The organism is Rhizobium freirei PRF 81, assembly GCF_000359745.1.
Taxonomy (GTDB): Bacteria; Pseudomonadota; Alphaproteobacteria; order Rhizobiales; family Rhizobiaceae; genus Rhizobium; species Rhizobium freirei.
In genome coordinates this window covers 1-56,852 of record NZ_AQHN01000086.1, presented here as the reverse complement: position 1 = coordinate 56,852, position 56,852 = coordinate 1, and the positions used below count along the sequence as shown (strand labels likewise).

The window sequence follows — 56,852 nt, the reverse complement described above, 5'->3', positions numbered from 1 at the left end:
TTGCCGAAACGACTACCAGCGCCAGGGAAGGAATAGCCCCGTGAAAGTGATGATCCGCAGAACCGGAACCGGCTTATCGGCATATGTTTCCAAGAAGGATCTCGAAGAGCCGATCATTGCTATGGAAAATGAAAATCTATGGGGCGGCTGCGTGCTGCTTAGGAATGGATGGAGGCTAGCCCTGCCCGATCTGCCAAAGGACACGCGCCTGCCCATTACGGTCGAGGCAAAGAAGATATCTGAGGAGGACTAAACGCTGCTAACGAACGACAAAAAGCGACAGCGGCATGCCCGTGCTTCCTAAATCCGATCATCTTTTGGTCTGCCGGGGCGATTACGCCGAAAAGCAACTTTATTTGCTGAAGGAAGCGCTCGCCGCAGACGCAATAATCCCATATCTCGGTCCCGGGCTTCTCCGGCAAAGTTCGGCGGCACCGCCTGTACCTGATGGTCCAGAAGGCGTTGCAGCAGCTCTTAACACACGGGCGACAGCACCTTCCAAGATACGCAGCAACATGTGGTCGGTCGCACAGTTTATCGAGCAGCGCAGGCATCGTCGGACGCTTCAAGCCTGGATGGCGGAGATATTCGCCTCATCCGCGCCGCTGACCGGCCTCCATGCCTGGCTTGCAACGCTGCCACTCTCGCTCATCATCGACAGCTGGTACGACGGGACGATGCGCGCGGCTCTCGTGGCGAATGGCCGAACAGACGTGGTCGAGATACAAGGCGTTACGCGGGCAAATGAGAACCGCGATATATGGACGAGAACCTACGATTTGTCCGGAAAGGAACTCAGGCCCGGTCCGGCAGCAAAAACGGTGTTGTATACGCCTCATGGAAGCGTTCGGCCCGCTGCTAATTTTCTCGTGTCAGATGCGGACTATGTCGAAGTTCTGACAGAGATCGATATCCAGACGCCGATCCCCGAAGCCGTCAAAGCACGGCGCACCAACCGCGGCTTTTTCTTTCTGGGCTGCCGCTTCGACGATCAGATGTTGCGCATCTTTGCCCGCCAGATCATGAAGCGCTCCAACGGCCCACACTTCGCTGTGATTGATGCCAAAACCATGACCAAGAACGAACGCCGCTTCTGCACGGAATGCGGCATCACCCTGATTGACCTGCCGATTGGTGAAGTTGCGGCTGCTCTTGTCAATCCGGCATAGCCGCAAGCGTGAGCCAGGGAGCGCTTCGCAGCGGCACCGATCGCTTGCTCAAACTGAGAGCGAGTGACGAAGAGCGTGATTTATGGGCACGAGAGACTGCACCATCATTGTTGGGACGACGGCTAGAATCCCCAAAATCAACATCCCGACAACCGTCTTGGCCAGGCCCGAGCGTTAGGTCAGGCGGGGGCTTAATCGCTACACGAAGAACTTACAGCAAAGCGCAATGGCAAAAACCCCAAACGGCCATGCAATGACTAGCATGGCGCTGGCCCACTCCTGCTCGACGGGCGGCAGATTTTCTTTGTCGTTTGCCGCTGATTTCATGGTCCCCTCCACGATTAAGCTCAAATCCTATCAGGCATTTTAGCCTTGTCGCATCAAAGATGATGTCAGCGCGTCACACGGCCGGCATCTCCTAAATCACCTCCATCATTCCACCTTTCCGGGCCCGCCTTGCGTGGGCTTTTATGGGTGCGGCGACGATATCGTTAGCCGTCTGGAGGCCCGCGGTTTCGTCCCCAGAGATTGTATCGACAATATCGAATATTTTTGGATTACCGAACACGGTCTCGAAGCATATAAGGCTACAGCCACATCCCTCGGAGACGCCCAAATGATCGACGAGACGAGAGAATACCTACTGGATCACCGCGGCAAGCTGTTGTTCCAGATCGAGCGGGCGAAGCACCACCTTGCCGGTCTTGAAGCTGACGAGATCAAGATTATCAACAGCAGGGCGTCCCTGCCGGCGGCCGATATCGCCAGTATCACCGGGGACTTGGCCGAGCACCTGAGAAGCGAGATCGAGGCGCTCTGTTGGGCGATCGACCACATTGACCATGAGCTGGAATATCTGCACGGCGACGATGAATTTGAGCCGTTCACAGGGCGCCACGCTCGCACGCATAGTTGACTCGACTCTTAGATCATTCCCGATAATCATTGCGGTAATTGGGGGATTGCTATGCATCACGCCGTCGTCGTTGCCGCACTGTCGCTCATCATGGTCCCTTCTGCCTTTGCGGCCAGCGACAACGATCTGACGCTCGCGATAACCATGAGCAAAGGAAATCCACCGTCTTTTAACGGGATAACCAACCTGGTGGACGGCACATTGATCTCATTCACAGTCAGGGGTGATTTGCCAGGTTGCATCCAGCGATGTGGCTACGAGGGCGATGCCAGGACGGAAGGTGGCCGGTTCCATGTGGAGATCATCTCAGATCGATACCTTGAAGACGATAGCTATACCATTGATGTGGTCACAACTGATCAAAGCCGTCGCCTCAAGTTTCCGACGTTGGACCCGACCGACAACAACCACATGATTAGATGGACAGCTCGCCTCGAGGTCGACGCCGACGAGTCCAAGATTGTGCCCGGAACGGCTCGGCTTCTTCCATTCTTATACGATGCCAAATACTTGCGAGATGAATCCGATCACGGACATCAACCAACCCAATGAACTGCGCGCAATATTAGCGCAACTTCACCGCAACGCCTCGTGGTCAGGAACCTTTGCTGCAGCTAAAGGTTACGTCCCAGAGGAGTACTCAGATGAGCAACGACATCAACAAGCGTGCCCCAGATCTCAGAACGACACCGGTACGTCGCCAACCTTGGATGCCATGGGTTGTCATTCTCGGGATTATTGTAGTCGCAGCTCTCGCCTGGGCTTTCTGGCCCCACACCAGCACGACAAATCCCAACGCCCCAGCCCAGACGACAACGACACAGCCGACCACCACAACGCCGCCCGCGAAAACGCCCGCTCAGCAGTAAAGTGGCGGCGCCGAGAAGATGCTCAAAGAAATGATGCCTCAGGTTGCGAGAATGTTGCCTGGAGTGTAAACGTGCGTTGTATACTCATGCACGATCGGAGAGCAGCGGATGGTTTCGGATTCTCCCGAGATGGGGTCACCGGTATCCAGCCCGGCGGAGCGGCATGATGAGGATGGTTCGACGTTTTCCCAATATATTCGAAACCATGAGGCAATCTTTGGTCTGCGTGACCTAGAGATTTGTCAGCTTGCTTTCGAGCAGATTTTCTCAAGATTGAACCTAATGAAAGATGTAAATGAAGCCCAGCGACTGGCACCAATCGTTGTCACTCTTTATAAGCAAGGCATTCATGACGAACGCCACCTCGCCAGACTTGCTGGTGCATGGCCACTTTTAGCGAACCCCTTCTTGGTAAAATACTTTGCCATTGATCCGTAGTCGGACGATTGGGGCAAGAAGCCCTTGATTATGAAATTTCCAGATAGCGAAGCGATAGGAAGCATTGGCAGAATCTATCGTTCAGGGCTTGATTCCACTTCTGCATGCTTGAAAAAAAGCGGAGGCCTAACCCCAGCTTCCGCGCGCTCGCTTTGCCCAGCTTCGCGCGGCGGCCCCTCCAACTATTTGGCGAACAAAGATAGCCGATCTACATTACCGCTGCAGGGACAACCCTTACGATGAGAACATCATGGATGGGAATAGAGTTGAAGGAAATTGGAAGCAGATCAAGGGCAAGGTGAAAGAGCAGTGGGGACAGCTCACGGATGACGACCTTGGATCTAATCGACGGACGCCGAGATCAGCTCGAAGGCAAGATCCAAGAACAACGCTACGGCTTGGAAAAAGATCGGGCGCGGCGCGACATCGACGATTGGTACAATCGACAGACCTGGGAGTAACAGGCCGCGTTGTACCATCGGACTGCATGACAACGGTATTTCGTACAGCAATGCCCAAGCACACCCACAAAAAGCCCCTATCCGAATAGGGATAGGGGCAGAGTTTCCATCAAGTGCTCGTTTCAATTACGGTCGTGGGCACGGCCGACTGTTGAATTAGAACATGGTAATGTCATCAATGATATACGCCCTTTGAGGAGGCACTCCTCGACAAATTTCCTTGTATAATCGACCGTATTGTAGATCGGCGGTGACCTGCCACTCTGCGGTCTATGACAACAAACCTTAAAGACTTGTCGGTTTGCCTGCGTTGGGCGGCTTCATCCTCGCGGGTTCTGGCGCCACCGGTCTTGATGATGTCCTCGCGCCGACGGGCGAAGTTTTCCGCGGCGGAATGGAGGTATTGCGGCATGCTGCTTCCGAATGCCTTCGGCCCGACCCTTACGGGCTACGCGATATCCGTCTCCATCGCCTCGATCAGGCGCTCCAAAATCATCTCTCCCAGGAGTTACGCCATTCATTGCATCCGTTCACGACGTACATGGCGTCACGCCAGATCGTTGCCGGCTCGTCCTTCTTGAAATAATCGATGATCCATTGGGTAGCGTGCAGCATGCCGGTAAGCTCGATGACATTGTTCGCGGTCTCACCGAAGCCTGCGGACAATGCAGCGATTTCCCGGCCGTCCTTGTAGACGACGACCTAACCGCCGCTTCCAGGATTCGGTTCGCAGGCCCCATCACGCCGAATGGTATTCGAATGGGCTATTAAGTTCTGCCTGGCGACTCTAGCTAGTTTCCGTCCACGAACATCAAGTTATTGATATTATTAAGTGAATCTGAATTTTGCGCAAGCAAGGCCCGGCGGTTTCAGGTATACTTTGGGCTCATGCCACTGATTCCGAAGCACAATCTGCAACCGCCGGAGCCGACAATGCGCCAGGAACGCACCGTCCAAGCCAGTATATTCGATCTTTTCGCCACGCACGAGATCGGCCACGAACTGAAGTCGATGTCGCAGTGGCTGGACGAGCACCACGATCTGTTTGGCTTGGTGGGGCGGGATCTGGGTCGGCACGGCGTCAAGGCCACCGGACGGCAAGGGCTGCCGGCCGAGGCAGTGCTGCGTTGCGCATTGCTCAAGCAATACCGGCAGCTGAGCTACCAGGAACTGGCGTTCCATCTCGAGGACTCCGCGTCGTTTCGGGCCTTTGCGCGCCTGCCGTGGTCATGGAGCCCGCAAAAGTCAGTGCTGCAAAAGACGATCAGCGCGATCCGACCCGAGACCTGGGAAGTGATCAATCGGGCGCTGCTGTCGAGCGCTCGGCAGGCGAAGCTGGAAGACGGCACGGTCGTGCGGCTGGACAGTACAGTGACCTCGGCACTCATGCACGAACCGAGCGACAGCAGCCTGCTGTGGGATGCCGTGCGGGTCATGGTGCGCCTGCTGAAGAAGGCAGATACCTTGGTCGGCGCCGGCCTGGCATGGCGCGATCATTGCCGCGCGGCCAAGAAGCGTGCCCGCGAGATCCAGTTCACACGCGGTCAGCCCAATCGGGTCCGGCTCTACCGTGAGCTGATCGCGATCGCCTGCGCGACCTTGGCATACCTGAAGCAGGCAACCGAGCGACTGGCAGCGGCGAGCAATCCGCTCGTCCAACTCTGGCAGGCCCAGGTTTGCCGCTATCGACCGCTGATCGAACGCATCATCAAACAGAGCGAGCGGCGAGTACTGGCGGGCGAGAAGCTGCCGGCGGGCGAGAAGCTGGTAAGCCTGTTCGAACCCCATGCCGATATCATCGTCAAAGGTAGCCGCGAGACCGAATACGGCCACAAGCTCAACCTGACCACCGGCAGAAGCGGCATGATCCTCGATCTGGTGATCGAGGCAGGTAATCCGCCCGACAGCGAGCGGCTGCTGCCGATGCTGGAGCGCCACATCGCCGTCTATGGAAACGCGCCGCGGCAGGCGGCGGCCGACGGCGGCTTTGCCAGTCGCGGCAACCTGGCCACAGCCAAGACCTGGGGCGTTCGCGACATGGCATTCCACAAGAAAGCTGGCCTCAAGGTCGAGGACATGGTCAGAAGCAATTGGGTCTATCGCAAGTTGCGCAACTTCCGCGCCGGTATCGAAGCCGGAATATCATGCCTCAAGCGTGCCTACGGCCTGGCACGCTGCACCTGGCGGGGCCTTGACCACTTCAAGACCTACGTCTGGTCCTCCGTCGTGGCTTACAACCTCGTCCTCTTCATCCGCCTCAAACCGACCTGAACTCCGACCAGCTTTTAGAATTGCGCCGTCGCTACAATGCCGGCCTCGTGGCGTACGCCTCAGCGCCGCCAACTGTATACTGCCCAATCACAAGCGTTCATGATCCTGTCCGTCGCCCCAAAACCACTCTCACCGCAAAGGACAAACCCTTGTAAACGCGCTTAAATACGCCTGTTTGTGGACGGAAACTAGCTACGGGGAGCCCTGGGCGCTTTGCGGCGGACCGAGCATGGCGGGCGGATGATGAATTTCCGCGCTCGTCGTTCTTGCGGAACCGACTGCCGCCTTCTAGATCATGAACAATGTCGACGCCATGTCGGATCCCTGCGAACGGAACTTGACGCGGCTGCCAATCAACTGTTGCGCATGAAAGCCGCCTCTCGATCAGTCTTGAAAGCCTGACGTCGGCGCCAAGGCCTCGCAGATAGTCGCGTAGCGGACAAAAAGAGATTCTGGAAACACGTAGGCGATAAGCGAACCCTGCATGTGCGAGGGGTACCCGAATGCGAATACAGGATCTTTCGAAGATGAGCATCACGCCGCCCTCCTTGGAACCAAGCATCTGATCGCCAGTTTTGATTGCGGAGGAATAATGCCATGACCACACAATGGTGGGATAAAACTCTGATGCTGGAAACGAGACAGGCCGGCAGAGCGGTCGCGATCAACAGCGCCGAGCGCGCTGCCGATTTCCTGCTCAACGAATGGCCGGCAGAGAATACCGGCGAAGCCTATGAAGACGCCAAGAGAGCGGTTCTTGCAGCCCATGAGGGCAGAATAACTGCCGAAGAAGTGCGAGAGGCGATCATTAAGGCGGCCCGAGAGGATGGGGTCTTTGTGTACGGCCGGTGAGGTCATGCCTGCCTCCCGAATATATGTGGGAGGCAGCGATAGGTTTTTCTTCAGCGTCTTCGCGTCTTCCCCTCTGCGCGCGCTGCGAACTTATCAACGCGCCGATACATCTCCTTTTCGATAGTCTTGCCCGTATCGACTCGTATGGCGAAGAACCGATCGCGTAAGGCGAGCGCATCAGCTTCCGACTTGCAATCAGCGATGATGTGAGATCGGGGAAGCCTCTCCCCTTCCTCCACGTACCGGCAGGAGCCAAATGCAACGAAGGTTTTTGGCATAACCTTCTGGACCTGCAGGACGAAGAAGATTTCCTCGCTGCGATGAGTGTCCATCCAGTATTTGAAGGTGTATTCTCGGTAGGCTGCCGTCATATGGTCCGTAAAGCTGGTGAAACGCCAGCACCCGCTGGCCTGGCCGGCTACTCTTCTCAGCGAAGCAGCTGCAGGAGATTTTCGGCCCTCCCCTGTTGACAGGCTCTCAGTTGCTAAAATTCCTGTCTGCACTGGGCCAGTGAGCTATTTCTCCTCCATTCGGCTTCGAAGGAACTCTTCTATCTGAAGCGCTAACCTCGCTGGCTCCTGGCCCATGGTTTTGAGGTGAAGTTCCGGATTCTCCGGAGCCTCATAGGGAGACGAGACGCCGGTGAAATTGGCAATGTTTCCGGCAAAGGCCTTCTTATAAAGCCCTTTCGGATCTCGGCGCGCACATTCGTCTAAAGGCGTGTCAACAAAGATTTCGATGAACTCGCCTTCGCCCATGAGCTCGCGCGCCATACGCCGCTCGTCTCGGAAGGGCGAGATGAAGGAGCAAATTACGATCAGCCCTGCGTCCGCCATCAACTTGGCGACCTCAGCGACGCGGCGTATGTTCTCGACCCGATCAACTGCGGTAAAGCCAAGGTCACGATTAAGCCCGTGGCGTACGTTATCTCCGTCCAATAGATAGGTATGCTTGCCGCAAGTATGCAGAAGCGCTTCGAGTGCATTGGCGATCGTCGACTTGCCCGAACCGGACAGACCGGTGAGCCAAAGGACAGCAGGCTTTTGGTTCTTGAGAGCCGACCGCGCGGCCTTGTCGACGTCGAGCGCCTGCCAATGAACGTTGTCGGCACGACGAAGCGGGAAATCAATCATGCCGGCGCCGACGGTCGCGCTGCTTACCCTATCGACGATGATGAAATTGCCGGTTGACCTATTTTCCTTGTAGGCGTCAAAGACGATCGGTCGTTGCGTCATGATGTTGCAGACGCCCACCTCGTTCATCTGAAGCAGTTTGGCCGGTTCGCGAACGAAGCTGTCGACATTTAGTTGGTGCTTGAGCACAGTCACCGTGGCGCTGACACTGTCCGTCTCCGTCCGCAAGAGATAGCTTCGTCCGGGGAGCATCGGATTGGCATCGAACCAAATAAGATGCGCCTGAAATTGGTCCGAGACAAAAGGTCTTGAGGCGGGGTCAACCAGCATGTCGCCCCTCGAGACATCTACCTCGTCGGCAAGAACCAAGGTTACCGGTTCCCCTTCTGCGGCAGATATCTGGTTGCCATCAGGGGCAATGATCGCCCTGACCGACGATCGCAGACCTGATTTTGCAACGATCACCGGATCGCCGACCGCAATTTTTCCGGATGCGATCCGGCCCGCGTAGCTCGAAAATCCGCATTCGGCCGCATGACGAGCTGAACAGGAAAACGAAAGGGTTCTTGCCTGTCAGGTGCGTCGAGTTCCACCGTTTCCAGATATTCAAGAAGCGGGGAGCCTTGATACCAGGGTAATTTCCCCGATTTCGAAACAACATTGTCTCCGAAGCGGGCGGACATCGGAATGGCCATTACGCTGGCAAAACCCAGCTTCGCCGAGAAGCGCACGTATTCGGCCACAATGGCATCAAATATCGGCTCGCTGAAATCGATGAGATCGATCTTGTTCACAGCCAGGACGACATGGCGAATGCCGAGAAGCGAGGCGAGATAGGAATGCCTGCGTGTTTGCTGGAGTATGCCTTGGCGGCTGTCGACGAGGATGACGGCAAGGTCGGCAGTTGATGCGCCCGTCGCCATGTTGCGCGTATATTCGAAGTGGCCTGGCGTGTCGGCAACGATGAACTTGCGCTTCGACGTGGAGAAATAGCGATAGGCAACATCTATGGTGATGCCCTGTTCGCGCTCCGCCTCAAGGCCGTCGAGCACCAGAGAGAAATCGATTTCCTCGCCATTGCCGCCGCGGATGCCCCCGTGGCGAAGGTCTGCCAATTGGTCTTCGAAGACCAGTTGCGCATCGCAGAGCAGTCGCCCGATCAAGGTCGATTTGCCGTCATCGACCGAACCGCAGGTAATGAATCGAAGAACCGGTCCTTTGTCCTCTTGGACCAGATGCTCTTCCATGTCATGCGGCGATATCGAAAAAGGATATGGCATCAGAAGTACCCTTCCCGCTTCTTCTTCTCCATTGCGCCGGCCTCGTCGAAATCGATCAGCCGGCTCTGTCTTTCGGAGGTGCGTGCCTCCACGATCTCGCGCAGGATTTCCGGCACCGTCTCCGCACTGGATTCGATCGCGCCCGTCAAAGGGTAGCAGCCGAGCGTACGGAAACGGATCATGCGCTGCGTGACCGTTTCGTCGGGCTCAAGCGGCATGCGCTCGTCATCGACCATGATCATCCCCGCACCGCGCTGAACGACGGGCCGCGGCGCCGCGAAATAGAGTGGCACGACCGGGATGTTTTCCTTTTGGTTGTATTCCCAGACGTCGAGTTCCGTCCAGTTGGAAAGCGGAAAGACGCGCATCGTTTCGCCTGCGCTGACACGCGTATTGTAGGTTCTCCACATCTCCGGACGCTGGCGTTTCGGATCCCAAGCATGCTGTGCGTTGCGAATGGAAAAGATCCGCTCTTTGGCTCGCGATTTTTCCTCCTCGCGGCGTGCGCCTGCGAGCGCAGCATCGAAACTGAATTTGTCCAACGCCTGGCGCAGCGCCATGGTCTTCATCATGTGCGTGTGCACGTTGGAGCCGTCTCGAAACGGGCTGATACCCTGATCGATGCCATCCTGATTGACGTGGACAATCAATTTCAGGTCCATTTCCCGCATCATGCGGTCGCGGAAATCGATCATCTCCCGAAACTTCCACCGGGTGTCCACATGAAGAAAGGGAAAGGGCGGTTTTCCCGGGAAGAACGCCTTCATTGCGAGATGCAATAAAACGGAGGAGTCCTTTCCGATGGAATAGAGCACTACCGGATTGGAAAAGGTCGCAGCGACCTCCCGAATGATATGGATGGCTTCGGATTCGAGGTATCGCAGATTGTCGAAAGACATCTCATTTATCCTTGCGGAGCCGATGCGTCGTCAAGCTCGAAGAACTTCGCGTAGGGGCCGCCTGCAAAGTGCCGCCGTAGCTCTACAAAATTCCGCAGCGAGCGAGCGAGCGAGCGTGTTTCCTGCCGTTGAATGGTGGCGCGATTGGAAAACCGATGCGCGGGAGCTCCCAGGAAGGCCAAAACGGCTGCCAGGCATGCGCTCGGTTTAAGAAGAAGATCCTGGTATTCGATCATCAGCAGTTTGCTCGGATCAAACGCATCCTTGACCCGCGCATGGAAATCGTCGGCAGCTTTGAAATAGGCTTCGCATTCGTTCACTGACAGCGAGACACTTGGGGGCTCATTACGGTCCGGGCTGAATTTCAGCCACTGACCCGTTTGCCTTGCCTGCACCAGCGATCGTAGGGATTCCAATGTATTGCGAGTAAGCAAAATGACTTTGAGGCCTTGCCAGCGAGCCAATTCGTCGAAAAAGCCTGGACGCTCATAAAATTGAGGCTCGTTAATTTTACAGCCGACATGCGTCACCTTCTTCTTGGCTGGTGGATAGCGCATGTAGGCGAGCTCGAGAAGCTCGCGATCGCTGTGCCTCAGGCGATCCTTATCGGGCCAATTTTCATCATAGCTGTTGAGCAACTCACCGTTGCTCAAGATATTTGGATGATCGTTCAGCAACGCTTCGAGATAGTGCGTCCCAGTTCGCGGCATCGCAAGGATTACAAATGGCTCCGGCGACGGTAGGGAATGGATCATTGCGCATGTTTCCAACTGTTATTGATCACAAAGGTGGGGATGGCGCCCGCACAAGAACTTCGCCGTTGCGCCGACGAGCGTAAGGGCTCTCCGGCTGGTTCTTTACGCCAGGCTATTGAAAGACGTTCGTACTGCGGTCTGGCCAGTGCAGCTGAAACAGATCGGTATGATCCGTCTGCAGCCTTTGAAGGCTGGCATCGACTGCTTCGAAAAGGTTTGCGCGCGTGTAGCTGACGCGGCCGTCCAGGATATAGGGCAGGTTTGCTTTGGCTGGCCGGACGGGACCGACCGCTTTGGTCGAAAGCACCACATCCTGCCTGCGGCCGGTTTTGCGCAGCCAACTGTCGATATAGCGCGCCGAGAGACCGTCGTCCCGACGCGCGGTGGTACAGGATACATCTCCGCCGTGTCGACAAAGTTTACGCCTACATCGAGAGCCGCCCCGAGTTGCGCGCGTGCCTCGGCTTCCGTGTTCTGCTCTCCCCAGCCCATCGTACCCAAGCCGAACGCGCTTACTTTCAGGCCGCTGCGGCCGAGTCCGCGATACTGCATTTCATCACTCCGTTTCGTAAGCGGTCACGGCTTCAGGGCATCAGACGGCGCCGCAGAAGCGTTGCCGAAAGGAAGAACGGCAATGCCGCGTAAAGGCAGAGCGCACCGACATGCAGGCCGACGCTTTCCGCCGGCCGGCCGAGCATTGCTGGACGAATGAGGTCGATCGCATGTGCGAGCGGCAGCAACTGCGCCATTTCCTGAAATCCGCCCGGCAGTTGCGCGACCGGAAAGACCGCGCCGCAGAGGAACAACATCGGCGTGAGGACGAGCGTCTGGTAGAAAATGAAATAGTCGTAACTGGGTGCGAGTGCCACGACGACCATGGCCACGCTCGCGAATGCAAACCCTGTTAGCGCAATAACCGGCAGCACGCAGGGGATCGACGTCCACGCCGCATAGCCGAGCATAGTGGCGACGATCAAAATTCCCGTCCCGGCCAGAAACGCCTTGGTGGCCGCCCATGCCAATTCGCCGAGAATGACATCGCCGAGCGTCAGTTGTGTGTATAGGATTGCTTCCCAGCGGTGAGATTGCATGCGAGCGAAAGCCGCATAAATCGTTTCGAAGGTAGCAGATGTCATGGAACTTGCCGCAACCATGCCGCCCGTCAGAAACGCGATATATGGAGCCCCGTCCACGCGACCGACCATTATGCCGAGGCCGTAACCGAGACCGAACAGGTAGATCATGGGATCGGCGAGATTCCCGAGTATCGACGCAAGCGCAACCTTCTTCCATGCCAGATAGTTGCGGCGCCAAACCGCAATCCAGTTCCAAGCGTTAGCCGGCAGCGTTGTCGCATAACCTTCACCCATCATTCATTTCTCCATCTCGCGCCCGGTCAGCCGCAAAAAAACATCCTCCAGATTCGGTGGCCGCTGCAAAAGACGCAGGCCCGTTCGCCCGCGCAGTTGCGCCAAGACCGGCTCCGGATCGGACGCGTAACAAAAGAGCGTCTCGCCGCTCACCTCGAACCGTTGCGCATATGGCCGGATCGCTGAATGCAGTTCATGCGGATTGCCGCCGTATATTTCGATCACCTGGCAGCCGATCTGCTCGTCGACAAGCGCATGCGGGCGGCCCTCGGCGATGATGCGTCCCTTCTCGATGACGCACAGGCGATCGCACAAACGCTCAGCTTCTTCCATGAAGTGGGTGGTCAAGATAATTGTCTTGCCGCGCGCCAGAAGTGCCCGCAGGCGCTCCCAGATCAAGTGGCGCGCATGCGGATCAAGGCCCGTCGTCGGCTCATCCATGACAAGCAGCTGCGGGTCGTTGATCAGCGCACGCGCCAGTGTCAGGCGCCGCTTCATGCCGCCGGACAGCTCGGAAACGCGTGCATGCGCCTTGCTCTCAAGGCGCGCGAACTCGAGCAGTGACGGGATAACCTTTTCGACCTCGCGTGTGCTCATGCCGAAATAGCGTCCGAACACCACAAGATTTTCGCGCACAGTGAATTCGGCGTCGAGGTTGTCGAACTGAGGGACGACGCCGATGCGCCTGCGTGCCAAGCGGGCGCGCGCCGGCACGGGTACACCGAGCACGCTGATCTTGCCGGAATCAGGAAGAGTCATGCCGAGAACCATTCGCGCGATTGTGCTTTTTCCCGCGCCGTTCGGCCCGAGCAGGCCAAAGCATTCTCCCGCTCCAACGGAAAACGACAGCCCGTCGACGACGGTCCTTTCGCCGTAAGACTTCGTGACACCGGCAAGTTCGATTGCTACCGTGGACATGTGCTCATCTTCATGTTGTCTGCGACGCCAACTGGCGCCAATTCGGCGACCCGCTCCTTGGTGAAGAGCACGCCGTTGCACCATACATGGTCGATGCGTCCCCATTCGCAGGCTGCGGCAGCATCCGGGAAGAAGCCCCGTCCATGGAGGTTGGCACTCGTGTTGCAAAGCAGCGGAATGCCTGTGAGTTTTTCATACTCGATGAGGAGTTCGGTAACTGCGTGTTCAGAGCTCCTGGAAATGGTTTGCAAACGTGCAGATCCGTCGAGATGGACGACAGCGGGAATCTTGTCCTTCCACTCCGGGCGCGTCTGGTGGTCGAACAGCATGTAGGGATCGGGCGTTCCGGGACTGAATATATCCGGCGCGAGGTCCTCCAGGCATATTGGCGCCACCGGCCGGAAGTGTTCGCGAAATTTGACTTCGTTGAGATAGTCTTTCATTTGCGGCGACGTCGCGGCTGCGAGAATGCTTCTGCCTCCGAGCGCCCGGGGTCCGAGCTCGGCGCGCCCGGCAAGAAAGACAACGGGCTTATTGCTGGCGAGGATCGTGGCGAGTTCTAATATGCTGCACGGGGCAGCCTCCCATCCGGGCGGCGCATCGCCGTTTTTCAAAGCCGGGCCGCTGTAGACCGACCACTCCAGCGGCACAAAGCCTTCATGCGCCGCCATGGCGCTGCAGGCGGCACCGATTGCAGAACCACTGTCGTTCGGAAATGGCGGAACCCAGACGGCATCGAACAGGCCCGTCTCGCGCAGTGCACTGTTCCATTTGATGTTGAGACCACAGCCGCCGGCTATGCATAAATTACGCGGCCCTGGCAGTGAGTGGCGCTGCATGGCAAGCGCCATTTCACGGACTAAGAGAAGCTCCAGGAAAGAATGGAATGATGCAAGCACGTTTTCGGGCGCCTTATCCTCCAATCGGACCACGCTGGCATCGAAGAAGTCATGTACGGCTATAAGGGAAGATTCAGCGTCGTTGATGTTTGCGCGATAGCGACAGGCTCGCTCGGCATCGCCTGAAAAGTGCTCCTCGTAGAGCTCTTCGAACACCGCGACGATGTCTTCATCAATCGAGCTAAGCGCGATATAGGCCATCAGCTTGCCGGCGACACCGAGGTCCCAGCCCGCGCGGCTTGGCTGCTTATATGGCCCGAAGTAATGGCCCGCGGCAGCGTAAGCTTGCCCTATCATCGGGAATAAGGACTCAAGGAACCGCGCTCCGTGGCCATCGACGTGATAGAGGCGCGGGAAGATGCAGCCACCCCATACCAGGCAGAACGCGGCTTCACCAGCCTTGGCGAATGGACTGGTGCAGTATGCGGAGGCCACATGGCCGGTAACATGCGGATAGCTCTTATAAGAAAGAACCCGGTCGTCGAGAATAAGGCCGGAGCCGTCGAGCGAATCGAGAAGACCGTCGGGGTGGCGTTCAACGTAGGGCGCCCCCGTGAGAGTGACGGGAGCCGCGCCGCTGAGGACCTGGAAACGCGACTCGATCTCACCATCCCATCCGTCGATGACGAACTGATCGACGTCGCTTGGATTAAGACCGTGTTCCGCCAACGCGGTGACAATTGCGTCGAGATTGTCGATGGTTTGGTATCGGCGATTGTTGTCTTGCTTCTCCTGCTCAATGCAGAAGACTAGCCGTCCGTCCTCGATAAGGGCGATCGCCCCGTCATGGGTCAGCTTTATACCACAGATGCGCATAGTGTCTCCATGTCTAAGCTCGAAACTTCAATTGATTAGGAAGAGGAAACCGGATTGCGGAAACGGACGAGCAAGCAGTCTTCGTTGTCCGAGTCCCCCTGTAACTCAAGACGCTCTACCTCGACCAACATTTCGGTGAGAATGGCAATGACCGTCTCAGCGCCGGTAACATGACCCCAGCGCTGGCAGTTCGCATCGCGAGCCGAGCCGAAGACCAGATGCCCGCCCGGCGCAAGCATGCGAAGCAGGTTCCCAACTGCCATTCGCATCTCGGCAATGTCTCCGAGGTAATAAAGAACTTCTGCAACCACGATCAGATCGAAAAGCTCTTCAGAGGAAAACTGTTGTACGTCTGAGACAACCCAGCTGATATGTGCCGGCTTGTTCATGCGCCGGCGTGTTCGATCAATCGCTTCTGGCACGACATCGATAACGGTGAGGCGCTGGCAATGGGGCGCCAGTTTTTCCGTGAAGGCGCCGGCCGCACACCCGACTTCGAGTGCATTTGCGATGGGCCCCTGGGCAAGCGACAGCAGGAGCATTTGCGCGTGACGCTTGCGTTCGAACGGATTTCCGTCGAGGCGCCACGGATCATCTGCAGCCAGTTCGCGATTTAAAAGTTGATAATTGTCGTGCGTTTTCAAGCCGTCTACCTTGATAGAGCGATCATTACTGGTCGGTGCAAATGCCGTCATATGCCATCGATCTGGTAGCATCTCTCGCAAGATTGTGCCGGCGAAGCGGAGCTTCATTTTCTTGCGATTCTCTCGGGCTTGATGCAGCAACCGGGTCTTGGATGGCGTCCAGCTTTCCACCCTTGCCTGTTGCCTTGGCAGCAGAGCCGCGCGACAGCCAATCGCTATTGCTCAACGTACAGAGCGCGTAGGCCTTCAAGGGCAGCAGGAAAAAGATGTTGATGAAGGTATGCAGGGAGAAGCCGATAAATCGAAATTGGCGAGCACGAACCGCTGCGACGCTGCAGCGGATCATGGTCATCGATGCGATCATCAGGCATGTCCACCAGGGCACGGTCCCGGTGAGCGCGAACTGCGCTAGTCCGGTTAGCACCGATAGGGCGAGCAAGAGCGGTCCGAGGTTCTGACCAATGACGTCCAACGTGAGAAAACGGTCAAGACCAGGCAGAAGGTTCATTGCAAGCAACGTGTCACGGAAAGTGCTGCGTGCCCAGCGAAGTTGTTGACGCAGATAAGGGCGCAGCTTGTTTGGAACAACAGTTGCCGCGATGGCGGTTGGAACATATTCGGTTCGAAATCCGGCCTTCAACATGAGAATCGTAAGATGACGATCTTCGCCGAAATCGCTTCGCTTTCCCCGGAACATTTGCGTTTCGTACTGGTCGAGTAGCATGGTAAGCGCAGTCCGGCGGTACATGGCGCATGGGCCACAGCAGCACATGACAGCACCGAAACGAGCCTGTGCCGCGCGCTCCTCATTACAGGCCAGCCAGTATTCCATGTCGATCAAACGGGTCAACCAGGTCTCGTGGCGGTTGCTGGCGGCAAGCTGGCCCATAGCCGCGCCAATTGCCGGATCTTGCATCTTGAGTGCAAGTTTCACGACGACGTCTGGGGCGAGAATGGTGTCGGAGTCGACGTTGAGGACCAAATCCCCAGAGGAACGGCGTATCGCTGCTATCTGCGCCTTGCGCTTTCCAACATTCTCCCTGAGCAGAATGAATGTGAATCTTGGATCGCGTGCAAACGCCGTGTGGACGGGCGTGATGGCGTCGCGATTGCTGGAACCGTCATCAACCACATAGACATTCAAATCCCCAGCGTATTCTTGCTGCGCGATGGACTCCAGGCAGTCCCAGAGTGTGCCCGGATCCTCATTGAAGGAGGGTATGATGACATCGACGCTCGGCCATTGCGCCGAAGCAATGGGCTCTGCAGAGGTCGATGGCTCCTCGATTGGCCGAGCATAAACGACCTGCATGCTTTTATAAGCCGTCGAGAGCATCGCATAAAGCGAGATAGCGGCAGTGCTGGTTGCGTCGAGCAGATTCATGAATATCGCTTTCAGTGATGTTGAGGAAGCGAGCGGATTAAAAATCCGCGGTCGCGCACGACTGGGATGATGCGAGAGAGTGCCATGATGGTATGACGGCGCAGACTGCTATCTACGCTCGGCTTCGCCTCGCTTGGAGGGCATCCGTCGTGCAACAGAACGATTGCCCCGGGACGGATAGAGGCGAGCACTGCATCGACAATGGCATCGACGCCAGGACGAGACCAGTCTCGCGGGTCCACAGACCAATGGACGGCCGCCAGCCCTGCGCTCGCCGACACGGAAAGAACGTCTTGGGTCCAGCTCCCGTAGGGAGCGCGCATATATTGCACCGACGCCTGCGGGCATGCAGTCTTGATAGCCCTGCTCGCCTCAGATATCTCATGTTCTATTTCGCCGGGACCGCAATTGGACAGGTCCGGATGGGTCATCGTGTGATTGGCGACCTTGTGCCCTTCGGCGATCATTCGTTGGATGAGTTTCGGCCGCTCGGCTGCGTAAGTTCCGATAACGAAGAAGGTTGCGGGCGCCTGATGTTGCGCCAGCACGTCTAGAATCTCAGGCGTACAGAAGGGATGAGGTCCGTCGTCAAATGTCAGATAGATGCTCGGCCGGTCGGTGGCGTCATCGCACGCATTGGGCATTTCGTATAAGCAATCGAGTTGCGTCATAGCTCTGGCCCGTTCCGATCGATTACCGTGCCGGCAGGCCAATCGGAGATGGATCTTCCAATCGGCAGGACGATGACAAGCGCGTCGTCAATGCGTGTGGGCGGCTTGTCGAGGCGCGCCTCCGGTAGAGTGGACGACACACGAATCCCCGATAAGATCGTTACCGGACCGTAACGGCCGAACCTTTCGATATGCTTTTGCAATGCGGGCCGAACGGTGCCGAAAGCAAATGGAACGGCGAGTTCGCGCAATACAGGAAGCATGGCGTGAACTGAATGCCCGATCCCCAATCCCTCGAGATCCGGACGTACGCCATATAGTCCGAGCTCACCCACCAACTGATCAATTGCGCCAATTTTAATAAATCGGCGCAGCAAGCCCAGATGAGCCGCGACACCATTAGCATCATAGGCGATGAGACGAAGTTCGGGCCTTGCTCCCGCCCAGCTTCGACTGCCCTCGAATGGTTTTGCATTAAAGGGCCCGGTTGGCCCATAGGTCATCCGAAAGAAGTCGGCGAGCTCGATATGCTCGGCGAGTTCCAACTCGTTTTCCCAGCACAGTCTCCACCGCACCTTTGAGCGCATGCAAAGACCTCCTTTTTCCTGCTGTAGTTCTGAGGGAAACATCGTGTGATTGCAGCAACTGCTCGTCTACCCACGTCATACGCCCCAGGCGGTCGCAACGGCATACAATCGTTATAGTAGAACCTTTCTATTTCGCTCGCGTCTGAGATGATCAACTCTCTGAATACTTCCGACCGTCGTCGGTCGTTCGTAAGCTTACGCCGATGTACTCGTCTGCTAATCGACATACTTGTCAGGTTATCGACATTTTCCTCATGCACCATCATGCCGAATCGGTAAAATTGATTGTTTGGATGGCAACCATCCACATCTTGAATGAAGGAAAAGATGCGCTTCAAAGGACTGGACTTAAATCTTCTCGTCGCGCTCGACGCATTGATGACCGAGCGTAACCTGACGGCCGCGGCACGCAGCATCAATCTCAGCCAGCCTGCGATGAGCGCTGCTGTGGGCCGATTGCGTGTCTATTTCGAGGATGAACTGTTTACGATGAATGGTCGCGAACTTGTCCTGACGCCGCGTGCGAAGGGCCTTGTTTCGGCCGTACGTGAAGCCTTACTCCATATCCAGCTTTCGATCATTTCCTGGGAGCCGTTTGATCCCTTTCAGTCGGATCGCCGTTTCAGGATCATTCTTTCCGATTTCCTCACACTCGTGTTTATGGAAAAGGTCGTGAAGCGTGCTGCGCGGGAAGCCCCAGGCGTGAGCTTCGAATTCCTGCCCCTCGCCGATGATTACGACGAGCTTTTGCGCCGTGGCGAAGTCGATTTTATCATTCTCCCGGACGTGTTCATGCCAACTGGACATCCTCGAGCGAAACTGTTTGAGGAAAGGCTCGTATGCGTGGGCTGTGGCAGGAACCAAGAGCTATCACAGCCGCTTACATTCGACAGATACATGTCCATGGGGCACGTCGCGGCCAAATTCGGGAATTCACGAAGACCATCAATCGAAGAATGGTATTTGCTCGAACACGGTTTTAAGAGACGTATCGAGGTCGTCGTGCAGGGCTTCAGCATGATCCTGCCCGTTCTGTCCAATACCAATCGCATAGCGACCGTGCCGTTGCGACTGGCGCAACATTTCGCAGAAGTTTTGCCCCTTCGGATCATGGACCTTCCACTGCCGCTTCCCCCATTCACAGAGGCCGTTCAATGGCCTGCGCTTCAAAACAGTGATCCGGCGAGCCTATGGATGCGCGGGATTTTATTACAGGAAGCATCGCGCCTTGCCCTCCCGTCGGCAGAGCATTGAGTGGATGCCAGCAATGTTGCTGGAGCCCATCTCATGCGGATACTCGCAAGATCGGCTTAGAGTTTATAGGGAAGAGAGGCCATCGAAGCACCTGGCTTTCAACGGATCTGGCAAGTCGGCGAACGGTGCAAGGCAGATTGGCAGGAATGTCTTTGATGCCGTCGATAGAACGCCAGTTTAAAATAACAATGTGTGTGAACTTGTACCGCCAGCAGGTAAACATTCTGGTCAGCGGTAATGTGCTTGGTGGTGCAAAAGGGGTGGAATACACGCATATCGAAAAGTACCGGTACGGCTTAGCCACACTTCTGGTGCGGCATTCCACACTCCGTTACCAGCCATGCGAAAACCGCCAATTGATAGACCGACGTCGTCGAAAACTATGCCGATGCCCGTTGGATGCTTCACCACACTGGAGAGGCATTGCGATCATTTCTGTCTCAGCTGAGCAGCAATCATGTCGCGACTGGCGTTATGGATCAGCAGCGTTTCGTAAAAAACCGTCAGAATGTTTTCCGCCAATTCCGTATCCAAGTGTTGCATACGAAGGACAGTCACCTTTCGCTCCTGCCGTGAAACCTGTTCTTCACTTTCGGCAATATGGCGATTTGCGATATCAAGGTCGGCTTGAGTGAATATCATTTTGGTTTCTCCCTGAGATCGGCATCCCTGGGAAGTGGCACTCGCACTGAAGCGCTTCCCTGTGTTCCGTCGGAACCCAGTTCATCGCGGTTCGGAAGAAACGAAGATGACGCTACACTGGTGGACGCTACCAGTGACGCTCGAAACGCGTCGGGTCGGTCAATATCTTACCATAGGTAGTGCGGACAAAGCAGCAGAATACATGTTCGAGGAGTGGCCGGGAAATGTCACGATGGATTTACTTCAATTAGCGCAACGCATTTCGGTCATTTGCTGCCGTCAATTTGCTTACCAATTGCGATTTCGACACCATTGCGGCATTCAGGATCGCCTACTGTCTGGCCATCATTTTGGCCGCAGGTCTCGCCTATGCGACCTAACAAGCTGAAAACATCTCGCAGAGTCTCTTCGTCCAAGGTCCGCAACTTTTCGATTGAGGCCAATAGCAGAACCGCTTTTGCTTCAGTCCCACCCCAGAGATGGGGTGCTGCTGGCGCGATAATTTCCTCCGGAGTGGCGTCCAGAACCTCACAGAGATGAATTAGCCGGCATACCGTCAGGCGGGAGATCTTATTTTCGTAGCGGCCGTAAACCTGTTCGCTCAGCCCAAGCAGGGGCGCAAGTTTCGATCGAGGCAGTTTTCGTCTGTCGCGGGCGCCGCGAAGACTGGTGCAGATCTGTTCTTCCAGTTCGGCGCTAAGCACAATTCGCCCATCAAAAGGCTTCCGATAGACAGGTTTGTCTATGCGTGGGTCAACGACCTGCTGTAAACCGAGTTCTTTAATCCATTGCTTCAAAGATGGACCTGCCATTGCTGAGACTGAGGGTTAACGCGCAAGATCTCTTTTATACGGAAAAACGTTAAGGTTAAAACCTGTAACGTTGCATTTTTGATCATTTTTGGCGCATCTTTCTATCAAGCGAATTCGTCAAACGTGCACTAATTTCGCATATTATTATTGTTTTTCAATACATAATTGAAATCGGCACTGGTTTCTCTTGGTGCAAGAAAAAACACAATCGCACCAAATTGGCTATCGCCAGGTTACGCACCGCACTGGCATGGCGTTCCCGACCGATCCGATATCGTGAGAAACGCATCAATGCGATGTCTAGAATCTGTAGGGTGGTTTTCCTGTGGTTTTTGTTCACTGCGACCCCGAAGCGGCTCTCTGTCGCTTAGGTCTGATGATCGACATGCGGGAACGCGAGATAGGCCATCAGCCTCAGAGGGGATCGCCGAAACCCGTTCATAGATCGGCTCCTCCAGATCGTGTTTTTTTGAGGTCACAAGTCGGGACGGGCGATCGGGTTATCCAGCGCTCTCCACGCGTTACGCTTACTGAAAATTGCATACTCAGCTCAAAAAATGAGTCGACTGACATAATGCTTTCCATTTTTTTGCCGAAAAAACGCAAAATATATTTGGCTCACCTTCAAGCGTTCTCACTAAAGGTATCCTATGAAATACCAGCTCGATTCAACTGATTTCAGTACAAATCTTTAGAATTTCAGCCGACCCGGAAAGCTGTCCAGATTGCGAAACACGTGCCAAATCGGCGCGTACGGCAATTTACAACGCCCTATGAGAACAGCATATTGCGTCGCGCCGCCGCTATCTATGGTTGGTATCACAGCTCTCCCTTCTCCCTCATCTCTGTGGGCACGAGATCGCTTCAAATAGGAGGCTAAAGCAAATGAAAAATATCGTGTACGTGTTAGAGTCGGATACCGCCCGTTTTGGGGCGGTTGAGCTTCAGGATGGAAGCATTGCTCCGATCTATGACTTGATTGGTAGCAGGCTAATCGAGATGATCCGCTTTGACGATATGCACTCGCTGTTCGTAGATGAAGAAGCGTTGCGTGATGGGCTAACCGCCTTTACAATCTTTGATGGCTGTCCAAAGCCTCTGGCGGGGAAAATTGTCCTTGTGGGAGGCGACTGCGGACAACCTTATCGTGCCCCATTGATCACGATTGCGGATGCGGCGGCACGCTTCCGATGTTGCCGGCCGGTGCTCGATCCAGTCTTTGCCACGGCCGGCGATATGACGCCAAAGGGTCTTATAGTTGCCGGGGCACTGGCAAGCTTGCAAGTCCGCATTGATCGTCGCTCTCCCGTGCTCGAAGAGAGCGAAAATCGCGGTTTGATACAATAAATCCGACCGCCACGCTCGCGAAAGATCGCGCGGGCATGGCGGCAAAAGCTTAGGTATTCGGTTTCAACTCACTCACTCATTTGCCAGGCGGCAACCCCTTAATGAATTTGCTGCGGTGGCGCTGCCGCTAAATAGGCTGGCAGATCTCAGGGAACTCCGGAAAACGCGCGCACCGTTTGCAGGTCTGAGATGGCGATCCAACGCACCTCGGGTAATCATTGCTCCAGGAGATCAGATCTCAAAACCCAAAATGAGGGGATGGAGTTTACGTCGACCACGCACGGCACAATCCTCCCGCCTCTTGTGATAGCCCCCGGGTCGATGATGACCAGCTGGGAAAGCGGGCTGTCGCTATTCATCCAGCCATCCACGTTTCGCACGCTGATCCTCAACGTCAAGTACGGGAGGAGCATTGCGTTTTCGGTCAAGCGTCATTGGCTCCATGTCCGAGCATCGGCCAATTTGAGAATTTTGTCCGTAAGGCGAACCAAATTTGATCGGTCGAAACGGTATCGAAATGGCATTTAGACTTTCAAAACAATTAATAAAATCAATGCGTTAGTTTAGTCACTATCCCGCTGCGACCTCAAGTAGCAGCTCAAACTCGTACATATCTTGCGCCAAATTGATTTGTTGGGATATGCTTTTCGCGTATCGACCGCAAACATCCCGACGCGTGCGTCGGGTCTGAAATGGAGAGAAAAAACCGGCCAGAAAAAGAAAAACCGCTCCCGAAGCAATCCGGAAGCGGGTCTGTAAGAGAATAAATTAGCCAAAACCTTTGTCGCAGACCCTTCCTTCCTTGTCAACAAAAAACATCACTTTGGTGAACGGCGGAGCTTTGCCTGGTCCCGAACGGAGACGAGGACATGGAAGATATGACCACCTGCCAACGGCCGGTCGGCCGTAAGATAACGCCCCAAAGGGCTGAATTCCGGCGCTGGGCAAAATCGGCAGAAATCGGAATGGTGACGCGTGCCCAATTGGCTGTGCTTGCTCAAAATCTGACCTGCACAGGCCTGATAAATGGAACGGAAAGCCATCTGTTGCTAATATTGATCAACACCGCCCCCGCCGATACTTTCGATACGTCGGGGCGGCCAATCGTGTTCAAATCGAACCGACAATTGGCATTTGAGGTCGGGCGTTCGGCCGGCCGGGTCAGTCGAATGCTTTCCAAGCTTTTCGATCTGGGTTTGATCACGATGCAGGACAGTGGAAACTATAAGCGATATCCCGTCAGAAACAGCGATGGCGTCATAACGGATGGATGCGGGGTCGATCTTCGAATATTGGTCCTGCGATATGGCGAGCTTACTCGCCTCGTAAAAGACATCCGAGCGGAGAAGAGGGCGACCGAAGCTGCCTTGCGACGGTACCGAGGCGCCTTGCGCAATATCCGTTGTGCCCTCGCTGCTGTCGCTGATGTAAGTGCAACAATGCGCCAACGCATTGCCGACCGGGTCGAGCGCATCAGCAATTATATCGGAATTGCTGCCAAAGCATCCAACCGGATGCTGCGTCGTGCGACTGTCCTTCTTGAATGGTCTATGGACCGACTGATGCGGCTTGACCCGCGACCTCAAGACCAACTCGGCGCAGGGAAAACGACATGCGTGCCTGTCGAAAACGACATGCAGAAACAGACTACACCTCCTTATCAATCAAAACGTAGTAGTAATGTTCGAGAGGGTTCGGCTCATGTCGGACAATACAGTTTTCCAAAAGCCAGCGCCGCCAGCAGCTCGGCTTTTGAAGAAACCGCGACCCTTTGGCGAGGCTCAGTCAGCGAGCGAGAACCTCAGCGGCAGGCTCTAATCGCGCTTAAGGATGTCTTGCGGGCGGCCCCGGCCCTCGCGGAGCTTGGATGCACTCCCAAGAGCTTCCAGGAGTTTGTTCGGCTGACTCCGATGCTGTGCCGCTTCGTCGGGATCTCAGAGGATGCCCGCCGTGGCGCCGTGGAGGCAATGGGCGAACAGCAAGCAGCGGTGGCGGTGGCAGTTATTCTGGAAAAAGCAAATCGGCAGGAGGTCAGTTCGCCCGGCGGATATCTGCGCGCAATGGCCGAGCGCGCAGCCGCGGGCAGATTGTATCTTACCCGCTCGGTCTTCGGTCTGGCGGCTCGCCGCGACCTTGAGCAAAGCACTCGAATGGCCGGGCAAACTTAACTGGTGGGTCACGCTCTTAAGCGGTGCAGCGTTCTAGTCGACACTGTTCATGCGCCACGATCAAAGTGAGCGACGATGTCGGCGCATGCGGTGACCGACCGGAAAACGAGTGAGTGTGAGGTCCAGGATTCTATAGTTGTGGCGCTGGTTCCTTTAAAAAGATGATCATGAAAACCACTTTGCGGCGAGATCGCGGTGAAGACCGACGCTTTCCGTTGCCGGAGTGCCTACCAGACAGCCAAGCTTACCTGCGATTGATGTCTCATTAGCTCCCGTTATCTTGAGGCACCATACGCTTCAGCAGCCGAACGAGATCGCGCTTTGCCTCGCTCGGAAGGGTTCTGATAATTCGGTCCAGAGTGAGACGATCCTCGGCTTCCTCAGGCGTGCGCCCCCAAAGATGGGGCGCCGCTTCAAAGAGCATATCTATGGGCATAAAGCCGAGAATTTCACAGAGATGGATCATTCGGGTGACCGTCATCCTTGAAAACGCCCGCTCGTAACGTCCGTACACGGGTGTCGACAGACCGAGCATTGGCGCAAGATCCGCGCGAGCGAGGCCCTCGGCCTCGCGCGTTTTTTTTAAAAATGCGCTGATCAGTTCTTCCATATCTCCTAGCGTCGCAACTTTCCCGTCAAAACCGGGCTTGCGGTAGATCGGCTTGTCGACTTCCGGATCGGTGGTATCTACGAGGCCTCTCGCACTTTTGTAACTTTCTAGATCTTGCGTCACCGCCTGTCCCTACTTTTCAACAATCGCCGGTCAGCGTGGATCGCCGTGGACGGACTTGAACTGCTTGCCTTTGCCCCTTTGAGGTCGTCTTCTGTCCGTTCCGAGGGGAACATTGTCAGGTTATAACAACTTTAGAGAGCTTAGCCAATTTGCTTCAGTAATCCGATGCACGATGAAGTCAAATCACGGCTGCGAGATCGGCGATCTAATTTAATCAGCGACAAACGATTGCTCGCTGGGACCATTTTCAAACCACCACGATCCCCTTGAAATTCAGCGAGAATTCGCGAATACATCCTTCAAGCTCCTTTATGAAGTCAGCGGCAATCGTCATTGGTTCCGATGTGAACGGCCGAGCCAAGGGTCGGCGCATCTTCGTGTCCGCTTATATCCCATTTGGTTAGCAGGAAAAGTAGGACCGTACCCTGGTGATGATTTTCCCAGAGAGCCTTATCGGCTATCCCTCTCCGGTTGTTGCGTAAAACCAAGCGATTTGTGATGGCCGGCTTGCTCGCGCGAAGCGGACGGGATAGTGCCTGTCTTTAAATGACGGAACCGGTCGTCGAGCGCATCGTAAAGCTCGCAGAGCGTCAAAGCGAAAGGCTTACTGCGGCTTTCTGGGGGCTGGGCGGCAATCAGGGAAGCGCTCGTCTTCTCTGGTAGGTCTCGGCCATGCGGTGCCCGATTGACGCGTCAAGAATGCCCGGATTGAATCGGGGCTCGGCCTTGAACCCGACTGAATCGCGCGCCGGATCGGCATCCCCGCGCCACTGGCTTGACGATGCCGAGACGCTCAGCGGACGTGCGGCGAAGGCCGCTGAGGCTGCCGTTGAGGGCTGCGGCATCGTTCGTAACGACACCGCGCTGACCCTGCTCGCACACCGCATCGGCCTTCGAAATAGCAGGTGCGATCGATCTTGCCGGGACATGTTCCGGCTTCCGCTACGCTCGCGGACGGCGCTGTTCGCAGGCAGGGACGACAGGCCATGGTGGCGGCCAATAATCTCAGCCACCGGATCAATCCAGCCGAAGGGCGACCTCTTTTCTTTTCCAGACGCCGCCGGCGCCGGCGTCTTGAGGCCATTAGGCAATACGGAGAAGCCATTCTCGGTTTGGATCTCGCGGTGGACGACAGCCGCTACGATCTGATCTCCTTCCTGTTGGGGGCAGCACCTGGCCCCTCGCTCCAGGCATGGTGGCGGAGGGTTTCCTGATGATGATGCGGGACGGTCGTGCCGTTCAGGCCAATGCCCGAATGTCCGATGTCGTTACCAACGGGATCGGCATCGATCCACAAAACTCCTGCTGACAGGCTCTGAAGCGCGCCTGACGGAAGGTGACCGTCGTTTACGGGCCACGCCATCAGTTCCAGACAAGGACCTGAAACAAGTTGACGTGGGCCCGCAAGACAATGTCCCAGATGAAATGACACGCGGGCGCAAATCGCGATTTTCCGCCCGAAGGCCGCAACGTCCTGCATTGCACAGGTCGCGCCGAGCTAAGATAGTCCGGCAACATGGCCACAGAGCGAACGAAGTGCATCAGGCTTCCGAATGTCGACCATTCGCGCATGTCGCAGGCTGATTATGCTTTGTTCCTTCAACTCGCTCATGGCACGCGATACCGTCTCGATCGTCAAGGCGAGATAGTCCGCAATGTCCTGCCGCGACATGGCCAATCTAAACTGCCGAGTGCCTCCCAGGCGCTCGCAGAGATCCAACAAAAATGTGGCCACCCGTTCAATCGCAGACTGCCGTCCGATAAGCAGAAGGTGTTCCTGAGCACGTTCCATAGCTTCAAGAGCAAGTGCAAGGAGTTCCGGCAAATGCCGCTGCTGAGCAAGGCCCTGTTCAAACGCCACTATTCTTGTCAGGGCGAGCGCTTCGGCAAAGTAACGATGCTGAGAGCCAGCTTCGAAGCCGAACATTTCCCCCGCGACATGGAAGGAGACGACCTGCCTCCCCCCGTTGGAAAGGATGCGACATACCCGAACAGCTCCGGTAGAAACCCGATAGCACTTATCGGCGCTCCCGCCCTGGGCGTATATCTCTTGGCCGCGCTCATATGTGACGGCGATGTGCGCTCCCCCAATTTGCGGCCCCACAATTTTCGTCGGCGAGGTCCAAGGCTGTGCTGCGGGCATGAATTTCGACTGCATCTGGTATTCCCCATGTTCCGGGGCAAGATTGCCGGTTCTTATGGGAGCGATAAATTCGGTTTTATCACTAAGGGTAAACACTTAACCGGCATCTCGTGCGAATTGCCGGCGATTTATTCCGATCCCTTTCGAAGGGTGTTCATCACTAGAGGCAGCAGCTTGTCGTCGTCATAAGAAATCGTGGCGCCGCCCGGTCAGAAAATAATGCGGGCGAGTCTTTCGGCAAAGACGTCTCGACGCGCAGGATGGGCCCGCTAAGTCCGCGAAAGCGCCTCCAAAGTTGCCTTCGATTATATAATCCCGTCATCGAGCAATGACGATCAATTTAGAGTTTTTGGGAAAACAGATGCCATGACGACCCTTCCCGTTCGCAAGGTTACGGCAGGACCCCGAATGCGGCGAGATCAACACTACGAAGCTAGAAGGGCCCCATCTCCACCGCAACAGCCATACGAACCAGATGCGGGATGCTTTTTGCTCTCATTTTCGACATGACGCGGGCGCGATGAACCTCCACCGTGCGGCGGCTAATATTCAGATCATGTGCAATCGACTTGTTCGGAAGGCCGACCACGACGGCAAGAAGCACTTGGCGCTCCCTCTCGCTCAAGGTTTCGATGCGCGCTTGAATGGCAAGGCTCTCGTCGACGTTAGCGCCATTAACATGTAAATGGTCCGACGCTCGTTCGATCGCCTCAATGATAACGGCGTCTTCGCAGGGTTTCTCTATGAAGTCGACCGCACCGGCTTTCATCGCCTCAACTGCCACCGGCACATCGCCATGTCCGCTGATCACGATTGACGGAATTGAGATCTTTTTCACGCTAAGCTGACGGATGAGATCTATACCTGACATCTCTGGCATTCTGAGATCCGTAACAAGAATTCCGTTGTGGATGCCCGGCGCAAAGGAAAGAAACAAGGCTCCCGATTGATGCACCTTGACGGCATAGCCGTTCATGGTCAGCATGAAGGCAAACGATTTGCGCGCCGGCTCTTCATCATCGACAATATGGATCGTATAGTCAGTCGGTTTCACACGTTTGTCCTTCCGTATAGGCGGGAAGCGTGAACTGGAAAGTAGCTCCGCCAGCCGCGTTTCTTGAGACCGTCATTTCACCTCCATGGGCCTCGACAATACGTTTCGAGATCGCAAGGCCGACACCCATTCCACTTGGCTTTGTCGTGACGAATGGCTCGAAGAGCTCCGCGGCAATTTCTTCCGGAATGCCTTTGCCGGTGTCTTCCACGATAACGGCGACTTCATCCTCCTGCGTGGGCATCGTGCGGATCGTAAGCTCACGATGCTCGACGTGGCGCATAGCTTCTATGGCGTTTCGCATCAAATTAATGATGACCTGTTCGACCTGAACACGATCGACCATCACCATCTCGGCGCCGGGCACGTATTCGAAGACAGTCCTGACGCCTTTTTCTCGGGAACCTACAAGCGCAAGGACGCCTGCTTCCTCCACCAGCGTGCGGATATTTTCGAGGCCCTTTTCCGTTTCACCTGTCGTGACGAACTCTCTGAGATGTTTGATAATTTTTGCCGCTCTAAGGGACTGACGTTCAATCTCCTGCAAAGCGTTTCTCATGACCGTTGGGACATTGTTGTCCATGTCGCTCAAGAGCTTCGTACACCCGAAAGCGTAATTTGCGATCGCCGACAGCGGTTCGTTCAGCTCATGCGCAAGGGCGGATGCCATTTCGCCCATTTCGCTCAGGCGGGCCAATCTTGCCAATTCCGCCTGGATCCGCTGCTGGTGAGCAGCAGCCTCTTCCCGCTCCGTAAGGTCTCTTAGGAAGCCGATGAAAAATAAGCCACCACCCGATTCCAGCTGGCTCGCGGTTAACTTGAGGGGAAACGTCGATCCGTTCTTCCTGCGTCCGACAACTGCTTGATCTGCGAGAACGCGCTTTTCGCCCCTTCCAAGTTGCCGTTGCATATGGCTGCCGTGGACGGCGCGAAAAGGATCAGGCATCAGCAGTCGCAGGTTCGCGCCAACGAGCTCTTGTTCTGCATACCCGAACTGCCGCAAGACGGCGGCGTTGAAGGACACAATTTTACCGTCGCGGGTCGTGATCACCATCGCATCGGGCACTTTGTCCAATATCGATGTCAGATGCGCAGTGGGGGCAATCTCACTCTCGATGATGGCATGTCTCGTCGCCTGCAACACCTCTCCCAGACAAGCAATCAGAAGCACCGCAACGCCAAAGGAAACCAGTTCAAAGACCGTCGCGTAAGCCGCATCGCTCAGCCGCTGAACAAGGACATCAGCGCCAAGCGACATGCCCGCCGCTAGAGAAATCGGCTTTCCGCCGCCGATGATTGCGACCACGAGAATAGCGGGAATGAACGGCAATAGGGTAAGATCGTCGCTGGTGAACTGCGACAGGGCCAATCTCAGTGCGAGGACGCCGAATGGAGCAGCGGCGGCGACACTATAGGCGACGATCGGTCTGCCCCGCCACCGGACAAGCATCCAAGCGAGCCCGCCAGCGCCTTGTGAATGCATTTTGTGATCCACCAGGGAAAAAGGTACTGTCATCATGCCGAGCATCTCGCTGGCAGATCAAAACTAAGCTGAACTCTTTTCATCGAGTATGCTGCGCCTCCTTTGCCTCGGCGCCGCGATTTTGAAAATAATTCAAAGAAATCCGTCGCGCTCTTTGTTGAAGATCAAAGAGCCATGCAAAGCGTGTGCCTAGAATGGCCGCATTCTAGCCAGTACTCCGTAGAAGGATTTCGCATGCAATCGGCACTTATTGAAAAATACGGCGATGAGCGCCTACCCCGCTACACTAGCTATCCGACATCGCCGTGTTTCTCCCCCAACGTTGACGATAGCACTTATGAGAATTGGCTTAGCGCTGTCTCGCTGGAGAAAGCGGCATCGCTTTACGTGCACATCCCGTTTTGTCCGTCGATATGCTGGTATTGCGGATGTCACACCACGAATGCGCGCAATAGCCGACCGATCGTCGACTACCTGCGAATGCTGCGCGAGGAAGTACGCCTCGTGTCCGCAAGGACCGGGGCGCCGGTTAGGATCGACCATCTGCATTTTGGTGGAGGAACGCCAACGACCATCGGGCCGAAGAAAATGTTTGAGCTTATTGAGCTTCTGCACAAGCAGTTCGAGTTCACCGGTTCGGCCCAAATCGCGTTGGAGATCGATCCGAGGACGCTAGATCAGGAGATGGCGACGGTTCTCGGGGAAGTAGGGGTGCACCGTGCTAGTATCGGGGTACAGACCTTTGATCCGACGGTCCAAAGGGCGATCAACCGCACCCAAAGTAAAGAACAGACAATGGAGGCGGTTTTTAAGCTGCGCCGGGCGCGCATCGCCAGCATCAATTTCGATCTTATGTATGGCCTGCCAAACCAGACGGTTCAATCCTGCATCGAAACGGCCAAGGCAGCGATCGAGATGCGGCCGGACCGTTTCGCAGTCTTCGGTTATGCGCATGTACCTTCCTTCAAGAAGCATCAACGGCTAATCGACGAAGCCGCTCTCGCCAATGCGCAAAGCCGTATTTCCCAGGCAAAGGCAATTTCGGAACACCTTGTTGCGGCAGGCTACCGCCGCATCGGGATCGATCATTTCGCCAGGCCGCACGACAGTTTAGCAACCGCGCAGACAGACGGGCAATTGCATCGCAACTTTCAGGGCTATACGACCGATGCTTGTGAGGCACTTATCGGCTTGGGTTCGTCAGCTATTGGCCGCATGCCAGGCGGCTATGTTCAAAACGAGGTACTTCCCAATCGTTACGGAAAGCGGATCGCATCCGGCCGCTTGGCCACAACGAAAGGCTGGCGCTTGTCGGCCGAAGATCGCCTGCGGGCAAGTATCATCGAACGCCTGATGTGCGACTTGCAGGTCGACGTCCCGGCGTTGGCCGTCACATACGGTTTTGACCCACACGCGCTTCTTAACGGCAACCCCAGGCTCTCGATGCTCGAGAGCGACGGAATAATCGAAAACGCGGGCGGCATCATTCGTTTGCGAGAAGACGGGCGCTTCCTGATCCGCGCCGTTGCAGCAGCTTTCGATGCCTATGTGAGGGAATCGGGGCGCCATTATAGCAAGACGGCCTGAGGTTTCTCTTTGCAACAATGCAACGGGAGCCCTTCGGCATGTTATACCGCCGGCAAACCATCTCGTCTTAAGCGACTTGCCGGCCGGCTGGATGAAGAGTTGTTAACAGCCATCTTGCGGGATACCACAGATGAACGCAGATGGAACTCAATACTAATTGGCCGCAGCTCTTCGAGCGAGAGCCATAACGTAGTCATCTGCGATGTCGGCCAAGGTCAAAGCGACCTCCGGCTCCTTCCAACCGGCAGCGACGGCCGTCAGCACGAATTCACGGAATGCCACGGAAAGCACCTCCTCGCCCTCGATGACGCGATATGGATTATTCGCGGCATGTTGAGGGGCGCTGATCTGTATTGTTGTGGGTAGATGAGGTTCCATGAGACGTCCCCTGAAGGTTGACTTGTTGTAGACCTGTCCTGCATTTCTCTCTTAACTGCACTGCGATTATGCTTATTTTCTAAAAGATTAACCGTGACGTGTCGTTAGCCACGCATCCCGAATTTTGCCGCAGCGTCCATTTTGTTTGCTGGTTCAAAATTTTTTCGTTTCAGGCATGGGTGCAGTGTCTCGGCGCTTCGGCTCCCAATGCGCGATGTTGTTTAGGGCACCTCTAGGCCTCTTTACTCCGATCCATCGCCTGGTTCAGCTTAGGATTCGCATGCAATAGAGTATCCCTCACCACTGCAGCACTATCCGCCCCGTTCTCGAAGACCGGCGACGCGTTCCACAGTCAGCCGACGATCACCACAAGCGCTATGCTGCCGATTCGCGCCTTCGATCCCCGATGCGATCAAGACTCTGCGGCGCGCGTGACCGCATGGGCTAGGACGGCTGGCGAGGGATAGCGGGCGGTGCCGAGCAGCAGGGTGACCCAATCTGGCTTCCATAGAGATCGAGCACGATCAGCCTCCTTGCATGGGTGTCAGTATCTCGATCCTGTCATAGTCGGCGAAAATATGTTCGTCGCGATCTTCGCGATGAACCAGTTCGCCGTTGGCGGCTGTTGCCAGCCAGTCGCCTTCATGGTCGAGTGCGGCCAAAAGCTGCGAAAGCGTCTTAGCGGCGATGGACTGCGTTTCGCCATTGATGATCAGGTGCATTGGAAACTCCTTTGCTTCGTCCGATCGGAAAAGACGAGATCGGCCGCTTCGGCCGCCATTGTGGGCGCCAGCAGAAAACCGTGGCGATAAAGGCCGTTCACGTGGATGACTCTGCCGTCCCGCATCACGCGCGGAAAATTGTCGGGAAAGGCCGGGCGGATGCCGGCGCCAGTTTCGACCACGGTGGCGTCCGCAAAGGCCGGATGCAGTGTATAGGCTGCGTTCAGCAGTTCCATCGTCGAGCGTGCGGTGATCGCCCCGTCGAATTCCGTCTCGATCATCGTCGCCCCGACCATAAACAGGCCTTCGCCGCGAGGGACGACATAGACGGGAAAGCGAGGATGCAGCAGGCGGATAGGCCTGGCGAGCATGACCTCCTCTGTATGCAGATAGAGCATTTCGCCGCGCACGCCGCGCAGATCGCGACTTTGCCCGATGCGGGCAGCACCGGTGCAATCAACGATATCTGGGAAATCGTCTTCGCTCACATCATCGCTAGTAAAGACGACGCCTGCTGCCGACAGCAGCTCTTTCAACGTCCGTAGCGCCTGACGGGGGTTCAGATGAGCTTCATGTTGGAAGAACAGACCCCTGCGAAAACGCTGTGCAAGGGCGGGATCCAGCTCGGCTATGCCATCTTCGTCCAACCATTCATACCCAGACGTACGGGCCGCAAAGCGGCCGAGTTCGCCCGAATCCCGCTGAGGTGCGGCGACCAGTGTCCCTTTATGAATGACTTGGCCGGGCAGGACGGCATCCCACCATTCCACGGCCATTTTCCCCAACGTCATTACTCTCTCGTCGGCGTTTACCCGCTCGCACCAGGGCGCCAGCATGCCGCCGGCGAGCCAGGATGCAGAGCGCCCGAATCCAAGATGCGGGTCGGAGACTGTTACGTGAGCGCCGCGCGCGCACAGTTGACGTGCTACTGTTAGGCCGGCAATTCCGGCGCCCTTAACGAGAACCCGCAATGTCATGCTCCCATAGGCATATAGAGATCGCCCCCTTACGGGCATTTGCGACTACGTAATCCAGCCCCTCCTTTTGCGCCTCGGCGTCGATGTCGTGCGATATTCGTACGAGCAGAATTCGGGCCGCACCTGGATACGAGGCTCAAGTGAACTCTTTGGGTGCTCGGCGGTGCTGTGACTTGCTTGCGAATTTGTCCATTTCTCAAGTTACTCCACTTCGAGTTGACCTTGATCTTCTCATAAAGTTGATGACCAAGTCGGCATGCACGTACCCAGCATCACTAACGCCAACGCCATCCAAACGCTGGTCGAGCCTTGGATGACGCAAGTCGCTAAACACCAAGCGATTTTATGAGGGCCTAGAAACGATAGGTTACGCCCGCGCCAAGCAGCCATGGATCGAGCCTGGCCTTGCCGCTGACGTTGGCCCCGCCGACGTTGGCGTCGAAATCAGGCCTTAGGAAGATCTTTTTGGCGTCGACGTTCACACCCCAGTGATCGTCGATCATATAGTCGAAGCCGGCCTGGAGCGCGACACCGAAGGAGTTCTTGACATCAAGGCTGCGAGCACTTTTTCCCGACTGGTTGTAAAACAGCGTATAGTTGAGGCCGGCGCCGACATATGGCCGAAAAGCGCCAAGGTCGGTGAAATGGTATTGTAGGGTGAGCGTTGGCGGCAGCAGCCAAGTCTTGCCGATCTCGCCGAGCGCTGAAATCGAGCCGCCGCCATGCACCTTAGCGTAGGTTGTGCCCAGGATGAGTTCAGCGGCGATATTCTCGGTGAAGAAATACGAGATGTCGAATTCCGGCACGACCGTGTCCGAAAAGGAAAGATCCGAACCCGGCAAGCCGTCGACGCGCCCAGAGTCAGTAGTGATCACACCAAGCGCGCGCAGCCGCATCTGCCATGGGTTTCTGTTGGCTGCCGCGGGAATGGGAGCCCTACTTGGTGGTGTCGTCAGATCGGCAGCGTGCGCGGTGCTCACGATACCCAATATTGCAGTAGCGATGATGACCCGTATGATGTCCTTGGAAGTCATTCTTGTCTCCTTCGATCTGAAATTCGTGAATCGAGGAGCAGTAACATCGGCTGGCACGTCAGGATTTGAGGCGGCTCAACTAAAGAAAATTGGACTGCCTGTCGCAGACAAACCCTGGCCTTGTGTGGCAATTTCGCAACGTTTCAGTCACTTGAATGACGTTTGGCATGAGACGTGTTGGATTATCCGGGCAGAAAGCCTCGCGCAATTCAACGCGGTTTCGAATCATCATTTCGGAAAAACCTCTTCGTGTAAGACCGTCTGTGGATTCCAGGCAGTTGGGAATTTAGCAGTTTCGTCGGGTCATCTGCACTGGCGCTTGTCGATTGTTGCGCCCCCTCGGGCGCATTATCCTCACTCACTAAGATGCGCCACGAAGCCCCTTCCAAATCATCATACTGTCCGCTCTTTAGCGACCACAGAAAGCCTCCCAGCCCGAGCGTACCCATGAACAATGCCAGCGGGATCAAATAGATCAGCATATTCATATGGACCCTCCTGCTGAGGCTGCATGTTTGCCATCATGCCTAAGTTGCTCCCGCCGATTCCAGTGGTTGAGTCGCAATGCATTCGTCACGACGATCAGCGAAGACGACGACATGGCGACGGCGGCGATAAGCGGCGTCGCATAGCCCGCGATAGCGATGGGAACAGCGAGCACATTGTAACCGATGGCAAGGGCGAAGTTCTGACGGATCAAAGCTGCCGCGCGCCGCGCGACGCAGATCGCCTCCGGAACCGCGTCGAGACGGTCATTCAGGAAAACCAGGTCTGCCGCCTGTCGGCCAATGTCGGACGCAGTCGCGGGAGCCATCGACACATGCGCCGCCGTAAGTGCCGGCGCATCGTTGATGCCGTCACCAACCATCATGACCTTGTTGCCCGCCTCGGCCAAGCGTGTGCACTCTTCCACTTTCTGTTTCGGATCCAATTCCGCAATCCAGCGATCCACATGCAATAGCCGCGCTGTCGACTCGACGACGGCTTGCCGATCGCCAGACAGGATCATCGTCTGCAGCCCTGCAAGACCGAGCTGACGAATGGCTACGGCTACTCCGGGGCGAAGCGTGTCTTCGAAATAGAATCGGGCAAGTGCGATACCGTTCCTCGACAGAACGACCTCGGAGAGCGAGTCATCCGCTTCTTTTTCTTCTCGGGGCGGGATCGAACAAGCGAACTCCATATGGCCGAGACGATATAGCCCCCTGGCGGTTTCGACTTCCAGGCCCGCGCCCGGTATCTCGACGACGCTGTCGAACCGTTGCCCCTTGCCGCCGGCACTCCGCAGCAACGCCTGAGAGAGCGGATGGCGGGAATGCGCAGCAATTCCGGCCGCGATCGCCCTTTCCTCCGACCCCACATCCACCATCTCGACGAGCCGCGGCTGGCCCATCGTCAACGTGCCGGTCTTGTCAAACGCGACGGCATCGATTTCCGCGAGACGCTCCAAAGCGGAGCCGTCCTTGATCATGATGCCGCGGCGAAACAGGTTGCCTGCGGCAACAACCTGGACGACCGGCACTGCTAGACCAAGCGCGCAAGGACAAGTGATGATCAGCACCGCGACGGCGACAAGCATGGCATGCTTCCAATCTCCACCAAGGGAGCCCCAGGCAAGAAAGGAAAGCAGCGCAAGTAAATGAACCGCCGGAGCGTAAAGGCCGGCTGCACGATCCGCGACCCTGCGATAGCGCGCCCTGCCTCCTTCTGCTGCCTCCATAAGGTTGATGGTTTCCGCAAGCAGCGAGTTTTGCGCCGTCTTCGTCGCGCGAATGGTCAATGACGCCATGAGGTTCATCGCACCAGATCTCACCTCCGCGCTGTTCGCGACAGCAACTGGTATACTTTCGCCCGTGACAATAGAGAGATCCAGCTCGCTCGTACCTGCGGTCACGGCGCCGTCGACGGGGATGCGTTCGCCGGCAGCGATGAAAACATGATCACCGATGCTGATATCTTCAATCGCGGTGTAGCGCTTGCTCCCATCGGCAGCTATCACCAGCGCGCCGCGTGGCGCAAGTCTCGCCAGGCTGTTGACCGCGGCTCGCGCCTTTTGCCGCATGATGTGGTCGAGCGTGCGGCCAATGAGCAGGAAGAACAGCAGCGACACGGAGGCGTCAAACCATGCATGCTCTCCGTGATGGATCGTCTCCCACAACGATACGGCATAGGAGAGCGTGACAGCGAGCGAAATCGGCACATCCATGTTGGTGCGCCCATTCTTCAAGGCATTCCAAGCCGATCGAAAAAAGAAACGGCCGCCATAAATTAGGGCCGGCGCTGTAATCATCGCGGAAATCCAATGAAACAGGTCTCGCGTTGCTGCATCTGCACCGGACCAGACCGATACCGAGAGCAGCATGATATTGGCTGCGGCAAAGCCGCAGACACCAACGGCCAAGAGCAATTGATTGCGCAGACTATTCGTCTGGGGCGCGGCGGGAGTGAAAATATGCGCCCGGTACCCGGCTTCGGTGATCGCGGACAGAATACCCGACGGATCGACGACAGCATTATCAAGGTGCTCGACATAGGTGCAACTGACCCGCCGCGCAGTCAGGTTGACCCGGGCGCGCGTTACATAGGGTAACCTGCATAAGGACCGTTCAATGGTCGAAATGCAAGCGCCACAGTGCATATCGGGAACGCTGAGGTCCAATTGACGAAGGCCCTCCCCCAGCGGATGGCTGGCGAGGACGATCTCCTCGGCACTGGCGCAGCTATTGCTCGTTGTCATGACGCTTTCCGCGTCCATCGTGCAGCAGGTCATTGTCCAAACTCCGCCGTGTCGATGCGCCTAGCCTCATGCATTACCGTGACACCGTCTCTGCGCGAGACGGTTTCCACGATCCAGTCGCCTCCCTCAATGCGATGTTTCGCTTCGAAATGGCCTTCGCTTGTCTTCGTCAGTGCAAGCGCGAAGTCCTCCCGGTCGCCCACGGGCCTTCTGAACGTCAGCGTCACGTCGTCAACCACCGCCGGCGACCCGTCACGGTTATGAATATCGTACTGAATGACATCGCGGCGCAGTAACAGATCGCCCGAAATGCCGCTGCTCGCCATAGCACGCATGGCGGCGGCCTTGCCGTTGAATTCCTGGCTTGCCACATAGGTATTTTCCACCACAAGCCCGCTCCAGCTCGTGGAAGCGAGAACTGCCATCGTCACGTTCACTCCGATCACCACGGCGAAGAACGCAACAATGACGATCAGCATATGGCGGCCGGTGAAGGGACCTCCGGTGATAACTTGGCTTCTCATTTCGGCGCTCCCGGCACGTTGAAGGCGGCCCGGTGCGTAGCCCGATCCGCATGATTTTCGTCCTCTATGACGAACAGGAATTCCTTGATTGTTTCCGGCTTGGCCTTTTGCGTGACGAACACTTTGAGCGAGGTGGCCGCGTCCGGATCCACATCGACAGTGAAGTGCCGGCCTTCCTCCTTCGAGAGTTCGGGGATCTTCATCGTCGCTCCCTCCGCGCCGTCCAGTCGGATATCGATTCTCCTCGGCATCGGCACCATATTGAGCACGCGAAGCGTATAGCCGTTGCGGATCGATCCATCGGACTCCAGGACATATTGCGGATTGCGGTCGTGAACCACGTTCAGTTCCAGCCGCTCCCGGAGCGCCAAATGCACGAGCATCGCCACCCCGATCGCTGCCCAAACAGCCGCATAGAAAAGAACGCGCGGCCTGAAGATCACGCGCCAGTTGAAGTGCTGGATATTCTCGATGAAGTCGCCATCGGCGTTTCGCACGAGATGCGGTTGCACAGGGCTCGCGCCACCATTCGTCGCCAGGTTCATGTTCGCGGCATACTCGCTTAGCGTCGCATAGGAGATCACGCCGCGTGGCTTATCGAGCTTATTCATCACACCGTCGCAGGCGTCGATGCACAAGGCGCAGGTGATGCATTCCATTTGCTGACCGTCGCGGATATCTATCCCCATCGGACAGACGGCAACGCAAGCGTTGCAGTCCACGCAATCGCCGGTAGCCAGGCCCGCCGCTTGGGCTTTTTTGGCGTGACGGGAGCGCGGCTCACCGCGCCAGTCGTTGTAGGTCACGACGAGGGAATTTTCGTCCAGCATCGCGCCCTGGATGCGGGGCCACGGACACATGTAGGTGCAGACCTGTTCCCTCATCAGCCCGCCAAGAATGTAAGTGGTCGAGGTGAGAAGGGCGACCGTGGCATAGGCGACGGCCGGCGCCTGGCCCTTGAATAAGGCAACAGCAAGGGATGGCGCATCCGCGAAATAGAAGATCCATACGCCGCCTGTGAGGACGCCGATAAGAACCCATATGCCATGTATGGCGACCCGCTTTGCAATCTTGTCCGGTGTCCAGGGACTCGCATCGAGTTTCATGCGCGCGTTGCGATCACCTTCGATCGCGCGTTCCACGACAAGGAAGACATCGACCCATACCGTCTGTGGACAGGCATAACCACACCATGCCCGCCCCACCGCCGACGTTACGAGAAACAGGCCAAAGCCAGCCATGACAAGCAGACCGGCCACATAGAAGAACTCCTGTGGCCATATCTCGATGAAAAAGAAGAAGAAGCGACGAGAGGCGAGGTCGATGAGAATCGCCTGGTCGGGCGCATATGGACCTCGGTCCCAGCGAATCCACGGAGAAAGATGGTAGATGCCGAGCGTGATCAGCATGATGATCCATTTGAATCGCCGGAACCGACCCTGCGCTCGCTTTGGAAACACTTTCTTTCGCGCGGCATAAAGCGGCTGACGGTTGCGCCGGACACCAACGTCGTCGGCGCCTGTCCGTTCGATGCGATCGTCACCTGTCATGGGAGCTATGGTGAGGATCATCGCATACCATCCTGTTGATGATCCTCATCCTGCATTTGACGAACCAAGCGTTCTCGACGCAAGTCCGGGAGAGAAAAAGCAAGCCTATCGGCTCAATCAAAAGGAGAGCCACACTCCGGGAGGGGGGTGTGGCCCGGAGGAACTACGAGCCACAGCACGAAGGGACGTCCTCCAGGCCCGGAGAATAGCAGCTTGCTAGCTTGCGATCGTTGAGTGAAATCAAAACGCTGCTAACTTTTTCAGTTCTACGAGCAAGTTTTCTGGCTGTCCGAACGCAACCGCATTGCGTAGAGAGACAAGATCGTGATCGACTGCTGACCGTATCGCCATCAGGCCATAAAGATTGTGATGCACGTGAATTCGTGATTTTTCTTTTCTATTTTCCACCGCCCAAGGAATGAACAAACACCGTCAACTCCTTCACGGTGGTTTCGCCCAGCCGGGCAGACCAAGCTGGCATAACGCCGTGTTTGGGCAGGGTCACCTGGCGGATGATCGCTTGCTCCCCTCGCCCCTTAAGCCAGATCGCGTCGGCGAGATTTGGTGCGCCAAACTCCTGTTTTCCCCTGTCGTCTTCGCCATGACAGACGGCGCAATTGTCGAGGAATACCTGCTTGCCGGCGTCGGCCGCTGCCGGATCGGAAACTGTGTTGGTCAAGGCCCAAATGTAAGCGGCTACCTGGCGTATCTGGGTGCGTTCGAGTACATCACCGAAGGCGGGCATCTCAGAGACATGCGTCTCGGGATCGGCATCGAAGCGGATGCCATGAGCGATTGTCTGTTGAATGGCGGGAAGACTGCCGCCCCATAGCCAATCGTCGTCGTTTAGATTGGGAAACCCCGGAGCGCCGGTGGCACCGGAGCCATGACACGGCGCGCAATTGACCTTGAAGGCCGAGGCGCCGCCTGCAATTGCAAACTCACGCAGCGTTGGGTCGGCATCGATTTCTTCAACGGATTTCGCGGCGATCAGAACATCGAGGCGAGCCTGCTCAATCTTGGCGTTGTTCATTTCGTGCTGCAGTTCAGCCCGGCTTGAGAACCCGATCAGTCCTTTGGTGGTATCCCTGATCAGGGGTATGGAGGGATAGGCGATGGCATAGCCGACGGCCCAGAGGATCGTGGCATAGAATGTCCACACCCACCATCGGGGCATGGGATTGTTGAGTTCGCGGATGCCGTCCCACTCATGGCCCGTTGTTTCGACGCCGCTGAGTTCGTCTATAGGTTTGTCCGACATCTCAATCGTCCTTTAAAGGTATGTCAGCGGCTTCGTTGGCGCCTTTTTTGCTGCCTGGCCGGAGCGTGAAGGCTATAGCCCCCACGAAAAACAAGGCCAGTGCGAGGAGCCCCCAACTGTCGGCGAAGTGACGCATTGCAGTGTATGTTTCCACGGAGGCACCTCAGCGATAGCCGGTGGCATCGTCGTAAGTCGAGAAATCAACCAGCGTTCCGAGCATTTGCAGATATGCGACGAGCGCGTCCACCTCGGTCAGCCTGGCGGCATCGCCATCGAAATCGCCGACCTTCGCTTTCGGATATCGCGCCAGCAGATCCGTCGTATTTGCGTTTGGATCGGCTTGCGCCCGCATGTCGGCTTCCGCATTCGCCAGCATGTCTTGGCTATAGGGTACGCCGACATCCTCGTTCGCCTTGAGATCCATGCCGATATCCTTAACCGTGACCTCCCTCTCCTTGAGAAAGGCGTAAGTAGGCATGATCGACTCCGGCACCACCTCGCGCGGGTTGGACAGATGCTGGACGTGCCACTCATTGGAATAACGACCGCCGACACGCGCCAGATCCGGTCCCGTGCGCTTCGAGCCCCACTGGAACGGATGGTCATACATGGACTCGGCGGCGAGCGAATAATGGCCGTAACGCTCCACTTCGTCGCGGAACGGTCGGATCATCTGGCTATGGCAGAGATAGCAGCCTTCGCGGATGTAGATATTGCGCCCGGCCAGCTCGAGAGGCGTGTACGGGCGCATGCCTTCCACCTTCTCGATCGTGTTCTGGAGATAGAACAGCGGCGCGATCTCGACGATGCCGCCAATGCTGACCACCAACAGCGACCCGACAAGCAGAAGGGTAGCATTTTTCTCGATGATCTGGTGTTTGGCGAGTATTGACATGTTTCTCTCACTCGGCGGCCTTGGCGATGAAAGCGCTGGGGATCGCGGCTTCGTCGCGCTGGCGGCCCCGGATGGTCATTGCGACGTTCCAGGCCATGATCACTCCCCCTGCCAGATAGAGAGCACCACCGACGGCGCGCAGAAGATAATAGGGGAACATCGCAGCCACGGTCTCTGCGAAGGAATAGACGAGGAAACCCTGACTATTGTATTCGCGCCACATCAGGCCTTGCTGGATGCCGGCGACCCACAGCACCGCGGCGTAGATAACGATGCCCAGCGTGGCGAGCCAGAAATGCCAGTTGACCATACGGAGGCTGTAAAGCCGCTCGCGCCCCCAGAGCTTTGGCGTCAGGTAGTAGATGGCGCCGAACGTGATCATGCCGACCCAGCCGAGCGCGCCGGAATGAACGTGACCGATGGTCCATTCGGTATAGTGACTGAGCGAGTTGACCGTCTTGACCGACATCATCGGGCCTTCGAAGGTCGACATGCCATAAAAGGCGATCGCGACGATCATCATGCGGATGATCGGGTCGGTACGGATCTTGTCCCAGGCGCCCGAAAGAGTCATCAGACCGTTGATCATGCCGCCCCAGGAAGGCATCCACAGCATCACCGAGAAGACCATGCCCAAAGTCTGCGCCCAATCGGGCAATGCCGTGTAATGCAGATGATGCGGACCAGCCCAGATGTACATGAAGATCAGGGCCCAGAAATGGATGATCGACAGGCGATAGGAATAGATTGGGCGGTTCGCCTGCTTCGGTACGAAATAGTACATCATGCCAAGGAAGCCGGCGGTCAGGAAAAAGCCGACGGCGTTGTGGCCGTACCACCATTGTGTCAGGGCACCCTGCACGCCCGAAAATAGCGAATAGCTCTTTGAGCCAAGGAAAGACACCGGCATCGCGAGATTGTTGACGACATGCAGCACGGCGATGGTGACGATGAAACTCAGATAGAACCAGTTCGCGACATAGATGTGCGGCTCCTTGCGCTTCAGGATCGTTCCCAAAAAGGTGACAAGATAGGCGACCCAGACAATGGTGAGCCAGATGTCGACATACCATTCGGGCTCGGCATATTCGCGAGCCTGCGTGATCCCGAGAACATAGCCGGTCGCGGCCATGACGATGAAAAGTTGATATCCCCAGAACACGAACCAACCGAGATTGCCGCCGAAGAGCCGGGCTCGGCAGGTGCGCTGGACGACGTAAAAGGAGGTCATTATCAACCCGTTGCCGCCGAAGGCGAAGATGACGGCAGAGGTATGAAGTGGGCGCAAGCGACCAAAATTGAAATACGGCGCGACGTTCAGATCCGGATAGGCAAGTTGCAGGGCGATCACGACACCGATCAGGAAGCCGATCACCCCCCAAAAGACGGTGGCAATCAATCCATAGCGGATGACCTCGTCAAAATAGGCTCCGTTTTTGGGTTTGGCGCTCACTGTCACGGGGGAAAAATCAATTCGCCGCAGAAGCAGTACCGTGCCCGCTAGCAAACAGAAGAACAGTATCCCCATGTGGGTTGCAAAAAGCTGGTCATGAGCGACCCCCGCGCCGACCAGTGCCAAAAAAGCCCCGACCGCAACCAGCATGGTTTCAGCGGTGTAATTCATGTCATGCTTCCCGATGTACAGACGACCACGCCAAAGGCGGCCGCCTTTCTCGCCACTTTTGGGAACTATTCGCACGTGACGGGCACTCAGTCCTTGATCTCTCTCAACGAACGCCGCGATTTTGTTTGATGATCACCTGATTGCATCCAACTGCGCTTTGATCACCCGCGGATGAGGCGCCCCTCGAGTGCCGCAGCGACTTCGTCCGCGCGCGGATGGACACCGGCGCGCGGGCTTGACGTAGAAATTGATCAAAGATTGCTCGATCTCAAGGAATGTCAGCCCGTTCGCGCCTAAAGCTTCGGGCGGACAATTAATCGGGCTATCGCGAAAGGAGATCAGAAATGGGTTTGAAAATCTGTCCGATCGTCGCAACGGCGATGCTGACCGCATCAGCGATGCCACTGATGGCGGCGGACCACCAAATCCGGATGTTGAACAGGGGCACGGACGGCGCAATGGTTTTTGAGCCAGGTTTCACGAAGATCGCACCAGGCGACACGGTGACGTTTATTCCGGTTGATAAGGGACACAATGTCGAAACGTTCAAAGGTTTGATCCCAAAAGGCGCACCGGAGTTCAAATCTAAAGCGAACGAGGAATATCGCGCAAAACTCGATATGCCCGGGGCCTATGTGGTGAAATGCACGCCGCATATGAGCTTGGGCATGGTGGCCCTCATTCAAGTTGGCGACAGCCCCACCAATCTCGATGCCATCAAGACTGCAACCGTTCCAAATCTCGTGCGCAAGCGCCTTGACGCCGACCTCGCGCAGATTGCCGAATAGTGCCGGCCGCAGGAGAAAGGAGCATGCAATCATTTGCAAATTCCTTGAGGGAAGCCATCGGCAAAGGCGACCTCAAGGCGTATGTATACAGCTACCCCCCAAAACGGACATATAAAGAGCTTGAAAACATTCGATTGAGCGATGTGTGGGATTCAAACGACCAGGCGCCGGTAGCGTTATACATACATGTGCCATTTTGCCGATATAGGTGCACCTATTGCACGCTCTTTCTGACCACGCGGCACACGGAGGATCTTATTCGACGTTATGTCGAAAAGATCTGCTGGCAGATAAGCCTTTATGCAACATTTGCCGGTCACAGATCTGTCGCATCGGTCTATATCGGCGGCGGAACCCCAACTCTCCTGCCCATCGATCGGCTGGCCCAGATTTTCTCTTCCGTTCGAGATGGCTTTCCAAATATCGACCGTTCGACCGAGGTGTGCGTCGAAGGATCTCCCGACACTGTGTCGGGGGAACTGCTGGATTTTTTGAAGAACCAAGGCGTGAACCGGATCAGCATGGGAATCCAAACGATGGATTCCGTCGAACTGAGAGCGTCCGGCCGCCCATATCAGGTTTCTGTGTCGATTTCGTCCATTGAAGCAGTTCGCAAGCGTTTCGATAACTTCAATCTCGACTTGATCTACGGCCTCTTCCGTCAAACGCCGGAAAGTTGGAAGCGCTCGCTGGAGCAGATTTTGTCCTTTCGGCCAACAACCGTTTCGCTTTATCCGGCGATCAGCCGGCCGCTCACTGCTATGCAAAAGCAGCAGCGATCTCGACCGCAAGAATATGTGGAAGACCGCCTCAAATATGAGATCTACGACAGCAATGTCGATTTTATGCAGGACAATGAGTATCGACAGGAATCTTTCACCCGTTTTACCTGCCTTCCAGAAGGCACCAGCGCCTACGGCCAGGAAACCTCTGACTTCCTCGGTGTTCCGATGATAGGCATCGGAGCAGGCGCGCGAAGTTATAACGGGAAATATCACTACAGCCTCGACTATGCCGTCGCGCTGAAGAATGTCGGCAAAGCCATCGACGATTATATACATCTCGAGATGACTAGTCGGAATTTGCTGAAATACGGAGTTATATTAGACGAATCCGAAGAACGGTTGAGATATTTTATACTTAACCTTACGCTCAACCAGCTTTCAGAAGCAGATTATTCACGACGATTCGGACGGGACCTCCGCGCCGATTTTTTGGAGGTGATAGATGCTCTGGAAGTCGAAGGCTGCATCGATTTGCGGGGCGATGGCGCCATTGCTCTGACCCGGAAAGGTTACAAGTACAGCAACCTGATAGCGCATCATCTCTTCTCGGACCACGTGAAAATCCGTGAAGAAAGGTACGTTCCTAAATGAAAAACAGCGAGCGGTTTTGGGAACGAGGCTATTCGGATCCCAACGTCTGGACGATGGGCGGGCCAAGCGTCGAAGTCTATGAGATAGAACAGCAACTGCCAAGAAACGCAATGGTCGTCGACCTAGGATGCGGCGAAGGCAGGAACGCTCTCTTTCTTGCATTCAGGGGGCATGCGGTAACTGCATTGGAACCGTCATCGAGCGCGGTCAGAAAACTGCGATCGGTTGCAGACGAACATTCGTTGAATATCGATGTGATCGAAGGGAGAATCGAGGATTTCGTCCCTGATGAGAGATACGACCTGGCTTTGGCACACTCGTCGTTGCACTTTGTGACCAAGGATGTGTGGGTTCCGTTGATCAACGAGTTGAGACAACGGACCAACGAGGGTGGATTTCACAATTTTACATCGATCATCGGGACTTCCCGGTATCCGGTCCCGTACGAGTGCCGGCACGCGAATTCATTTGATCGGGGCGATCTCGACTCACTCTATGCAGACTGGCAGGTACTACGCTCTGATTTTTACGCGAAATGGGATTCCCATCCCGGGATTGCGACGCATGTCCACGCCGTAGAAAAGTTCCTCTCTAGAAAGGCAGGACCCGACGGCCCTTTGCCATTCACCAAAGTCGACCTGTCGAACAGCGACGCTCTGCCTGGCGATTTGTTCGAAAAGATCCCGCTCGGGATCCACGTTGAGGACCTCAGACTGTTATGCAACCGGCCGACGACGGTCAATCGGATCGAAATGCCCGGACTGAACCTTACCTCGCCAATCGAACTGACCCGCGGCTATGCTGTTGAAGAGTGGTTCTTTGGCAAGCATGCGCTTCAATTCACGCAAGGCGTGCTGACGGGCAAGTACGAGTACTTTACGCAGCCGATCTCGTTGCAAACTGTTCCCAGGGCGTCCAATCGGTATGAGGCAGGAGCCCATCTCGGCCCGCAAAAAACTGATTGAAGTCAGGGCATACGAGGACTGATGAGAGCATCGGGCAGAGCTGGTGGAAAAGAGACCGCGCAAGCGCCGGCCAATCCAGCGCAGTTGGCGGTATGAATCGAATTCTCGTACTCACTACTGCTGTGTTTATCACCGGATTGGCCGAGAACGTTTTCATCGGGGTGCTGCCGAATGTAGCCGGCAGCCTTGGAGTAGGCGAGTCCGAAGCAAGTATCCTCATTTCAGTGTTCTCGGTCACCTACGCGTTCTTCGCGCCGATAGCTACACTGATTTCCTATCGCTTCGATGTAAAACCGACGCTCCTCGCGGCCATGTCAATCTTTGCAGGGAGCAATGTGCCGGTTGTGATCGGTGGATCGGGGCTGCTCCCAATAAGCGCCTCGAGGATCATCACGGCTATGGCTTGCGCGCAGATATCGGTATGCGCCGTCGGTTGTGCAGTTCAGATCGTCTCGGAAAGATATCGAGCTCGTGCCATAGCCTCCGTGTACCTTGGAATAAGCGGCTCGCTTTTTTTGGGGGTACCTCTGGGCGTGTGGATTACACATTTGATTGGTTGGCGCCGCCGTAGGCCTTGCAATGATTGGCCTATCTGTCGTCGCTATATGGCTTGTAATCGTCGTGCTACCGAATGTCGGGTCGCCGAGCAAGCGCTCGCCTTTTGGCAAACTGTATCTAGCTCATTTCCGGGATCGCAATCAGATGATGGCGCAGCGTGTTTCTATTTTGTTCATTGCAGGTCATTTCACCCTCTTCAGTTATTTGACCTCTTACGCCGCGAGCAAGGGGTTCTTCGGGCCACACTGGGAGGCCTTTCTTTACGCCGTTTTCGGGTCGTCGGGCATGGCGGGGGGCGTGCTGGCCGGTATTCTTTCTGACCTCGCAGGTCGTCGGCTCGCGCTGGTCGCGAGCCCTGCAATCTATCTCGTCACAACGTTGCTGCTATGCGTGTCAGAAAGCAGCATCTTTTTTTCGCCAGCCTTTCAATTTGGGGATGCGCGAGCTGGTCGATTTCGCCGATCGTCCAGAGCGATATTGCGGATCTCGGCCGAAGCCCGAGCGACATTATAATCGGTGCGAATGTCACCGCAATGCACGTGGGCGTTGCCGGCGGTACCGTAGTCGGCGGCAGGCTTATTGCAAATTATGACTTGTCGGTGCTGCCGATCGGGGCGGCAGGCCTAGCTGCGATGGCTTTGGCCGCGGCGATCTTGTCGGTCAGAACCTCGCATTGATACTGCGGTGCTGGTCCGTAGTCGCGCGCCCCTACTCGTCGTTATTCTTACGAGCGGGCGTAGAACCATGGCTCCCAGACTCGGCATTGCGCCTCAATCCGAGCAAGCAAGGAACTATGAAGTTCTAAAATTTTGCATTGCAGCATCACATTGATCTGGGGACCTACGATCAAGCGCTCGCGCTCACTGGATGTCTGGAATGACTACAGCGACAAGCTGTCGTCAATGACTGAGCATGCTCGTATTAGTGCGAAATAAACGAGGCGATCGACGTCTTGGCATCCTCTTTGCGTATCACACTTCCATCTCGCAGTTGCGAAATGATTGCGGATTCCGACGATCGCGCGCGCCCTGCTTCCATCCACCCCGACAATGAGGACTTGCTATGGGTGATCTACTAAAAGGAATCTCGAACTTCCGCGGTGCCGTGTTCCCGAACTACCAGGCACTTTACCGCAAGCTTGCGCAAGAGGGACAGCAGCCGCACGCCTTGATGATTTCGTGCGCCGACAGTCGAGTCTTGCCCGAAACCATTACCCAGTCAGGACCAGGTGAGCTGTTCGTATGCCGCAATGCCGGAAATATCGTTCCACCATTTTCAACCGCAAACGGTGGCGTTTCGTCAGCAATAGAATATGCCGTCGTAGCTCTCGCGGTTCGAGACATCATCGTTTGTGGCCATTCCGATTGTGGCGCGATGAAAGGGCTATGCCGTCCCGAATTGCTAAAGTCCATGCCCAACGTCGCCGCTTGGCTAAAGCATGGTTACGCTGCGCATTCGATCGTTTGCCAAGCCTATCCGGCCGACCTTTCCGAACGTCAAAAGGTCCGCGCTATCGCTATGGAGAACGTCATTGTTCAGCTTGACCACCTGCGCACACATCCTTCCGTTGCAGCAAGGCTTGCGACCAATGACATGACGCTGCACGGGTGGTTTTTCGATATCGAAACGGGAGAGGTGGAGGTTTACGACGGGTCGGCCGCCCGCTTCACAAAGATACGCGAGGACGGGCCGTTACCGGTCGCCGTTACCGGTCGCGATCGGCCGCAAGTCCTAGCCGCAGTTGCAGCGGAGTAGTGCCATGACCAATAACAGCTTCGCTTTTTCGCGCGATTTCGCCTCGTCGCTTGTCGTCTTTTTCGTTGCTATCCCGCTTTGCCTTGGAATTGCAGTTGCCTCTGGCGTGCCTGTTGCCATGGGCCTGATATCAGGCATCGTCGGCGGCATTGTCGTGGGCTTGCTGGCGGGTTCGCCCCTGCAAGTATCGGGCCCTGCCGCTGGTCTGGCGGTCATCGTCTTCGGCTTTGTCGAACAATATGGAGTGGCCATGCTCGGGCCGGTCCTGATCGTTGCTGGGCTTTTGCAGATCCTTGCCGCGTTCCTGAAGATCGGATCATGGTTTCGGGCAATCTCGCCCGCTGTCGTTCACGGTATGCTCGCCGGTATCGGCATTCTGATCATCCTCGGACAAATACACGTTTTGATGGGGGCCAAACCGGCTGCGGGGGGCATTGAAAACGTCGTGGCGATGGAACGAACATTCGGACATCTTTGGGGAGGCGGCATGACGAGCGAATCCGTCGACTTGCTTATAGGGCTGATTTCCTTGCTCGCGATGATCGGCTGGGAAAAATTCAGGCCCAACCGGCTGAGGCTGGTCCCGAGTGCGCTGGTAGGCGTTGCCATCGGAACTACATTAACGGCTGCATTGCGGCTACCGATTGCCAGGGTCGAGGTTCCTGCATCTCTAGCAAACAGCATTTCATTGCCGACAGTGGAAAGTTTCGCGAATATGGCTCAGCCTGGAATCGTCGTCACATCGCTGGTGATTGCGGTCATCGCCAGTGCGGAATCATTGCTGTCGTCTGCGGCTGTCGACCGGATGCATGACGGCGCCAGCACACGCTTCAACAAGGAGCTTTTTGCACAAGGTATTGGCAACGGGCTCTGCGGACTGCTCGGTGGTCTGCCGATCACTGGTGTTATCGTACGCTCCTCGGCAAATATCCAAGCCGGGGCGCGTACACGGGCATCGGCTGTCCTGCATGGCGTCTGGATTCTTGGCCTTACGGTGTTGCTGCCGCAATTGCTTTCCATGGTGCCGCTGACGGCCCTGGCCGCAATACTGCTCGTGACGGGTTGGCGGCTGATCAGCCTTCATCACGTGCGCGATCTCTTCGATCATCATGGTTGGCTTCCCGTGGGCATCTGGATTGCGACTGTTGCGATGGTCGTACTGCAAGACCTGCTCGTGGGTGTTGCTCTAGGTTTGACGCTCTCGATTTTCGAGATCCTTCCTTATCTGCGGCGCAAGCTTGCTATCGATCGAATGGAAGATGCTGAGACGGTTCATCTGACGCTTGGTGGCGTTGCGACTTGCAGGGATGTTCCCGCGCTCCTTAATACTTTGGAATCGCTTCCAGCTGGTTGCACAGTCCGGATCGCCAGCAGCGATTTGCACTATGTGGACCATATCTGCGCAGAGACCTTACGCGACTGGCTTAAGCGGCAGAAAAAATTAGGTCGCACGGTCGATATTCAGCATCCACCCGCCGGCCGCCATCCGCGGCTGGTGCCAATCTTCAAGCGATTGACCGCCGAGACCGCCGACCCGACAGGATAAGTGGCAGGGACTGCTGAACAGCGGATGGGCGAAGACATTCTCAGCCATCCGGACCTTCTGCCGTGATCAACCGCCTCGCAAATTATAATTTAGAGAACCTTGCATGTTTCTCCTTAGATTTTGAGGTCCGTCCGCTGGCCAGCTTAAAAGGAGCGACCGTCGTGTCTGGCTTCGAAATGGCGTGCTGAACGTCGCATTGTTAGGCCGGCCCGCGGTTCGTTTTTGAGCCTTTGCAAGATAGCGAAGGAACAGCTCCGGTGCTTGATTGGCAGCCGGCCGTGTGGTGTTTCTGACAATTCGTGGTTCTTCCTACAAACTCGCCAATACGAACCAGGAACCCGGTGGCGCATCTGCCACTTTCTTGAGTTACACGAGCAGGTCTTCGGAAAAGGCGATCAGGGGACGACGCATCGGCAGCATGGCGCACTGGCGTCTCGCAGCTTCTTATCCGGCGGAAACTCTTCATCATATTTGATCAAGACCATTTACGCCCTCGCCGGGCAATCGCGAGCGCCGTGCCTTTTTGACTACTACATAGGCGATTGCGAGCAATACGAACCACAGCGGCGTAACCTTCAAGGCGATAGCCGTGTCCGGCTTCTGCGCCAAAGCCCACAAGATAAAGGTGAAGAAGCCGAAGACCATCGCGACAGCGGCACGTCCGCCGGGCATTTTGAAGGTCGATTTTTCGTGTAAGTCAGGCCGCTTGCGGCGATATTGCAGGTAAGATGCAAGGATGATCGACCAAATAAAGATGATAAGCACTGCAGAAACCGTCGTGACGATCGTGAAAGCCTCGATGACATTGTCTCCGGAATAAAGCAGGCCGATCCCCGCCAGCAGAAAGACGCACGAGAAGAACAAGGCATTTACCGGGACCTTCCTTCGGTTCAACTTGCCGAATAAGCCCGGCGCCAGCCGGAGGGTCGCAAGTCCGTAGACCATGCGCGATGTTGAATATATGCCTGAGTTGGCACTTGATGCCGCCGAGGTCAGTACGACGAAATTCACCACATGGGCGGCAATACCGAGGCCGGCAAGCGAAAACATAGCGACAAAGGGGCTCGAATTCGGATCGACTTGATTCCATGGAATGACCGTGAGGATGACGAACAGGGCACCGAGATAGAAGAGTGCCACACGGACCGGAATCGAGTTGATTGCCTTCGGCAGGTTGCGGGTCGAGTCTTTGGTCTCTGCCGCGGTCATTCCAACGAGTTCGATACCCGCAAAGGCAAACACAGCAATTTGGAAACCGGCAACGAAGCCGTGGAAGCCGTTCGGAAAGAAGCCGCCATGCAGCCATAGATGCGAGACCGATGCCCTGCTTCCATCGGGCAGTGTGAGGCCTGTGGAAAGCATGTAAGCACCGGTAACGATAAGCGACACGATGGTGACGATCTTGATGAGCGCAAACCAGAATTCGATTTCACCGAAATTGCGTACGGTCGGCAGGTTGAGGGCGAGAAGCGTGAATATAAGACCAAGCGCCGGTATCCAGAGCGCCATATCTGGGATCCAAAATGACACGTAGCTGGAGACGGCCACGACGTCGGCCACCCCGGTCACAATCCAGGAGAGCCAGTAGGTCCAGCCGGTGAAAAATTGCGCCCAGGGGCCGAGATAATCCCCGGCGAAATCCGCAAACGAACGATAGTCCGGATTGGATAGCAGGATTTCTCCAAGCGCACGCATGACGAAGAACAGCATGAAGCCGATGATCGCATAGACGAGCAAAATCGAGGGCCCGGCGAGCGAAATGGTCTTTCCTGATCCCATGAAAAGACCGGTTCCAATTGCGCCTCCGATGGCTATAAGCTGGAGGTGCCGGTTGGACAGATGACGTGCAAGATGATCATCCTCTTTTCGATGAGAATCTACGGAGTTCCGTGGTGCTACATTCATTGACTACCTCTCGTCCTTCATGATCGACGCGCCGATGATCGGCCAAACCTCACGGGCGCCAGCAGACAACATCATCCAAGTCAGAGAGCCACTGGCACAGCTCGCGCCAAGACGACTAAGATCCGACGTTCAGCACGGAATCATTAACAGGCAAGGCGAGGAAAACGCCCGGTTCTATACCCGCTTGAATGCCACGACGGCATTCGTGCCACCCATGGCGAAGGCGTTGCTCAGCGCTACGTGTACCTTCCGCTCGCGCGGCACATTGGGAGTAAAGTCGAGATCGCAAGCGGGATCCGGCTCGCGGTGATTGGCGGTCGGCGGCACGACGCCCTCGCGCAGAGCCATCACACAGGCGATCATCTCGAGCGCGCTCGACGCGCCGAGGCAATGCCCATGCACGGATTTGGTTGAAGAGACGGACATTGAGTGGGCATGATGCCGGAAGACACGTTTGATCGCTTCAGTTTCGATCTGATCGTTGGCTCTGGTACCAGTGCCATGCGCATTTACATAATCCACGTCCTCAGCATTCAGCTCAGCATCTAAAAGGCAGGCTCGCATCGCTGCCACTGGCCCTTCGACGGAAGGCGCAACGATGTCGAACGCATCGGCGGAATGACCAGCGCCGGCGATTTCAGCAAGAATTGGGGCACCGCGCCGTGCGGCATGTTGATAGCTTTCCAATACCGCGATGGCCGCACCCTCGCCTAATACCACGCCTCTTCTGTCGGCCGAGAAGGGGCGGCAGGTATCGGGTGCAAGTATACGCAGTGCTTCCCAAGACTTCAGCACGCCCCACACAAGCGGGGCATCGCTGCCGCCAGCAAGCATGACGTCGGCGCGGCCAGGTCTAATCTGATCCACCGCCGAGGCGATGGCATGGTTGGCCGAGGCACAGGCTGACGTGACGCCGAAAACCGGCCCCCTCAAGCCAAGGCTCATGCTGACGTGAGCGGCGGCAGCACTCGGCATAACCTTGGGTGCAGTAAGGATGGCAGCCCGGCGAGCGCCATCTAAAAGAAGAGCACGATAGTTTGCTTCGACCGCTTCCCAGCCGCAGACGCCGACACCTACTGTCGCACCGATGCGATAGGTATTTCCTTCGTCGATGGAGAGTTCGGCATGTCTTGCGGCTTCGCGTGCGGCAATCACGGCAAGCAAGCTGAAGCGGTCCATTGAATTGGATTGCTTCGAATTTAGGCCATGCTCCGGTAGCGTCTTGATCTCGGCGCCGATCATGCCCTTCAACTCGTGAAGTTCTGAATTGGCAATTGGGCCGATAGCTGAACGCCCTTCGCGCATTGCGTCCCAGATGGAGGCGTGGTTGGTTCCGAGCCCGCATAGGCCGCCTATTCCAGTGATAACGACGCGCCTGTCCATTCAAGCCTCCCTTGCTATCAAAGCGCGGACGGCTTCAATGAGATCGCCAACACTTTTAAGATTTGCCCAAGCTTCGGCGGTGTTAAACTCGATGCCGATGTCATAGGCTTGCTCTAGATCCCAGAGGATATCCGCCAGTGTTATCGAATCGATATCGAGCGAGCTCAGTTCGGTCTCAGTCGTTATTTCGTCGTCGCTCAAGGAGGGATCTTTGTCGGTGCCGTGCGCAGCAGCGTTTTTCTTGATCATGGCGATGACGTTATCTGCGATTTGATCTGGCATATTGTCTCCTATCGATTTTTGTTACGACGCATAGGTGGCACCAGGGCGCCTGCCTCTTCCCTCGAAATGGAAGGAGTGCATTGGCCAAACACGCTCTAACGAGCGGCCCTGATCAGCCTCTCAGCAAGATTTGTCTGGCGAGCGATGATCTCAGATCCTTCATAGGAAAGGTGACCGCTATCTCGGTAAAGGAATTTGCCGTCAATCTCGGTTTTGCATGTTGTGCCGTCGCAGAGAAAGTCGTGGTAGGAAACGACTTCTACGTCGGCCTTGAGCGCCACTTCGTTTAACAGCTCGAGGGTACGGGCGCGTCTGCGACGGTATTCACTGACATCTATTTTGCAGTCGCTGTAGCGCCCAAGCATAATGCTTCCCCTCGCCTTCCTCTCCAGGCAATCGCCAATGTCGAAGTTTCCGACTGGCGGAGGAGCAACCACAACCACGCGCTTGCCTAACGCGCGAACACCTTCGACGAGGGCCTTAATCCCCTCAATGGTTATATATTGCGAGACCTTGGCATCGGTGAAAGTCTCACCGTTCCTCTTAAGCACCATATATTCATTCGATACAGGCGTATCGAAAGGGCTTGAAATAGCCACCGTACTGATCTCCGGCCGATTTTTCAAAACGGCCAAAACACGGTCATTGAAGTCAATGCAATCCTCGCCGAAGGCACGAGAAAAGGGTGACGCTAACTCCTTTGAAACCGCAGCAACGCCGATGGCCGGGAAGCATCCGCTCATTGTGAGCTGAGCTAGTCCGCCTTCGCCGATTGTTTTGGCTAAGCCGGGAACCAGCGCCATGGCAAATGAATCGCCCCAGACCAGCAATTCTGGTCTGTTTGTGGTCTGGCAGCTCTTGGGGACGTCCTGAGGAGGCGGACCGGGTTTGAAATCACACGCTCTCGCGAGACCGTAGTTGATCCGCCGGATGGTGGCAAAATCAAACTTGTTCTCGGTTGTGGCTATGGCAACGGAGGGCGAGAAGGCGAGAAGGACCGATGCGGCCGCCAATCCTGAGACCAGCCGGAGACGAGACATGACGTACCCCCGTCGGAATGGCTCCTCCACGAACGAGTAAAGCGCCCAGCTTCCAACAAATGAGAAAGCAACGGCCGCATAGATCGCAAGCGCCGGAGGCTCCGCCAGCCAAACAGCTCTCATATAGACAAGCACGGGCCAGTGGATCAAATAGAGCGAGTAAGAGATGTCGCCAATCCTCGCCATGCCTCGCACGACAATGTTGTCCCGGGTGCGCGCAAGCAGGAAGGTCAGAGTTGCCAAGCAAATCAAAGCGGCATCCACGACTGGATGAGCGAAACCCATCGGGGCAAGGAGGAGAAGCGCGAGTGCTGGGAAACGTAACTTCACAAGCACGGCAGACACCACTGGCATCGTTGGAAGCAATGCGCCAAGTGAACCAATGGACATTTCCCAAGATCGGGTCGGCAGAAGATAAAACACAGCAGATGGGTTCTGGGCGACCAGATAAAAACATAGCGCAAGGCTAGCGACAAGGAACGCCGCTATTCCGATGAGCCACCATCTCCTCGGCGCCAAAGCCAAGAAGAGAGGCAGCAGCAGGTAGTACTGTTCTTCGACGGAGAGCGACCAAAAATGCAGGAGGGGCATCGTTTCGGCGGCGGGGCCGAAATAGTCCACTTGGTACCAAGGAACGATGTTACTGGAAAATGTGAGGGCCCCTATGACCTGATTGCGGAACTCCTGCAGCCCCACGTCCGAAAGCAAAAACGGCGAGGCGACCGTCGTAAGCGCAATGACGATGTAGGCCGCCGGCAATAGACGCTTCGCACGTCGGTAATAGAACTCCGAAAAGCTGAAGCGCGATTGCTCAAGCTGCGTCCGGACCAGCTTGGTGATCAGAAAGCCGGAAATTACGAAAAATACGTCAACGCCAAGATAGCCAGCTGTAAACGGCCCAATACGTGCATGATAGAGGACGACCAGCAAAACAGCCAAGCCACGCAACGCTTGGATATCGGTTCGAATTTCACGCGGCATTGGAGGGACCTGATGTAATTCTCTACTAATTAGATTCGCGATCGTTTGGCCGCAGGGTGGCTTTTAGGTTTCCCCAAGCAAGCCCGCGCTTGGATCAACTCTGATGTTGACCATGAACGCGCTGCTGCCTAGGTGCACTCGACGTATGCGGCGCATTGGCAACCCAGAAGCGTCATAGCTCCGGTCCATTGCGATCGATCATCGAACCAGAAGGCCAATCGGACATTGATCGTCCAATCGGTAGAACGACGACAAGTGCGTCATCGATGCGTGTGGGCGGCTTATCGAGGCGCGGCTCTTGTAAGGTGGACCGCACGCGAACGTGCGGAAAAACCGTCACAGGACCGTAACGGCCGAACCTCCGGATATGTCTTTGCAACTCCGGCCGAACCGTGCCGAATGCAAACGGAACGGCGAGATCCTGGAGTGTTGGAAGCATGGCTCGGATTGAATGGCTTATTCCGAGTCTTTCAAGATCGGTGCGTATCCCGTACAATCCCAACTCAGCCACCGGCAGGTCTATTCCGTCAACTTTAATGAAGCGGCGTAGCAGTCCCAGATGAGCGGCGATCCCGTCAACGTCATAGCCGATGAGGCGAAGTTCGGGTCTCGCTCCGGCCCAGCTTCGACTTCCCTCGAATGGTTTTGCATTAAAGGCCCCGGTTGGTCCATAGGTCGCTCGAAAGAACTTGGCGAGTTCGACATGATCGGCGAGTTCCAGCTCGTTTTCCCAGCATAGTCTCCACCGCATTTGAGAGCACATGCAAAGATCTCCTCTTCCGAGTGTTTTTTGAAGCAGCTGTGCGATGAAAGGTGAACCGCGCCGGGTTTGCCGGAGGCTCCAACTCGTGAGAAAGTGGAGCCGATATGAGCAAGACGACCAACAAATTTTCACCTGAAGTTCGTGACCGAGCCATCCGCATGGTTTTGGACCATGAGGCCGAGCATCCATCCCGGTGGGCGGCAGTTTCATCCATAGCCGCCAAGATTGGCTGCTCGGCACATACGCTGCATGA

55 protein-coding genes and 5 pseudogenes (1 of these 60 running past the window's edge) are annotated in these 56,852 nt (G+C 56.1%); 22 read left to right on the top strand and 38 right to left on the bottom strand.

All coding sequences use genetic code 11. The features are described from left to right. The 3 genes in view from RHSP_RS26720 to RHSP_RS26710 are tightly spaced (at most 34 nt apart) and all read left to right on the top strand, a layout consistent with a single transcriptional unit that may run on beyond the window. Positions 1-44, top strand: the final stretch of a protein-coding gene (locus RHSP_RS26720) for a nitrogen fixation protein NifZ (protein ID WP_004126025.1). 280 nt of this gene lie to the left of the window's left edge; 44 of the gene's 324 nt are visible here — the last part of the coding sequence; the start codon falls outside the window, past its left edge; it ends in the stop codon at positions 42-44. Beyond that, complete coding sequence (gene nifT, locus RHSP_RS26715; protein WP_004126022.1) at positions 41-253, top strand: putative nitrogen fixation protein NifT; 213 nt, start codon at positions 41-43, stop codon at positions 251-253. The genes RHSP_RS26720 and nifT overlap by 4 nt, the downstream gene beginning before the upstream one ends. 34 nt (positions 254-287) lie before the next feature. Then, positions 288-1,169 carry an SIR2 family NAD-dependent protein deacylase gene (locus tag RHSP_RS26710; protein WP_004126018.1) on the top strand — a complete coding sequence of 294 codons (882 nt, stop codon included), beginning with the start codon at positions 288-290 and terminating at the stop codon, positions 1,167-1,169. Positions 1,170-1,367: 198 nt separating this feature from the next. On the opposite strand, the gene RHSP_RS35895 is transcribed toward RHSP_RS26710, so the two are convergent. Further along, positions 1,368-1,496 (bottom strand): hypothetical protein, encoded by a 129-nt coding sequence (locus RHSP_RS35895; protein ID WP_276307846.1) that lies wholly within the window; start codon positions 1,494-1,496, stop codon positions 1,368-1,370. Between the two features lie 289 nt (positions 1,497-1,785). On the opposite strand from RHSP_RS35895, the gene RHSP_RS26705 reads away from it, so the two are divergent. From RHSP_RS26705 to RHSP_RS26690, 4 genes and pseudogenes are all read left to right on the top strand, one after another. Next, the gene (locus RHSP_RS26705; RefSeq protein ID WP_037136675.1) at positions 1,786-2,085 is read left to right on the top strand and encodes a hypothetical protein; all 300 of its coding nucleotides are present in this window, start codon (positions 1,786-1,788) and stop codon (positions 2,083-2,085) included. A 51-nt stretch (positions 2,086-2,136) separates the two neighbouring features. After that, complete coding sequence (locus RHSP_RS26700) at positions 2,137-2,637, top strand: hypothetical protein (protein WP_240535519.1); 501 nt, start codon at positions 2,137-2,139, stop codon at positions 2,635-2,637. Positions 2,638-3,062: 425 nt separating this feature from the next. Further along, on the top strand, positions 3,063-3,392 hold the full coding sequence (locus RHSP_RS26695) for a hypothetical protein (protein ID WP_240535518.1): 330 nt from the start codon (positions 3,063-3,065) through the stop codon (positions 3,390-3,392). Between the two features lie 250 nt (positions 3,393-3,642). Further along, a pseudogene (locus RHSP_RS26690) lies at positions 3,643-3,853 on the top strand (CsbD family protein). Positions 3,854-4,345: 492 nt separating this feature from the next. Here RHSP_RS26690 and RHSP_RS34895 read toward each other — a convergent pair. Further along, entirely contained in the window at positions 4,346-4,519 is a 174-nt protein-coding gene (locus RHSP_RS34895) for a ribonuclease H family protein (RefSeq protein ID WP_154660803.1), read from the bottom strand. 267 nt (positions 4,520-4,786) lie between these two features. On the opposite strand from RHSP_RS34895, the gene RHSP_RS26680 reads away from it, so the two are divergent. Then, complete coding sequence (locus RHSP_RS26680) at positions 4,787-6,124, top strand: ISNCY-like element ISRtr6 family transposase (RefSeq protein WP_004126005.1); 1,338 nt, start codon at positions 4,787-4,789, stop codon at positions 6,122-6,124. A gap of 597 nt (positions 6,125-6,721) precedes the next feature. Continuing rightward, the gene (locus tag RHSP_RS26675) at positions 6,722-6,976 is read left to right on the top strand and encodes a DUF982 domain-containing protein (RefSeq protein ID WP_004126001.1); all 255 of its coding nucleotides are present in this window, start codon (positions 6,722-6,724) and stop codon (positions 6,974-6,976) included. A 50-nt stretch (positions 6,977-7,026) separates the two neighbouring features. Here the strand turns inward: RHSP_RS26675 and RHSP_RS26670 are convergent, their stop codons facing one another. The 13 genes and pseudogenes from RHSP_RS26670 to RHSP_RS26615 form a co-directional block, all read right to left on the bottom strand. Beyond that, positions 7,027-7,347, bottom strand: coding sequence for a hypothetical protein (locus RHSP_RS26670; protein ID WP_004125998.1), 321 nt, complete (start codon positions 7,345-7,347; stop codon positions 7,027-7,029). A gap of 144 nt (positions 7,348-7,491) precedes the next feature. Beyond that, positions 7,492-9,389, bottom strand: a pseudogene (nodQ, locus tag RHSP_RS26665) (bifunctional sulfate adenylyltransferase/adenylyl-sulfate kinase NodQ). Further along, positions 9,389-10,288: a sulfate adenylyltransferase subunit CysD gene (gene cysD, locus RHSP_RS26660; RefSeq protein WP_004125988.1), complete on the bottom strand. Its 900-nt coding sequence runs from the start codon at positions 10,286-10,288 to the stop codon at positions 9,389-9,391. Before cysD ends, nodQ begins: the two are co-directional and overlap by 1 nt. A 5-nt stretch (positions 10,289-10,293) precedes the next feature. Next, positions 10,294-11,043: a sulfotransferase domain-containing protein gene (locus RHSP_RS26655; protein WP_004125985.1), complete on the bottom strand. Its 750-nt coding sequence runs from the start codon at positions 11,041-11,043 to the stop codon at positions 10,294-10,296. A gap of 112 nt (positions 11,044-11,155) precedes the next feature. Continuing rightward, positions 11,156-11,353 carry an aldo/keto reductase gene (locus RHSP_RS35890; protein ID WP_331384342.1) on the bottom strand — a complete coding sequence of 66 codons (198 nt, stop codon included), beginning with the start codon at positions 11,351-11,353 and terminating at the stop codon, positions 11,156-11,158. A gap of 134 nt (positions 11,354-11,487) precedes the next feature. Next, a pseudogene (locus RHSP_RS35885) lies at positions 11,488-11,535 on the bottom strand (aldo/keto reductase); the annotation flags it as partial. A gap of 92 nt (positions 11,536-11,627) precedes the next feature. Next, complete coding sequence (locus RHSP_RS26645) at positions 11,628-12,413, bottom strand: ABC transporter permease (RefSeq protein ID WP_004125979.1); 786 nt, start codon at positions 12,411-12,413, stop codon at positions 11,628-11,630. Positions 12,414-12,416: 3 nt separating this feature from the next. Next, on the bottom strand, positions 12,417-13,331 hold the full coding sequence (nodI, locus tag RHSP_RS26640; RefSeq protein WP_004125976.1) for a nodulation factor ABC transporter ATP-binding protein NodI: 915 nt from the start codon (positions 13,329-13,331) through the stop codon (positions 12,417-12,419). Beyond that, complete coding sequence (nodU, locus tag RHSP_RS26635; RefSeq protein ID WP_004125972.1) at positions 13,319-15,046, bottom strand: nodulation protein NodU; 1,728 nt, start codon at positions 15,044-15,046, stop codon at positions 13,319-13,321. The genes nodI and nodU overlap by 13 nt, the downstream gene beginning before the upstream one ends. A gap of 35 nt (positions 15,047-15,081) precedes the next feature. After that, on the bottom strand, positions 15,082-15,798 hold the full coding sequence (nodS, locus tag RHSP_RS26630; RefSeq protein ID WP_004125970.1) for a nodulation methyltransferase NodS: 717 nt from the start codon (positions 15,796-15,798) through the stop codon (positions 15,082-15,084). Next, entirely contained in the window at positions 15,716-17,074 is a 1,359-nt protein-coding gene (nodC, locus tag RHSP_RS26625) for a chitooligosaccharide synthase NodC (RefSeq protein ID WP_004125966.1), read from the bottom strand. The genes nodS and nodC overlap by 83 nt, the downstream gene beginning before the upstream one ends. 11 nt (positions 17,075-17,085) lie before the next feature. Further along, complete coding sequence (nodB, locus tag RHSP_RS26620; RefSeq protein WP_004125963.1) at positions 17,086-17,745, bottom strand: chitooligosaccharide deacetylase NodB; 660 nt, start codon at positions 17,743-17,745, stop codon at positions 17,086-17,088. After that, positions 17,742-18,332 carry a NodA family N-acyltransferase gene (locus RHSP_RS26615; RefSeq protein ID WP_004125955.1) on the bottom strand — a complete coding sequence of 197 codons (591 nt, stop codon included), beginning with the start codon at positions 18,330-18,332 and terminating at the stop codon, positions 17,742-17,744. Before RHSP_RS26615 ends, nodB begins: the two co-directional genes overlap by 4 nt. 327 nt (positions 18,333-18,659) lie before the next feature. Here RHSP_RS26615 and RHSP_RS26610 point away from each other — a divergent pair, with 327 nt between their 5' ends. Next, positions 18,660-19,586: a LysR family transcriptional regulator gene (locus tag RHSP_RS26610; protein WP_004125953.1), complete on the top strand. Its 927-nt coding sequence runs from the start codon at positions 18,660-18,662 to the stop codon at positions 19,584-19,586. A gap of 429 nt (positions 19,587-20,015) precedes the next feature. On the opposite strand, the gene RHSP_RS26605 is transcribed toward RHSP_RS26610, so the two are convergent. Beyond that, the gene (locus RHSP_RS26605) at positions 20,016-20,228 is read right to left on the bottom strand and encodes a hypothetical protein (RefSeq protein WP_004125950.1); all 213 of its coding nucleotides are present in this window, start codon (positions 20,226-20,228) and stop codon (positions 20,016-20,018) included. Positions 20,229-20,494: 266 nt separating this feature from the next. Then, positions 20,495-21,040, bottom strand: a complete 546-nt coding sequence (locus RHSP_RS26600) for a helix-turn-helix domain-containing protein (RefSeq protein WP_004125942.1) — start codon at positions 21,038-21,040, stop codon at positions 20,495-20,497. An 885-nt stretch (positions 21,041-21,925) separates the two neighbouring features. Here RHSP_RS26600 and RHSP_RS26595 point away from each other — a divergent pair. Together RHSP_RS26595 and repC are read left to right on the top strand one after the other, a co-directional pair. After that, complete coding sequence (locus RHSP_RS26595) at positions 21,926-22,387, top strand: DUF3846 domain-containing protein (RefSeq protein ID WP_004125939.1); 462 nt, start codon at positions 21,926-21,928, stop codon at positions 22,385-22,387. Positions 22,388-23,256: 869 nt separating this feature from the next. Further along, positions 23,257-24,555 carry a plasmid replication protein RepC gene (gene repC, locus RHSP_RS26585; protein WP_004125935.1) on the top strand — a complete coding sequence of 433 codons (1,299 nt, stop codon included), beginning with the start codon at positions 23,257-23,259 and terminating at the stop codon, positions 24,553-24,555. A 265-nt stretch (positions 24,556-24,820) separates the two neighbouring features. Here the strand turns inward: repC and RHSP_RS26580 are convergent, their stop codons facing one another. Beyond that, a complete protein-coding gene (locus RHSP_RS26580; protein WP_004125932.1) occupies positions 24,821-25,288 on the bottom strand; it encodes a helix-turn-helix transcriptional regulator in 468 nt (155 codons plus the stop codon). A 905-nt stretch (positions 25,289-26,193) separates the two neighbouring features. Between RHSP_RS26580 and RHSP_RS34890 the strand changes: the two genes are divergently transcribed. Next, entirely contained in the window at positions 26,194-26,502 is a 309-nt protein-coding gene (locus RHSP_RS34890; protein WP_135488301.1) for a hypothetical protein, read from the top strand. Between the two features lie 284 nt (positions 26,503-26,786). On the opposite strand, the gene RHSP_RS26570 is transcribed toward RHSP_RS34890, so the two are convergent. The 3 genes from RHSP_RS26570 to RHSP_RS26560 form a co-directional block, all read right to left on the bottom strand. Then, positions 26,787-27,446, bottom strand: coding sequence for a helix-turn-helix domain-containing protein (locus RHSP_RS26570; RefSeq protein WP_004125929.1), 660 nt, complete (start codon positions 27,444-27,446; stop codon positions 26,787-26,789). 418 nt (positions 27,447-27,864) lie between these two features. After that, positions 27,865-28,485, bottom strand: coding sequence for a response regulator FixJ (gene fixJ, locus RHSP_RS26565; protein ID WP_004125927.1), 621 nt, complete (start codon positions 28,483-28,485; stop codon positions 27,865-27,867). Beyond that, entirely contained in the window at positions 28,472-29,968 is a 1,497-nt protein-coding gene (locus RHSP_RS26560; RefSeq protein ID WP_184462165.1) for a PAS domain-containing sensor histidine kinase, read from the bottom strand. The genes fixJ and RHSP_RS26560 overlap by 14 nt, the downstream gene beginning before the upstream one ends. A gap of 234 nt (positions 29,969-30,202) precedes the next feature. Between RHSP_RS26560 and hemN the strand changes: the two genes are divergently transcribed. Then, complete coding sequence (hemN, locus tag RHSP_RS26555) at positions 30,203-31,555, top strand: oxygen-independent coproporphyrinogen III oxidase (protein WP_004125924.1); 1,353 nt, start codon at positions 30,203-30,205, stop codon at positions 31,553-31,555. A 153-nt stretch (positions 31,556-31,708) separates the two neighbouring features. Here the strand turns inward: hemN and RHSP_RS26550 are convergent, their stop codons facing one another. The 12 genes and pseudogenes from RHSP_RS26550 to ccoN all read right to left on the bottom strand — a co-directional run bounded on the left by RHSP_RS26550 (position 31,709) and on the right by ccoN (position 43,257). After that, complete coding sequence (locus RHSP_RS26550) at positions 31,709-31,933, bottom strand: hypothetical protein (RefSeq protein ID WP_004125917.1); 225 nt, start codon at positions 31,931-31,933, stop codon at positions 31,709-31,711. Positions 31,934-32,457: 524 nt separating this feature from the next. Beyond that, the gene (thiS, locus tag RHSP_RS26545) at positions 32,458-32,655 is read right to left on the bottom strand and encodes a sulfur carrier protein ThiS (protein ID WP_004125916.1); all 198 of its coding nucleotides are present in this window, start codon (positions 32,653-32,655) and stop codon (positions 32,458-32,460) included. After that, a complete protein-coding gene (thiO, locus tag RHSP_RS26540) occupies positions 32,646-33,626 on the bottom strand; it encodes a glycine oxidase ThiO (RefSeq protein ID WP_004125914.1) in 981 nt (326 codons plus the stop codon). The genes thiS and thiO overlap by 10 nt, the downstream gene beginning before the upstream one ends. Before the next feature lie 359 nt (positions 33,627-33,985). Next, positions 33,986-34,666 carry an OmpW/AlkL family protein gene (locus tag RHSP_RS26535; protein ID WP_004125911.1) on the bottom strand — a complete coding sequence of 227 codons (681 nt, stop codon included), beginning with the start codon at positions 34,664-34,666 and terminating at the stop codon, positions 33,986-33,988. 347 nt (positions 34,667-35,013) lie between these two features. Then, a pseudogene (ccoS, locus tag RHSP_RS35740) lies at positions 35,014-35,154 on the bottom strand (cbb3-type cytochrome oxidase assembly protein CcoS); the annotation flags it as partial. Further along, on the bottom strand, positions 35,151-37,436 hold the full coding sequence (locus RHSP_RS26525; RefSeq protein WP_004125906.1) for a cation-translocating P-type ATPase: 2,286 nt from the start codon (positions 37,434-37,436) through the stop codon (positions 35,151-35,153). The pseudogene ccoS and the gene RHSP_RS26525, both read right to left, overlap by 4 nt. Further along, positions 37,433-37,927, bottom strand: coding sequence for a FixH family protein (locus tag RHSP_RS26520; RefSeq protein ID WP_004125905.1), 495 nt, complete (start codon positions 37,925-37,927; stop codon positions 37,433-37,435). The genes RHSP_RS26525 and RHSP_RS26520 overlap by 4 nt, the downstream gene beginning before the upstream one ends. Then, the gene (ccoG, locus tag RHSP_RS26515) at positions 37,924-39,498 is read right to left on the bottom strand and encodes a cytochrome c oxidase accessory protein CcoG (RefSeq protein WP_004125904.1); all 1,575 of its coding nucleotides are present in this window, start codon (positions 39,496-39,498) and stop codon (positions 37,924-37,926) included. The genes RHSP_RS26520 and ccoG overlap by 4 nt, the downstream gene beginning before the upstream one ends. A gap of 376 nt (positions 39,499-39,874) precedes the next feature. Continuing rightward, positions 39,875-40,738, bottom strand: a complete 864-nt coding sequence (gene ccoP, locus RHSP_RS26510; protein ID WP_004125903.1) for a cytochrome-c oxidase, cbb3-type subunit III — start codon at positions 40,736-40,738, stop codon at positions 39,875-39,877. A 1-nt stretch (position 40,739) separates the two neighbouring features. Then, a complete protein-coding gene (locus RHSP_RS26505; protein WP_028755102.1) occupies positions 40,740-40,892 on the bottom strand; it encodes a CcoQ/FixQ family Cbb3-type cytochrome c oxidase assembly chaperone in 153 nt (50 codons plus the stop codon). 9 nt (positions 40,893-40,901) lie between these two features. Further along, positions 40,902-41,633 (bottom strand): cytochrome-c oxidase, cbb3-type subunit II, encoded by a 732-nt coding sequence (ccoO, locus tag RHSP_RS26500; RefSeq protein ID WP_004125901.1) that lies wholly within the window; start codon positions 41,631-41,633, stop codon positions 40,902-40,904. A 7-nt stretch (positions 41,634-41,640) separates the two neighbouring features. Then, positions 41,641-43,257, bottom strand: a complete 1,617-nt coding sequence (gene ccoN / locus RHSP_RS26495) for a cytochrome-c oxidase, cbb3-type subunit I (RefSeq protein ID WP_004125900.1) — start codon at positions 43,255-43,257, stop codon at positions 41,641-41,643. A 344-nt stretch (positions 43,258-43,601) separates the two neighbouring features. Between ccoN and RHSP_RS26490 the strand changes: the two genes are divergently transcribed. The 7 genes and pseudogenes from RHSP_RS26490 to RHSP_RS26465 all read left to right on the top strand — a co-directional run bounded on the left by RHSP_RS26490 (position 43,602) and on the right by RHSP_RS26465 (position 50,245). After that, positions 43,602-44,045: a pseudoazurin gene (locus RHSP_RS26490; protein WP_004125898.1), complete on the top strand. Its 444-nt coding sequence runs from the start codon at positions 43,602-43,604 to the stop codon at positions 44,043-44,045. Positions 44,046-44,068: 23 nt separating this feature from the next. Beyond that, positions 44,069-45,421, top strand: a complete 1,353-nt coding sequence (locus RHSP_RS26485) for an STM4012 family radical SAM protein (RefSeq protein ID WP_004125896.1) — start codon at positions 44,069-44,071, stop codon at positions 45,419-45,421. After that, positions 45,418-46,386 carry a class I SAM-dependent methyltransferase gene (locus tag RHSP_RS26480; RefSeq protein ID WP_004125894.1) on the top strand — a complete coding sequence of 323 codons (969 nt, stop codon included), beginning with the start codon at positions 45,418-45,420 and terminating at the stop codon, positions 46,384-46,386. The genes RHSP_RS26485 and RHSP_RS26480 overlap by 4 nt, the downstream gene beginning before the upstream one ends. 92 nt (positions 46,387-46,478) lie before the next feature. Further along, positions 46,479-46,937, top strand: a pseudogene (locus RHSP_RS36105) (MFS transporter); the annotation flags it as partial. A 151-nt stretch (positions 46,938-47,088) separates the two neighbouring features. Next, complete coding sequence (locus RHSP_RS35735; RefSeq protein ID WP_240535516.1) at positions 47,089-47,457, top strand: MFS transporter; 369 nt, start codon at positions 47,089-47,091, stop codon at positions 47,455-47,457. 549 nt (positions 47,458-48,006) lie between these two features. Then, complete coding sequence (locus RHSP_RS26470) at positions 48,007-48,699, top strand: carbonic anhydrase (protein WP_004125890.1); 693 nt, start codon at positions 48,007-48,009, stop codon at positions 48,697-48,699. A gap of 4 nt (positions 48,700-48,703) precedes the next feature. Then, positions 48,704-50,245: a SulP family inorganic anion transporter gene (locus RHSP_RS26465; RefSeq protein ID WP_004125887.1), complete on the top strand. Its 1,542-nt coding sequence runs from the start codon at positions 48,704-48,706 to the stop codon at positions 50,243-50,245. Positions 50,246-50,710: 465 nt separating this feature from the next. On the opposite strand, the gene RHSP_RS26460 is transcribed toward RHSP_RS26465, so the two are convergent. The 5 genes from RHSP_RS26460 to RHSP_RS26440 all read right to left on the bottom strand — a co-directional run bounded on the left by RHSP_RS26460 (position 50,711) and on the right by RHSP_RS26440 (position 56,599). Then, complete coding sequence (locus tag RHSP_RS26460) at positions 50,711-52,150, bottom strand: amino acid permease (RefSeq protein WP_004125885.1); 1,440 nt, start codon at positions 52,148-52,150, stop codon at positions 50,711-50,713. A 174-nt stretch (positions 52,151-52,324) separates the two neighbouring features. Beyond that, positions 52,325-53,533: a beta-ketoacyl-[acyl-carrier-protein] synthase family protein gene (locus tag RHSP_RS26455; protein WP_004125883.1), complete on the bottom strand. Its 1,209-nt coding sequence runs from the start codon at positions 53,531-53,533 to the stop codon at positions 52,325-52,327. Further along, positions 53,534-53,815, bottom strand: a complete 282-nt coding sequence (locus RHSP_RS26450; RefSeq protein WP_004125878.1) for an acyl carrier protein — start codon at positions 53,813-53,815, stop codon at positions 53,534-53,536. Between the two features lie 95 nt (positions 53,816-53,910). Beyond that, complete coding sequence (locus RHSP_RS26445) at positions 53,911-55,836, bottom strand: acyltransferase family protein (RefSeq protein WP_004125873.1); 1,926 nt, start codon at positions 55,834-55,836, stop codon at positions 53,911-53,913. Between the two features lie 172 nt (positions 55,837-56,008). Further along, complete coding sequence (locus RHSP_RS26440; protein WP_004125869.1) at positions 56,009-56,599, bottom strand: NodA family N-acyltransferase; 591 nt, start codon at positions 56,597-56,599, stop codon at positions 56,009-56,011. Between the two features lie 104 nt (positions 56,600-56,703). On the opposite strand from RHSP_RS26440, the gene RHSP_RS34885 reads away from it, so the two are divergent. Then, positions 56,704-56,852, top strand: a 149-nt coding sequence (locus tag RHSP_RS34885) for a transposase (RefSeq protein WP_476705486.1), incomplete at its 3' end; no start/stop codon positions are given.

What these genes read in the sequence shown, in the direction of transcription:
- RHSP_RS26645 (WP_004125979.1), bottom strand. Translation starts at nt 12,413, where the DNA reads ATGGGTGAAGGTTATGCGACAACGCTGCCGGCTAACGCTTGGAACTGG.
- RHSP_RS26670 (WP_004125998.1), bottom strand. Translation starts at nt 7,347, where the DNA reads ATGACGGCAGCCTACCGAGAATACACCTTCAAATACTGGATGGACACT.
- ccoG (WP_004125904.1), bottom strand. Translation starts at nt 39,498, where the DNA reads ATGATCCTCACCATAGCTCCCATGACAGGTGACGATCGCATCGAACGG.
- nodU (WP_004125972.1), bottom strand. Translation starts at nt 15,046, where the DNA reads ATGCGCATCTGTGGTATAAAGCTGACCCATGACGGGGCGATCGCCCTT.
- RHSP_RS26615 (WP_004125955.1), bottom strand. Translation starts at nt 18,332, where the DNA reads ATGCGCTCAAAGGTGCGGTGGAGACTGTGCTGGGAAAACGAGTTGGAA.
- ccoO (WP_004125901.1), bottom strand. Translation starts at nt 41,633, where the DNA reads ATGTCAATACTCGCCAAACACCAGATCATCGAGAAAAATGCTACCCTT.
- RHSP_RS26450 (WP_004125878.1), bottom strand. Translation starts at nt 53,815, where the DNA reads ATGCCAGATCAAATCGCAGATAACGTCATCGCCATGATCAAGAAAAAC.
- RHSP_RS35895 (WP_276307846.1), bottom strand. Translation starts at nt 1,496, where the DNA reads ATGAAATCAGCGGCAAACGACAAAGAAAATCTGCCGCCCGTCGAGCAG.
- cysD (WP_004125988.1), bottom strand. Translation starts at nt 10,288, where the DNA reads ATGTCTTTCGACAATCTGCGATACCTCGAATCCGAAGCCATCCATATC.
- RHSP_RS26610 (WP_004125953.1), top strand. Translation starts at nt 18,660, where the DNA reads ATGCGCTTCAAAGGACTGGACTTAAATCTTCTCGTCGCGCTCGACGCA.
- RHSP_RS26680 (WP_004126005.1), top strand. Translation starts at nt 4,787, where the DNA reads ATGCGCCAGGAACGCACCGTCCAAGCCAGTATATTCGATCTTTTCGCC.
- ccoP (WP_004125903.1), bottom strand. Translation starts at nt 40,738, where the DNA reads ATGTCGGACAAACCTATAGACGAACTCAGCGGCGTCGAAACAACGGGC.
- RHSP_RS26600 (WP_004125942.1), bottom strand. Translation starts at nt 21,040, where the DNA reads ATGGCAGGTCCATCTTTGAAGCAATGGATTAAAGAACTCGGTTTACAG.
- RHSP_RS26710 (WP_004126018.1), top strand. Translation starts at nt 288, where the DNA reads ATGCCCGTGCTTCCTAAATCCGATCATCTTTTGGTCTGCCGGGGCGAT.
- RHSP_RS26480 (WP_004125894.1), top strand. Translation starts at nt 45,418, where the DNA reads ATGAAAAACAGCGAGCGGTTTTGGGAACGAGGCTATTCGGATCCCAAC.
- RHSP_RS26460 (WP_004125885.1), bottom strand. Translation starts at nt 52,150, where the DNA reads ATGAATGTAGCACCACGGAACTCCGTAGATTCTCATCGAAAAGAGGAT.
- RHSP_RS26700 (WP_240535519.1), top strand. Translation starts at nt 2,137, where the DNA reads ATGCATCACGCCGTCGTCGTTGCCGCACTGTCGCTCATCATGGTCCCT.
- RHSP_RS26440 (WP_004125869.1), bottom strand. Translation starts at nt 56,599, where the DNA reads ATGTGCTCTCAAATGCGGTGGAGACTATGCTGGGAAAACGAGCTGGAA.
- RHSP_RS26570 (WP_004125929.1), bottom strand. Translation starts at nt 27,446, where the DNA reads ATGCAGTCGAAATTCATGCCCGCAGCACAGCCTTGGACCTCGCCGACG.
- RHSP_RS26705 (WP_037136675.1), top strand. Translation starts at nt 1,786, where the DNA reads ATGATCGACGAGACGAGAGAATACCTACTGGATCACCGCGGCAAGCTG.
- RHSP_RS26525 (WP_004125906.1), bottom strand. Translation starts at nt 37,436, where the DNA reads ATGACCTGCTGCACGATGGACGCGGAAAGCGTCATGACAACGAGCAAT.
- RHSP_RS26655 (WP_004125985.1), bottom strand. Translation starts at nt 11,043, where the DNA reads ATGATCCATTCCCTACCGTCGCCGGAGCCATTTGTAATCCTTGCGATG.
- hemN (WP_004125924.1), top strand. Translation starts at nt 30,203, where the DNA reads ATGCAATCGGCACTTATTGAAAAATACGGCGATGAGCGCCTACCCCGC.
- RHSP_RS35735 (WP_240535516.1), top strand. Translation starts at nt 47,089, where the DNA reads ATGATGGCGCAGCGTGTTTCTATTTTGTTCATTGCAGGTCATTTCACC.
- nodB (WP_004125963.1), bottom strand. Translation starts at nt 17,745, where the DNA reads ATGACGCAACTCGATTGCTTATACGAAATGCCCAATGCGTGCGATGAC.
- RHSP_RS26535 (WP_004125911.1), bottom strand. Translation starts at nt 34,666, where the DNA reads ATGACTTCCAAGGACATCATACGGGTCATCATCGCTACTGCAATATTG.
- nodS (WP_004125970.1), bottom strand. Translation starts at nt 15,798, where the DNA reads ATGAAGCTCCGCTTCGCCGGCACAATCTTGCGAGAGATGCTACCAGAT.
- RHSP_RS26485 (WP_004125896.1), top strand. Translation starts at nt 44,069, where the DNA reads ATGCAATCATTTGCAAATTCCTTGAGGGAAGCCATCGGCAAAGGCGAC.
- RHSP_RS26455 (WP_004125883.1), bottom strand. Translation starts at nt 53,533, where the DNA reads ATGGACAGGCGCGTCGTTATCACTGGAATAGGCGGCCTATGCGGGCTC.
- RHSP_RS26490 (WP_004125898.1), top strand. Translation starts at nt 43,602, where the DNA reads ATGGGTTTGAAAATCTGTCCGATCGTCGCAACGGCGATGCTGACCGCA.
- ccoN (WP_004125900.1), bottom strand. Translation starts at nt 43,257, where the DNA reads ATGAATTACACCGCTGAAACCATGCTGGTTGCGGTCGGGGCTTTTTTG.
- RHSP_RS26595 (WP_004125939.1), top strand. Translation starts at nt 21,926, where the DNA reads ATGAAAAATATCGTGTACGTGTTAGAGTCGGATACCGCCCGTTTTGGG.
- nodI (WP_004125976.1), bottom strand. Translation starts at nt 13,331, where the DNA reads ATGTCCACGGTAGCAATCGAACTTGCCGGTGTCACGAAGTCTTACGGC.
- RHSP_RS26550 (WP_004125917.1), bottom strand. Translation starts at nt 31,933, where the DNA reads ATGGAACCTCATCTACCCACAACAATACAGATCAGCGCCCCTCAACAT.
- RHSP_RS26520 (WP_004125905.1), bottom strand. Translation starts at nt 37,927, where the DNA reads ATGAGAAGCCAAGTTATCACCGGAGGTCCCTTCACCGGCCGCCATATG.
- thiS (WP_004125916.1), bottom strand. Translation starts at nt 32,655, where the DNA reads ATGCACCTGATCATCAATGGCGAAACGCAGTCCATCGCCGCTAAGACG.
- RHSP_RS26470 (WP_004125890.1), top strand. Translation starts at nt 48,007, where the DNA reads ATGGGTGATCTACTAAAAGGAATCTCGAACTTCCGCGGTGCCGTGTTC.
- RHSP_RS26675 (WP_004126001.1), top strand. Translation starts at nt 6,722, where the DNA reads ATGACCACACAATGGTGGGATAAAACTCTGATGCTGGAAACGAGACAG.
- RHSP_RS26695 (WP_240535518.1), top strand. Translation starts at nt 3,063, where the DNA reads ATGGTTTCGGATTCTCCCGAGATGGGGTCACCGGTATCCAGCCCGGCG.
- RHSP_RS26445 (WP_004125873.1), bottom strand. Translation starts at nt 55,836, where the DNA reads ATGCCGCGTGAAATTCGAACCGATATCCAAGCGTTGCGTGGCTTGGCT.
- RHSP_RS26560 (WP_184462165.1), bottom strand. Translation starts at nt 29,968, where the DNA reads ATGCATTCACAAGGCGCTGGCGGGCTCGCTTGGATGCTTGTCCGGTGG.
- RHSP_RS26605 (WP_004125950.1), bottom strand. Translation starts at nt 20,228, where the DNA reads ATGATATTCACTCAAGCCGACCTTGATATCGCAAATCGCCATATTGCC.
- nodC (WP_004125966.1), bottom strand. Translation starts at nt 17,074, where the DNA reads ATGAATCTGCTCGACGCAACCAGCACTGCCGCTATCTCGCTTTATGCG.
- RHSP_RS26465 (WP_004125887.1), top strand. Translation starts at nt 48,704, where the DNA reads ATGACCAATAACAGCTTCGCTTTTTCGCGCGATTTCGCCTCGTCGCTT.
- repC (WP_004125935.1), top strand. Translation starts at nt 23,257, where the DNA reads ATGGAAGATATGACCACCTGCCAACGGCCGGTCGGCCGTAAGATAACG.